Annotated in this window: 46 protein-coding genes and 4 tRNA genes (2 of these 50 cut by a window edge); 10 read left to right on the plus strand and 40 right to left on the minus strand. The window is 46.5% G+C overall.

All coding sequences use genetic code 11. The annotated features are described in order from the left end of the window. Together der and BOCO_RS00390 are read right to left on the minus strand one after the other, a co-directional pair. Positions 1-1,883 carry the 5' portion of a bifunctional cytidylate kinase/GTPase Der gene (gene der / locus BOCO_RS00385; protein WP_094722140.1) on the minus strand. 250 nt of this gene lie to the left of the window's left edge, so 1,883 of the gene's 2,133 nt are visible here — the first part of the coding sequence; the start codon lies at positions 1,881-1,883; its stop codon lies off the left edge, out of view. Continuing rightward, positions 1,880-2,653 (minus strand): pseudouridine synthase, encoded by a 774-nt coding sequence (locus BOCO_RS00390; RefSeq protein ID WP_094722141.1) that lies wholly within the window; start codon positions 2,651-2,653, stop codon positions 1,880-1,882. The genes der and BOCO_RS00390 overlap by 4 nt, the downstream gene beginning before the upstream one ends. Positions 2,654-2,817: 164 nt before the next feature. On the opposite strand from BOCO_RS00390, the gene BOCO_RS00395 reads away from it, so the two are divergent. Continuing rightward, on the plus strand, positions 2,818-3,858 hold the full coding sequence (locus BOCO_RS00395) for an aquaporin (protein WP_094722142.1): 1,041 nt from the start codon (positions 2,818-2,820) through the stop codon (positions 3,856-3,858). Here BOCO_RS00395 and BOCO_RS00400 read toward each other — a convergent pair. The 17 genes from BOCO_RS00400 to BOCO_RS00480 all read right to left on the minus strand — a co-directional run bounded on the left by BOCO_RS00400 (position 3,808) and on the right by BOCO_RS00480 (position 16,473). Continuing rightward, positions 3,808-4,158, minus strand: coding sequence for a DUF3017 domain-containing protein (locus BOCO_RS00400; protein WP_148140022.1), 351 nt, complete (start codon positions 4,156-4,158; stop codon positions 3,808-3,810). The genes BOCO_RS00395 and BOCO_RS00400 overlap by 51 nt on opposite strands. A 53-nt stretch (positions 4,159-4,211) precedes the next feature. Next, complete coding sequence (locus tag BOCO_RS00405) at positions 4,212-5,513, minus strand: cell division protein PerM (protein ID WP_094722143.1); 1,302 nt, start codon at positions 5,511-5,513, stop codon at positions 4,212-4,214. A 26-nt stretch (positions 5,514-5,539) separates the two neighbouring features. Beyond that, positions 5,540-6,124: an adenine phosphoribosyltransferase gene (locus BOCO_RS00410; protein WP_094722144.1), complete on the minus strand. Its 585-nt coding sequence runs from the start codon at positions 6,122-6,124 to the stop codon at positions 5,540-5,542. Positions 6,125-6,226: 102 nt separating this feature from the next. Further along, positions 6,227-6,646 carry a preprotein translocase subunit YajC gene (locus BOCO_RS00415; protein WP_094722145.1) on the minus strand — a complete coding sequence of 140 codons (420 nt, stop codon included), beginning with the start codon at positions 6,644-6,646 and terminating at the stop codon, positions 6,227-6,229. A gap of 70 nt (positions 6,647-6,716) precedes the next feature. Next, positions 6,717-7,775, minus strand: a complete 1,059-nt coding sequence (gene ruvB / locus BOCO_RS00420; protein ID WP_094722242.1) for a Holliday junction branch migration DNA helicase RuvB — start codon at positions 7,773-7,775, stop codon at positions 6,717-6,719. Between the two features lie 26 nt (positions 7,776-7,801). Then, complete coding sequence (ruvA, locus tag BOCO_RS00425; protein WP_094722146.1) at positions 7,802-8,407, minus strand: Holliday junction branch migration protein RuvA; 606 nt, start codon at positions 8,405-8,407, stop codon at positions 7,802-7,804. An 84-nt stretch (positions 8,408-8,491) separates the two neighbouring features. After that, a complete protein-coding gene (ruvC, locus tag BOCO_RS00430) occupies positions 8,492-9,073 on the minus strand; it encodes a crossover junction endodeoxyribonuclease RuvC (protein WP_094722147.1) in 582 nt (193 codons plus the stop codon). A 5-nt stretch (positions 9,074-9,078) separates the two neighbouring features. Beyond that, positions 9,079-9,834, minus strand: coding sequence for a YebC/PmpR family DNA-binding transcriptional regulator (locus BOCO_RS00435; RefSeq protein ID WP_094722148.1), 756 nt, complete (start codon positions 9,832-9,834; stop codon positions 9,079-9,081). 118 nt (positions 9,835-9,952) lie between these two features. Next, positions 9,953-11,164 (minus strand): glycosyltransferase family 4 protein, encoded by a 1,212-nt coding sequence (locus BOCO_RS00440; protein WP_094722149.1) that lies wholly within the window; start codon positions 11,162-11,164, stop codon positions 9,953-9,955. Beyond that, a complete protein-coding gene (locus BOCO_RS00445; RefSeq protein WP_094722150.1) occupies positions 11,164-12,171 on the minus strand; it encodes a phosphatidylinositol mannoside acyltransferase in 1,008 nt (335 codons plus the stop codon). Before BOCO_RS00445 ends, BOCO_RS00440 begins: the two co-directional genes overlap by 1 nt. A gap of 4 nt (positions 12,172-12,175) precedes the next feature. Beyond that, positions 12,176-12,847: a phosphatidylinositol phosphate synthase gene (pgsA, locus tag BOCO_RS00450; protein ID WP_094722151.1), complete on the minus strand. Its 672-nt coding sequence runs from the start codon at positions 12,845-12,847 to the stop codon at positions 12,176-12,178. Positions 12,848-12,931: 84 nt separating this feature from the next. Beyond that, entirely contained in the window at positions 12,932-14,974 is a 2,043-nt protein-coding gene (gene thrS, locus BOCO_RS00455; RefSeq protein ID WP_094722152.1) for a threonine--tRNA ligase, read from the minus strand. A 96-nt stretch (positions 14,975-15,070) separates the two neighbouring features. Further along, positions 15,071-15,925: a PAC2 family protein gene (locus BOCO_RS00460; RefSeq protein WP_094722153.1), complete on the minus strand. Its 855-nt coding sequence runs from the start codon at positions 15,923-15,925 to the stop codon at positions 15,071-15,073. A gap of 137 nt (positions 15,926-16,062) precedes the next feature. Continuing rightward, positions 16,063-16,135: transfer RNA gene (locus BOCO_RS00465), tRNA-Val, on the minus strand. Positions 16,136-16,193: 58 nt separating this feature from the next. Continuing rightward, positions 16,194-16,265 (minus strand) — tRNA-Val (locus tag BOCO_RS00470). Between the two features lie 36 nt (positions 16,266-16,301). Beyond that, a tRNA-Cys gene (locus BOCO_RS00475) sits at positions 16,302-16,372 on the minus strand. A 28-nt stretch (positions 16,373-16,400) separates the two neighbouring features. Then, positions 16,401-16,473 (minus strand) — tRNA-Gly (locus BOCO_RS00480). Positions 16,474-16,800: 327 nt separating this feature from the next. On the opposite strand from BOCO_RS00480, the gene BOCO_RS00485 reads away from it, so the two are divergent. Further along, the gene (locus tag BOCO_RS00485; protein WP_244568697.1) at positions 16,801-18,291 is read left to right on the plus strand and encodes an MDR family MFS transporter; all 1,491 of its coding nucleotides are present in this window, start codon (positions 16,801-16,803) and stop codon (positions 18,289-18,291) included. A 533-nt stretch (positions 18,292-18,824) separates the two neighbouring features. Here BOCO_RS00485 and uppP read toward each other — a convergent pair. Continuing rightward, complete coding sequence (gene uppP / locus BOCO_RS00490; protein ID WP_094722154.1) at positions 18,825-19,700, minus strand: undecaprenyl-diphosphatase UppP; 876 nt, start codon at positions 19,698-19,700, stop codon at positions 18,825-18,827. 136 nt (positions 19,701-19,836) lie between these two features. On the opposite strand from uppP, the gene BOCO_RS00495 reads away from it, so the two are divergent. Beyond that, positions 19,837-20,634 (plus strand): fructosamine kinase family protein, encoded by a 798-nt coding sequence (locus BOCO_RS00495; protein ID WP_094722155.1) that lies wholly within the window; start codon positions 19,837-19,839, stop codon positions 20,632-20,634. Positions 20,635-20,681: 47 nt separating this feature from the next. Here BOCO_RS00495 and dnaJ read toward each other — a convergent pair whose 3' ends face one another. Both dnaJ and hrcA read right to left on the minus strand, forming a co-directional pair. After that, positions 20,682-21,803 (minus strand): molecular chaperone DnaJ, encoded by a 1,122-nt coding sequence (dnaJ, locus tag BOCO_RS00500; protein ID WP_094722244.1) that lies wholly within the window; start codon positions 21,801-21,803, stop codon positions 20,682-20,684. A gap of 72 nt (positions 21,804-21,875) precedes the next feature. Continuing rightward, complete coding sequence (hrcA, locus tag BOCO_RS00505) at positions 21,876-22,970, minus strand: heat-inducible transcriptional repressor HrcA (protein WP_094722156.1); 1,095 nt, start codon at positions 22,968-22,970, stop codon at positions 21,876-21,878. Between the two features lie 250 nt (positions 22,971-23,220). On the opposite strand from hrcA, the gene tkt reads away from it, so the two are divergent. After that, the gene (tkt, locus tag BOCO_RS00510) at positions 23,221-25,323 is read left to right on the plus strand and encodes a transketolase (protein WP_094722157.1); all 2,103 of its coding nucleotides are present in this window, start codon (positions 23,221-23,223) and stop codon (positions 25,321-25,323) included. 200 nt (positions 25,324-25,523) lie between these two features. Next, positions 25,524-26,633, plus strand: a complete 1,110-nt coding sequence (tal, locus tag BOCO_RS00515; protein ID WP_094722158.1) for a transaldolase — start codon at positions 25,524-25,526, stop codon at positions 26,631-26,633. A gap of 212 nt (positions 26,634-26,845) precedes the next feature. Here the strand turns inward: tal and secG are convergent, their stop codons facing one another. From secG to uvrA, 8 genes are all read right to left on the minus strand, one after another. Continuing rightward, positions 26,846-27,094: a preprotein translocase subunit SecG gene (secG, locus tag BOCO_RS00520; protein ID WP_094722159.1), complete on the minus strand. Its 249-nt coding sequence runs from the start codon at positions 27,092-27,094 to the stop codon at positions 26,846-26,848. A 79-nt stretch (positions 27,095-27,173) separates the two neighbouring features. Then, entirely contained in the window at positions 27,174-27,965 is a 792-nt protein-coding gene (tpiA, locus tag BOCO_RS00525; RefSeq protein ID WP_094722160.1) for a triose-phosphate isomerase, read from the minus strand. Between the two features lie 94 nt (positions 27,966-28,059). Further along, positions 28,060-29,265: a phosphoglycerate kinase gene (locus tag BOCO_RS00530; RefSeq protein WP_094722161.1), complete on the minus strand. Its 1,206-nt coding sequence runs from the start codon at positions 29,263-29,265 to the stop codon at positions 28,060-28,062. Positions 29,266-29,405: 140 nt separating this feature from the next. Further along, entirely contained in the window at positions 29,406-30,356 is a 951-nt protein-coding gene (gene whiA, locus BOCO_RS00535; RefSeq protein WP_094722162.1) for a DNA-binding protein WhiA, read from the minus strand. A gap of 218 nt (positions 30,357-30,574) precedes the next feature. Then, entirely contained in the window at positions 30,575-31,492 is a 918-nt protein-coding gene (rapZ, locus tag BOCO_RS00540; protein WP_244568702.1) for an RNase adapter RapZ, read from the minus strand. 11 nt (positions 31,493-31,503) lie between these two features. Continuing rightward, positions 31,504-32,472, minus strand: coding sequence for a shikimate dehydrogenase family protein (locus BOCO_RS00545; RefSeq protein WP_158520381.1), 969 nt, complete (start codon positions 32,470-32,472; stop codon positions 31,504-31,506). Positions 32,473-32,507: 35 nt separating this feature from the next. Beyond that, complete coding sequence (gene uvrC / locus BOCO_RS00550; RefSeq protein ID WP_094722165.1) at positions 32,508-34,868, minus strand: excinuclease ABC subunit UvrC; 2,361 nt, start codon at positions 34,866-34,868, stop codon at positions 32,508-32,510. A 29-nt stretch (positions 34,869-34,897) separates the two neighbouring features. After that, entirely contained in the window at positions 34,898-37,870 is a 2,973-nt protein-coding gene (gene uvrA / locus BOCO_RS00555; RefSeq protein WP_420835383.1) for an excinuclease ABC subunit UvrA, read from the minus strand. A 270-nt stretch (positions 37,871-38,140) separates the two neighbouring features. On the opposite strand from uvrA, the gene BOCO_RS00560 reads away from it, so the two are divergent. Together BOCO_RS00560 and BOCO_RS00565 are read left to right on the plus strand one after the other, a co-directional pair. Next, the gene (locus BOCO_RS00560; RefSeq protein WP_094722167.1) at positions 38,141-39,091 is read left to right on the plus strand and encodes a TspO/MBR family protein; all 951 of its coding nucleotides are present in this window, start codon (positions 38,141-38,143) and stop codon (positions 39,089-39,091) included. A gap of 107 nt (positions 39,092-39,198) precedes the next feature. Then, positions 39,199-40,800, plus strand: coding sequence for an ABC-F family ATP-binding cassette domain-containing protein (locus BOCO_RS00565; protein WP_094722168.1), 1,602 nt, complete (start codon positions 39,199-39,201; stop codon positions 40,798-40,800). 3 nt (positions 40,801-40,803) lie between these two features. Here the strand turns inward: BOCO_RS00565 and BOCO_RS00570 are convergent, their stop codons facing one another. Then, positions 40,804-41,493 (minus strand): MgtC/SapB family protein, encoded by a 690-nt coding sequence (locus BOCO_RS00570; RefSeq protein ID WP_094722169.1) that lies wholly within the window; start codon positions 41,491-41,493, stop codon positions 40,804-40,806. A gap of 184 nt (positions 41,494-41,677) precedes the next feature. Here BOCO_RS00570 and BOCO_RS00575 point away from each other — a divergent pair, with 184 nt between their 5' ends. The 3 genes from BOCO_RS00575 to BOCO_RS00585 are packed head-to-tail and all read left to right on the plus strand — an operon-like array spanning position 41,678 to position 45,449. Beyond that, positions 41,678-43,687, plus strand: a complete 2,010-nt coding sequence (locus BOCO_RS00575; RefSeq protein ID WP_158520382.1) for a bifunctional ADP-dependent NAD(P)H-hydrate dehydratase/NAD(P)H-hydrate epimerase — start codon at positions 41,678-41,680, stop codon at positions 43,685-43,687. Positions 43,688-43,704: 17 nt separating this feature from the next. Beyond that, a complete protein-coding gene (locus BOCO_RS00580; RefSeq protein ID WP_094722171.1) occupies positions 43,705-44,502 on the plus strand; it encodes a 2,3-bisphosphoglycerate-dependent phosphoglycerate mutase in 798 nt (265 codons plus the stop codon). Between the two features lie 23 nt (positions 44,503-44,525). Further along, positions 44,526-45,449 (plus strand): LysR family transcriptional regulator, encoded by a 924-nt coding sequence (locus tag BOCO_RS00585; RefSeq protein ID WP_094722172.1) that lies wholly within the window; start codon positions 44,526-44,528, stop codon positions 45,447-45,449. A gap of 28 nt (positions 45,450-45,477) precedes the next feature. Here the strand turns inward: BOCO_RS00585 and BOCO_RS00590 are convergent, their stop codons facing one another. From BOCO_RS00590 to lepA, 9 genes are all read right to left on the minus strand, one after another. Then, a complete protein-coding gene (locus BOCO_RS00590; protein WP_094722173.1) occupies positions 45,478-46,401 on the minus strand; it encodes a DsbA family protein in 924 nt (307 codons plus the stop codon). Positions 46,402-46,526: 125 nt separating this feature from the next. Further along, complete coding sequence (locus BOCO_RS00595) at positions 46,527-49,718, minus strand: bifunctional [glutamine synthetase] adenylyltransferase/[glutamine synthetase]-adenylyl-L-tyrosine phosphorylase (RefSeq protein WP_094722174.1); 3,192 nt, start codon at positions 49,716-49,718, stop codon at positions 46,527-46,529. A 236-nt stretch (positions 49,719-49,954) separates the two neighbouring features. Then, positions 49,955-50,806, minus strand: coding sequence for a methylenetetrahydrofolate reductase (locus tag BOCO_RS00600; RefSeq protein ID WP_094722175.1), 852 nt, complete (start codon positions 50,804-50,806; stop codon positions 49,955-49,957). Between the two features lie 32 nt (positions 50,807-50,838). Further along, positions 50,839-53,148 (minus strand): 5-methyltetrahydropteroyltriglutamate--homocysteine S-methyltransferase, encoded by a 2,310-nt coding sequence (gene metE, locus BOCO_RS00605; RefSeq protein ID WP_094722176.1) that lies wholly within the window; start codon positions 53,146-53,148, stop codon positions 50,839-50,841. Positions 53,149-53,346: 198 nt separating this feature from the next. Beyond that, a complete protein-coding gene (locus BOCO_RS00610) occupies positions 53,347-53,901 on the minus strand; it encodes a SixA phosphatase family protein (RefSeq protein ID WP_094722177.1) in 555 nt (184 codons plus the stop codon). Between the two features lie 63 nt (positions 53,902-53,964). Further along, entirely contained in the window at positions 53,965-55,113 is a 1,149-nt protein-coding gene (locus BOCO_RS00615) for a tRNA (adenine-N1)-methyltransferase (protein ID WP_094722178.1), read from the minus strand. A 318-nt stretch (positions 55,114-55,431) separates the two neighbouring features. After that, positions 55,432-55,887 carry a hypothetical protein gene (locus BOCO_RS00620; protein ID WP_094722179.1) on the minus strand — a complete coding sequence of 152 codons (456 nt, stop codon included), beginning with the start codon at positions 55,885-55,887 and terminating at the stop codon, positions 55,432-55,434. Positions 55,888-56,059: 172 nt separating this feature from the next. Next, positions 56,060-57,436 carry a radical SAM family heme chaperone HemW gene (hemW, locus tag BOCO_RS00625; RefSeq protein WP_094722180.1) on the minus strand — a complete coding sequence of 459 codons (1,377 nt, stop codon included), beginning with the start codon at positions 57,434-57,436 and terminating at the stop codon, positions 56,060-56,062. 150 nt (positions 57,437-57,586) lie between these two features. Beyond that, on the minus strand, positions 57,587-57,671 hold the end of the coding sequence (lepA, locus tag BOCO_RS00630) for a translation elongation factor 4 (protein WP_094722181.1). It continues 1,793 nt past the right edge of the window; the window shows 85 of its 1,878 coding nt (coding positions 1,794-1,878); its start codon lies beyond the right edge, outside the window — the gene reads right to left on this strand; it ends in the stop codon at positions 57,587-57,589.

Genomic DNA, 57,671 nt, shown 5'->3' on the forward strand with positions numbered 1-57,671 from the left:
AGCTTACCAGTTGGAACTCTTTGATCCCACGATTCCAAGGCTGTGTGCATGGCTTGAGCTAGACGGTTGGTATGCCAACCCGTCTTTGCAGAAAGGTTAACTCTTTCTGCCCAGGTAACACGGTCAAACTCAGTCTGCCAAAGGCGTTCGAGTCTCTGACGACCAAAATCGTCAAGTAAATCCCATTTATTGAAGATGAGTACAACTGCACGACCCGCGTCTACTGCCTGGCTCATAACTTTCAAGTCTTGATCAGCAATAGGTTGTGAAGCATCAAATAAGACCAGTGCAAGTTCACTTCGCTCAATAGCAGCCTGAGTGCGCAAAGACGAATAGTATTCAGCTCCTGACAGTTTGTGGAGCCGACGTTTGATACCAGCGGTATCAATGAACAGCCAGTCCTCCCCCTCGATATCGATAACTTCATCCACCGGGTCACGTGTGGTACCGGCTACGTCATTTACCACTGCCCTATCTTGCTTTGCTAATTTATTCAACAAAGATGATTTCCCAACATTTGGGCGCCCGACCAGTGCTACACGACGCAGGCCAGCAGGAGTTAAGAAACCGGAGGTTTTTTCAGCCTTGTGTAGCTGATCTACTGCTGCATCAAGCAAATCTCCTACGCCTCGGCCGTGCATAGCAGATATGGGGTATGGTTCCCCCATGCCAAGCTTCCAAAATTCAGCAGCTGTGTAATCAGCGTTCCTTGAATCGAGCTTATTGACAGCAAGCACCACAGGTTTACCAGCCTGACGCAACATTCTGACAAGCCGTGTATCCATGTCAGTCAATCCCACTTGTCCATCTACCACAAAACAGACAGCGTCAGCAAGTGAGACAGCGAGCTGGGCTTGGTCAGCAATAGCTGAACCAATTCCTTGTGCATCGGCTTCCCAGCCTCCTGTGTCAACAATCTTGAAATCTGTACCTGCCCACTGGGCATCGTAACTGACTCTATCGCGAGTCACTCCTGGTTTATCTTCAACTACAGCAGCCCGACGTCCGAGAATACGATTTACTAGTGTTGATTTACCAACATTGGGACGACCAACAACCGCTAAGACACCTACAGATTGAGTAGCTTGTGTCTCCTCTAGCAGAGGACCTTCAGAGTCAATCAGTGCCCGGTCATATTCGTCAAGCTCATAATCTTCTAGATTGTATACAAAGTCGTTGTTCGCTTGCTTATCTATGGCTTCCTGAACGATGGTAATTAAGCTATCAAGCGTTTGCTCGAACGTCATATCAGAATTATCTACTTCTATGACACCCTCTGCTGCTTCCATAAATGAAGTGACTTGGGCATCCTTCATATCCCTTGCTAGTACATCATCTGTATCGTGCTCTGAAGAGGATTGTCCAGCTCTACGTGCAGCCCTGACACTTTCTCTAGCAGTAAGCAAGATACGGACTTGTGCCTGAGGAGCTACCACAGTGGTGATATCCCGACCTTCAGCGACAACTCCTCTTCCCTCTGACTGTGAGTCAACGTCTTCCTCAGCACTCATAAAAGCTCGTTGAGCAGCAATAAGAATATGCCTAACGCCCTGAATACCTGAGACAGTGGAAACATGTGATGATACTTGTGCAGAACGGATGCGTTCACTGACATCTTGTCCATCCAGTTTTACCCACAAGTCATTTGGGTCCATGCTGATTTCGAAATGTCCTTCAGTGAAGAGAGCCCCCACGGTTTCTGTGACTTGCTGTTGGTCAAGATCGTCCGCATCTAGGTCAACACCGGACATCATGCACCAAAGTGCACTAGCGCGATACATAGCGCCCGTATCAAGATAGGCAAGTCCAAAGTACTGTGCAAGAGCTCTCGCTGTCGATGACTTTCCGACACCAGCTGGACCATCAATAGCAACTGTAATCACAGACCTACCTCCTTGTCCAAGGCACTGACTTCAGCATTAGACAGCACCCTATATGAACCAGGTTTAACATCACCAAGGTGGATGGGTCCAATTTGTGTACGAACAAGTCTCACCACAGGAAAACCTATTGCTTCAAAAATACGCCGTACTATACGGTTCTTTCCAGAATGGATGACCACTTTCACCATAGTGTGATCACGGCTTCGGTCCACAATTGCACAATGATCTAAGCGAATAAGACCGTCTTTAAGGAGCACTCCTTGAGTAACAAGACGTCGACAAATATTGCCACCGAGCTTTCCCTGCACGGTTGCCATATATGTTTTTTCCACTTCGTACTTGGGGTGCATGACATGCTGGGCTAATTCACCATCGTCAGTCATGAGGATGAGACCTTCAGAATCGTAATCCAACCGCCCCATATGAAAGACCCTCTCGTAACGATCACCTATGATGTCCCTCAGGGTAAAACGTCCTCTAGGGTCATCCATGGTGGAGAGCACCTTACGTGGCTTATTGAGGGCAAGCGTCACATGCCGACCTGTAATGTGGATGCGTGAACCGTCTACCCTAACCTGTTGTCGATTTGGATTAACTCGTGACCCTAATTCCGTAACAAGTTGCCCATCAACCTCAACTCGGCCTTCTGTTATTATTTCCTCACACTTGCGTCTGGATCCGAACCCAGCTTGTGCTAGCACCTTTTGGAGACGAACACCTTCGTCATGTGATTCATGTGCTCGTATCGCGCGTTTATATGGATGTGGCATCGTTCTCCCAACGTGGCCTAAGAAAGTAAAGCTACAAAAACTATTGTAGCTTAGCCTATGCTCATGATTTTCAGTGTTGTTCGCAAAAAGAGTCAAGGTCTGTCCTTCTTCATACACTAAATACTATTCCATGAGGCAAGCAATGTGAAGGCAAAGGAAAGTCAATGAATTCACAGAAACGAACACAGCCCATACAGTTACTAACTCCAGCAGCAGCCGGAACATTGCAAGTAGGTGCTGAAGCTGTCGGTACTTTTCTCATATGCTTCGCAGTATATGCAGCTTCTTCTTGGGGGCGTATTTCTACTGGAGCATCATCCATTGCAATCGCTTGTACATGGGTTTGCGCATGTATTGCTGTAGGAGCGATGTTCAGTAAAATATCCTCAGCCCACTGCAATCCAGCAGTAACTTTTGCAGCTATGTTTACCGGACAAATTGGCTGGTTGCAAGGAGTTTTCTATATTCTCGGACAACTTATCGGCGCTGCTGCTGCCGGTGCGGCGGTTATATATCTACTTCCGATGACTAAAGAAAATAACGGTCAAGTCTGGCTTCCTGGTGCCGTGAATGGGTTTGCTGAGGGTTCACCTTCATATGCAACTCTCACCCAGTACCACTTATCCTTTACCATCACAATGGCTATCGTAGTTGAGCTGGTTGCATCCCTAATTGTTGTCGGCACAGCCATAGTAAGCATGAAAAAAGACGGTCAGGCAGCTTCGGGTCATGTGTGGAAGGTAGCTCTAGCTTACGGAGTTGGAGCAATGATCACCTACCCAATTACTGGTGCAGGCTTGAATCCTGCTCGTTCCACAGGCATAGCCCTCTTTGCACGGAACAAGGGTTTACAAGCTGACCCCGTCAGTCAACTGTTCGTTTTCTGGATTTGCCCATTGCTTGCAGCTGCCATCGTTGGTCTCATTACCATTATCTATAACATGATTATAGAAAATGCAAAGGAAACATTGGAAGCAGAGCCTGACACCATCATTGAGATGCCAGAAGCCCTTCTCACCTCTACAGGTGAATATGCTCTTAAAGAACCAGATAAGCAGACGGATCTGTTAGTCAGTGTCGACGACAATGACAGTGATGAGATAAGTGCGTCGGTTCATCCTGTTCCTGTTGAACATACACAGACATCTCAGCCCTCAGAAGAGCCAAAGGATACTCAAATAAGTGACGAGGAGTCCAATAGCTAAGCCGATACACATAACTGAGTCGAAACCTACTGATCTCACCTTCCAGGGACTTTTCTCTTGAAGGATAAGTCTAAGGCATCCAAGTATAGCGCTGCAAGATGCTAGAACTGCTATCCCAATTCCTGTGTGTCCAAATGCTGCGAAGGCCGTAGCTGATAACACGACTAGGCATACAATCCACTCAGCTACTGGTTTACCCTCACTCTGTTCAGATACGAAAGGATGCTCCTTGGAACTATTCAATTGATGCGGAGCACTTTCTGTGTTTGGCCTGTGTGCATGTTGTGCCGTTGGAGTCATTATCACACCTTGCCTTTTATTTGATAACTTATCTAGAGTCTAACCGGAAGATCTTACGAACGGTCGCTGTGATTGTGTGCATCCGTATCTGACACAAGTGAAAGCACTTCTGTACTGTGACTTATGCCAGTGCGGATTGCATTCCAACACAGTATAGTTGCAGCTCCGACAACAACAACAATCCACGGTGACAGACAACCAACAATAGTAGCCCTGCTGTAGGTAGTTATCGATTCCGTCAAGTCAACACCCACATTTTTTAATCGATACCGTCCCAGCGAACCGTCTGAACAAATAAACGCAACACTCAAACTTATCAAAACCACTGCTGCTGAAATCACCAGACCCAAAAACGCACTAGCAAAACTTTTAATAAGGTTGCCTTGTATCGTTTGCAAACCATCGTGTTTCATTGTTGAGATAAGACCATAACCTTTGCTATGGAGCAGCGTGAATAATGACACTACAGCACAGATACAAACCGGCGTAAGGAGTAAAAGCATCTTCATAACTGGGTTAGTAACAGCTTCTGGGAATAACCCGAAAATAGGTAACAAAGGAAGGTCATGCGATTGACCTGACCAAAGGGTAAAACTCGCCAAATCGCCAACATAAAACCCACCGCCAGCCAGCCAAGACGAAGCCCATATTGTCAAATTTGGCAACCAAACAAGTGCAGCTAAAGAGCTCAACACTCTCGAATTAGTTCCCATCTGGGCCAGAATAAAAATCCGTCCCACTGCATCATGATAGAGGATAACCCACGAAATTACAGTGCCAAAAGCAACGATGGTGAATAATGCAAGCAAGATGGCTGCCATTGATATTGCAATCTTTACAGTACGGCGTAAGCTAAAAGGAAGCTTCAGGTAGCCTGCGTATAGCTTGGTCATCTTCCATTGATTGCCTGTAAACGCTGCAATTGCATAAGAAAAAAGATAAATTGTCAGAGCTTTTAACTCTATGACGGTAGTGGTATCAACCAGCACAATACCCGAAACTTGCTGGAGAAGAAAAGTGACTAACAACCACAACAATCCTCCGCTGAGCATGGCTGTCCAGCTCATACCAAATTTCCGGATACAGGCTGTTGCAAGAGATACCAGTACAATTGTTAAACCGAGTGGCATGATAGTGAGCGTCAGCGCGCCAGCAGTAAATCCACTCCCCTGACTCAGTAAGACGATCGCCTGTGTGATCGGAAGGGCTTGATCAGTAAGAGCGGTTCCACCCTCCTCCATGGATATGAGAAGGAACATGAGAGAGACACAAGAACCTATGGTTACTATGTAGACAACCAAGGTTGCAGCAGCGGCGTATATGCCGTTCAAACATTTTTTAACTGTTGAACTCATGTTCTCTACGTTCTGTGTCGTTCTGCCTACGCAGGCATGGAAACAAGTGTAGAAGTCGGATACTCACTCAATAGCTCTCGACCGTGGAGTCCCTCCAACTCCATAACGAAGCTGAAACCAGCGACTTTGCCCCCAGCCCTTTGTATGAGTTGTGCTGCAGCATCGGCTGATCCACCAGTAGCAATGAGATCATCAACTATCAGGACCCTGTCGCCATGGGACAAGGCATTCTCTTCCATCTCAATGGTAGAAGTCCCGTATTCAAGCGAATACTCCTGGGAAAGAGTTGTTGGGGGTAATTTACCACTTTTTCGTAGTGCTATAAAACCTTTACCAAGACTGCTAGCAATGTGCGGCCCGAGTAAAAATCCCCGAGCCTCCAAACCTGCAACAGCATCGAACTTGTCTGCTTCAACCGGTAAGGCTGCAAGCATAGCTTGGTTGATAATTGACAAACCCTGAGGATCTGCTAATGCGGGAAGGAAGTCTCTGAATAGTATGCCTTCTTTAGGAAAGTCTGCGACACTACGAAAAAGAGAAACCACGTACTGTGCGTCCTGCTCACCTACAGCGCTAAGCTGCTGAATAGAAATGTCGCCGATTTGGGCCATTATCTTCTTTCCTTGTTAAATCTGTTGGCAAGAAAACCATCTGCATGTATTGCAAGCATGCAAACTAAGGTTAATAAACTAACGATAGTGAAACGTATACAACTACTTCTTAGCTGGTGCGCTGTCTTCTGAATCGACAGCACTATCATTGACTTTCACAGAATCGTTCGAAGATGGGGTTTCGCTATCTGAAGCTACCTGCTTAGGATTGCCCTGCTCGTCTACTTCATCATCATGGACATACGCTGGTACGATTGGAGGCTCAGTGATAGCTTGAATCCGCCAACGTGACTTCGTTCCTTCAGAATCGATAACTACCTGTTCCTTTTCTAAATCAATAGAAACAACGGTCCCAAGGAGACCTGATGCTGTTGAAACTTCTTGTCCTGGCTGCAAGGAGGTTCGGAAATTTTCTAGGCTTTGTTGCCTCTGCTTCGTTTTCTTTGATGACCACCAAGTCATTGCAAACATGAGCACAATGATGAGAATAAGAAAAAGCATGGATGATAGACTTGACTGCATTTATGGCTCCTTGCCGTATCAGTTGAGGGCGAGCACGAGTTCGGATGCCCTATGCACTGGAAAAATAATTCTAGAACGACTTCATGACATCTTCAGGAGCTGACAGCCCTAGATGAGTCCACGCTTTTTTCGTTGCAATCCTACCTTTAGGAGTTCTCACTAAGAATCCTTCTCTAACAAGATAAGGTTCGCAAACAGTCTGAACAGTTTCAGCTTCTTCTCCAACCATGGCAGATAAATTACTAAGACCAACTGGTCCGCCATCAAAACTAGTAACAATGGTACGCAATACAGCTAAATCTAGTCTGTCTAGTCCTTCAGAGTCAATCTGATAGAGCGAAAGAGCTGATTTGACATCCTCATAATCTACCTTTGATAGATCATGGACAATAGCCCAATCGCGAACCCTGCGAAGCAGCCTGTTCGCTATACGTGGAGTTCCTCGCGATCGTTTTGCTAATTCAGAACAAGCTGTTTGAGTTATATGCAGATCTAAAACAGTTGCAGAACGCTCTACGAGCTTTTCTAACTCTGAAGCAGGATAGAAATCAAGATGAGCCGTAAAACCAAAACGTGCACGGAGGGGAGAAGGTAGCATACCCTCACGAGTGGTAGCACCGATCACAGTGAACCGAGGTAACGTAAGAGGAATTGATGAAGCACCTGGCCCCTTACCAACCATAACATCTACTCGGAAATCTTCCATAGCAATATACAGAAGCTCTTCCGCAGCACGTGGTAGTCGGTGAATTTCATCAAGAAAGAGCACTTCACCTGATTCTAGAGAGCTCAAAATAGAAGCCAGATCTCCAGCATGCTGAATAGCCGGACCTGAAGTAACGCGGATGGGCACTCCAAGTTCGTGGGAGACAATCATGGCTAAAGTAGTTTTACCAAGGCCTGGTGGCCCCGCTAACAGTATATGATCTGGCGGCACATCTCTTTTACGCGCTGCCTCTAAGAACAGTTCAAGTTGAGCTTTAAGACGAGGTTGACCTATAAACCCTTCCAACGTATTAGGTCTGAGTTCCTCATCACTCACAGAGTCATCATCCAAAGGTGCGGCAGACACCATACGCAAAGATGCATCTTCGGAATGTGAGTTGTTTAAACCCTTGAGTGTATTCATAGAGTCACTGTTACTGGCGAAAGTCATCAGCGTCCCCTATCTAAAGATGCCAGAGAAGCTTTCAGCACCTGTGGTACATCTTCTTTCTTGAGAGGAAGTTGGTAGTCTCCGTCTTGGCAAATCCTGCGAACTACTTTTTGAGCTTCGGCTTGCTGCCAGCCAAGAGATTGTAGTCCTTCGACCACTTGTTGACTACCTTCATCCACAATCTCAGTGTTGACATCGTCGCTAGAAACGTTCATTTTGCCTGAAAGTTCAAGGATGATTTTTTGTGCTCCCTTCTTACCCAAGCCCGGAGCACTCGACAGAGCAGCAACATCTCCCTCAGAGACAGCCTTCGTAAGCATTGTAGGAGTTAGCGTTGAGAGCAGGGACAATGCAACTTTAGGGCCCACACCACTCACTTTTTGGAGCTGGATAAACAGTTGCTTTGATGAAGTGGCCAGAAAACCATACAAGGTTATGTTGTCATTGGCAACATTAAGGTATGTATAAATACGAACTTGATTTCCTGTATGCATGGTAGATAAATCTGAGCTAGGCATACGAACTTCGAACCCGACTCCACCCACGTCGATAACAGCGCAGCCAACCTCAATGAGCGCTACAGACCCTGTAAGCATAGCCAACATGATACTGCCTCAATTCCTCTGCTTTCTTCGACTCTCTGCATGCGCAGTTGAGCGACAACACAATCGAACACCTGTTCGATTAGCCTACATGCCTCGTTGGACCGAACCTTGCAATTGACTCTTTTGTTGTGCAAGTGCCCACTGCCGTTGTGCTCGAGTGAGGTGTTGTTCGCGTTCGCCACCTTGGAGGGCGCCTGACGGTCGTAAAGCATGACAAATTGCTTGTGCCAGTGCATCAGCAGCATCTGCGGGCTTGGGCAAACAATTCAGTCTTAGAATTTTGGCAACCATTCGCTCAACTTGAATTTTCTCAGCTTTTCCATTACCGGTGACTGCCAGCTTTACTTCTGTGGGCGTATGCAAAGCTACCGGAATTCCTCTTTGCGCTGCGGCTAACATAGCCATTCCAGCTGCTTGAGCTGTTCCTAAAACAGTATTTCTATTAGCTTGAGCAAACACTCGTTCAATAGAAACTACGTCAGGACTGTACTCATCCAAATGTTGGACCAAGCCATTGTATATATGTAATAAGCGCAAATCCTGCGACTGTTCCGGGTCAGATCTCACTACACTGACATGAACATAACATAATTTACGCGAATCCTTAGCCTCAATGACGCCGACCCCACAGCGTGTGAGGCCGGGATCGACGCCACATATAATCACAACTGCTATTCCTCTTCTAGCTGAGCCATGACTTCGTCACTAGCAGTCCAGTTGCTATAAATATTCTGGACATCATCCAGATCATCTAAGGTGTCAATCAGCTTTGACACCTTATGTGCTGCTTCGAGATCAAGAGTGACCTCTGTCTTAGGGTTGAGGACCAAATCAGCAGAATCGTAATCAATCCCGGCATCTTGAAGGGCCTTTCGGACCGGAACTAAGTCACTGGGATCAGTAATGACGGTGTACACATCACCATTGTCTTGAACATCTTCAGCACCAGCTTCTGCTGCTTTCTCAAAAACAGTATCAAAATCTGTTCCTTCAGCTGGAACTTCTATTTGACCCTGACGCTCAAAGTTAAAAGAAACTGAACCGTTCTGTGCTAGGGAACCACCGTTTTTGGTAAGACTGGAACGCACTTCAGCAGCTGCACGGTTGCGATTATCAGTCAAGCACTCAATGATCAACCCGACACCTGCTGGCGCGTAACCTTCATAAACTATTGATTCATAGTTAGCTGCACCAGCTTCTTCGCCTGAACCACGCTTGACTGCTCGAGTAATATTATCGGCAGGAACAGAAGATTTCTTTGCCTTAACGATAGCATCATAGAGCGTAGGATTTCCATCTGGATCGCCGCCGCCTGTACGCGCGGCAATTTCAATGTTCTTAATCAACTTTGCGAAGAGCTTCCCGCGCTTAGCGTCGATGGCAGCCTTCTTGTGCTTAGTGGTCGCCCACTTCGAATGCCCTGACATAATGCTCCTGACCGTACGTGTACATGTAAACTTCGGTTTATTCTATGTGTTCTTGTTGACAACACTTGCCTGTCAGCCAAGTTAGACTGGCTGGATCTCACCTAACCTGATGTCCCTGCTAAGAACTGAGTGTCTCATCTGATTGTTGAAGAGCTTCCCCATACACTGACAAAATTTGTTCAGTCACTAGTTTCCAGTCATAACACGTAGACCGTTCTTGGCCTAATCTACCAAGAGACCCTTTCAAATCCATATCAGATAAAACTAATGCAACCTGTTCAGCGCAAGCGACACTGTCACCAACACCAAAGTGCAACATGCTTGTTCCTTTTTGAGAAACAGCCAAAAAAGCAGGTAAATCAGAAGCGACAACAGGACAACCTGCTGCCATAGCCTCTACTAGGACAATACCGAACGATTCTCCACCTATCTGTGGAGCGACGTAAACATCCAAACTTTTGTATAAGGAAGCCTTATCTTCGTCAGAAATACGCCCTAAAAATTCTAGGTGATTTTCTAAACTAGGGCTCACCGAACGAGCTATACGTCTGGCTTCTTCCTCACCATCACCAGCACACAAGAACCGAGCTCCGGGTCGTGTCGAAAGAATATGCAAAGCCGCCTGAGCAAATACACGAAAGCCTTTGCGCTCTTCTGCCATCCTCCCCAAGAAACCAATGGTAGGCCGTTCTGAAGTTCCCTGCCACTCGGGCTTACTTTTCGCTCGAGCGAAAAAACCTGTATCTATACCATTAGGAATGATACGCAATCCTATATCATCAGATAAGTAGTGACTGGCAGTGTCGAAAGCCGATTGACTGACGCATATACCTTCTTTGATATTAGAGAGGTTAGCTCGCAAATATGGTTTAGCAATTTTGAGGGCCAAGGGGTACGAGTCAAAAGCCGCATGAAATGTTGCTACATATGGACATGGAGAGAAACCTGGAATAAGAGGTTTATGACTGAGACTTGGCACCTCTGGCTCATGAAGGTGAAGGATATCAAAGTGTCCTTGGCGAACCCACCGGCGAGTCAGGCGGCCAGCAACACCGAAATAACTCAAATGCGCCACTGAGCCGTTATACGGTATGGAAAACGACGAACCTGTAGTGTGGACCCATAATGGCATATCTTCTGTTCGACGGCCAGGAGCAAGTACTTCCACACGATGCCCTAATGCCAATAGTTGCTGAGCTAAATCTCGAATATGCAGCTGCACTCCCCCAGGCGTTTCAAAAGAATAAGGAGAAATAATACCAACTTTTAATTTACGTCCGTGAAGTGGATCGGCTGTGCCGGTAGAAGGAAGTTCGCTGTGAAGATTCATCACTTACTCTCCTTAGGTGAACACTGCACTTGTGAGGTATGACCTTCTATGTAATCTCGCACGTACCCGGGAACATGATGTAGACGTGTCAAGTCTAAATCTTCGACGAATATGGGTTGCATCATATGCCAGTCTTGTGGCCATTCTCGGATACCAGCTGACCACTGATCCACCCAAGCCTGAGTGAGATCCTGTACAGCTTGTTCACGAGGTAGTTGTAAGTATGGCCGGATATCTATAGGCCCATCTACTTGGCAGACATATCCGAAAGCGTTATGAGCACGCTTTCGTTGTTCAGCATGCAAAGGTTCCCTGTGCATGCTGACTGTATAGAGGGGCTGTTCTGCATCTAACGCCATCACTGCCGGTCCTGCTGCGACACGGATAATAGAGTCGAAGGCACGGACGAAAACCCCATTGCGGCTCAGATCACGATCCGCGAGTAGAGGAATAACTTGTCCAGGTTGCTTGGCTGTTTCTACCAGATCGGCCATCAATCCCGATTGTCCTGTCAACAAAATATGCATACCAAGCTCACGCCTAATATCAATAAATGTCTGAAGCAATTCTGGATCTGCTAGGCGTTCAGCAACCGTTGTAACTGGTCCTATATCATGACTTGCCCAAAAGCCAACGTAGTCCCAATTACCTTGATGACCAGTTGCTATCGGTAGTGCTCCGTCTTTTAATTGGGCTAAAGCTGGATAGGGAAATCCGCTACCTTCTGGCCGAACCCTAGCTAACAGTTCCTCCTTGTTTCGGGCACCGACTGTAAAAGCCTCACAAAAGTATGAAAAGTACGACCTCAGAGCCTCTCGACTAGTTCGTCTGAGCTGAGCCTCGGGCACATCGCCTAACACATGTTTCAGGTTTCGCTCCAGCTGATGGACATTGCTCAAATGAAGGAACCATACTACATCTGCCGCAATATCAAAAAGACCACGAGCCAATCGTTCGGGAATCCAACGAGAACAACGAACAAAGGTCACTAGTATCTTCGAAAGCATACTGTCACTCGTGACTGGGGTCTGCGGGCTGTGGAGAGCGACCCATATCTGTTCTCACTTTGCGAATACGCTGCCACACGGTAACCAGCCCGAGCACATCTAAAAGTAACAGAAAACAAGTAAGCCAAGCCAAAGACAAGCCAGCCCCTGTCATCGCCATACCCACGAAAATAATCACCAGTCTGTCTGACCGAGTAGCAATGCCATTTTTCGCTTCAAAGCCTTCAGCCTCAGCCCGGGCTCGTGTATATGACGTAACAAAAGATGTCATAATAGCGAACAAGGCGGCCGCCATACCAACCTGTGCCCAAACATCCTGTCCAGAGTGCCCTGCTGCAATCCACTCCAACTCATGCTTACGCATATAGATGATAACTGCCACCAACACAGCCCAATCAGCAATTCGGTCCAAGGTTGAGTCCAAAAAAGCTCCGAACTGAGTACCGCCACCAGTCATAGCAGCTACAGACCCATCCAGAGAATCAAAGGCTACTAGGATTGCTAAAACAATGGCCCCTGGTAGTAACCAGCCTGTAAAACCGGTGATGAATGATACTATGACCGTACCAACAGCACCGATGATAGTAACGCCGTTGGCCGTTATTCCCATTGTAATGAGCCCACGAGCAATAGGTTCAATTGCACGCTTCCACGGACCTCGTAAATGCTCAAACATTCCTCACCTCAGATTGGATGTGCTTCAATTTCTCCCGGCAGGCTGCTGCTGCCAGCATTGTCTAGCAACAGCAGCTTTCTCGTATCAGGCTTGTACAGCGTCAGTATTTGCTACGAAATCGTTGACAGAGTTGATTTGTGCCCGGTGAGCAATGGCTTGCTGAATCCATGTTACGGCATCATCGACTGCTACACCGTTCAACTGACTTCCATCCCTAAATCGGAAGGAGACAGCATTCTTGGAGACATCCTCTTCTCCGGCTATCAATATGAATGGAGCTTTTGATTTAGCTGCGTTACGTATCTTCTTTCCAAATCGATCATCTGAACGGTCTACCTCACACCGGACCAAATCATTTCTCAGGCGGGAGACTACACCCAATATGTGCTGTGCAAACTCGTCAGCTACCGGAATAGCCTGCACCTGAACTGGCGCTAACCATGCCGGGAAAGCTCCAGCATAATGCTCGATGAGAATAGCCAAGAAACGCTCTATCGAGCCAAAGAGAGCGCGGTGGATCATAACTGGACGTTGATGCGACCCATCTGCTGCTATGTATTCTAAGCCGAAACGTTCTGGCAAGTTAAAATCTAACTGGATGGTTGAAACCTGCCAAGTACGTCCAATCGCATCGCGCGCCTGCACAGATATCTTGGGACCGTAAAAAGCGGCACCAGCTGGATCGTCTACAAGTTCTAAACCAGACTCTTTGCCCACTTGTGCCAAAGTAGCAGTTGCTTCTTCCCACACATCGTCTGATCCGACAAACTTATTGGGATCTTTGGTGGATAATTCCAGATAAAAGTCTTTGAGACCGAAATCTTTCAAAACCTGTAAGACAAACTCAAGCAGACTCTTCAGCTCTCCCCGCATTTGCTCACGGGTACAATAAATGTGTGAGTCATCTTGAGTCAACCCGCGCACGCGAGTAAGGCCATGGACCTCACCTGACTTTTCATACCGGTAAACAGTACCAAATTCGAAGAGACGTAAGGGCAGCTCCTTGTACGAGCGCTGCCTTGACTTAAAGATCAAATTATGCATAGGACAATTCATCGGCTTTAAGTAGTAATCAAAGCCTTGCTTTGTTACGTTGCCTCTCTCGTCATGCTCCTCGTCTAGATGCATGGCTGGGTACATTCCGTCCTTATACCACTGCAAATGCCCTGAGATCTCGTATAGGTGGCCCTTGGTAATATGAGGTGTTTGCACGAAGGAATAACCGTGTTTACGGTGCATCTGCCTTGAGTAATCCTCCATGGCATTGATAATTGCAGCGCCCTTTGGATGGAAAACAGGCAAACCTGGACCAATATCTTCCGGGAATGAGAAGAGATCCATTTCAGCGCCTAATTTACGGTGGTCGCGTTTTGCAGCTTCTTCCAACTTGCTCATATATGTTTTCAAATCATCTTTAGAAGACCAAGCCGTACCGTATATGCGCTGTAGCATCGGGTTCTTTTCATTTCCGCGCCAATATGCTGCCGCGGTGCGCATCAGTTTGAAGACTTTAATATACCGTGTGTTAGGCAAGTGCGGTCCACGGCATAAATCTTTCCAGACGACATTGCCATCACGGTCGACATTGTCGTACATACTTAACTCGCCACTCGAAATTTCAGTAGCTTCTTCACCTTCGATTTGGGCTTCCTTGAGTCCTATGAGTTCAAGTTTATAAGGTTGATTTGACTCTTCAGCACGTGCCTCTTCTTCTGTGACTACTCTCCGACGGAAAGACTGAGAAGACTTAATGATAGTCTTCATGCGCTTTTCTATCTCTTTGAGGTCATCAGGCGTGAAGGGGTTTTCAACATCAAAATCGTAGTAAAAACCATCTTTGATTACAGGTCCAATACCCAATTTTGCATCTGGACGAATTTCTTGGACAGCTTGTGCCATTACATGTGTTGCAGAATGGCGCATAATAGCCAAACCTTCTGGTGAGTCAAGAGTAATAGCGTCTACAGTGTCTGACTCATGGAGAGGTGTATTCAAATCTCGAGGCTCGCCATTGATAGAGACGGCAATAATGTTTTTATCATCAGAAAACAGTTCGACGCCAGTGTAATCAGCTGCCACCTCCTTCACTTCTCCGTTTAATGTTATGGAAATGGTTGGCTGATTCATCGAATGCCGTCCTTACTATCGGGGTCCGCGTTACAAGGTGCAGGCCTTGGACATAATTACGAGGGTAACCTTATGTCACATCTACGACAAAACAGCTTAGACAGATGGTGTGTCTTGCCCCCCTACAGATTTAAGAAATTCCTCTGCCTCTTGCGCGAGTTCATCGCCTAAAGGCTCATCTATAGTGTACCTAAAGTTGGATGCTGCCTTCGCATCACTTTCGACTTCTAACCTGTGCACGTATTCAGCTAAATTATCGTTGCACCGAACAAGGACTGAAGCCTGTGCCTGCCAATGTTGAGCCTTATCAGGTAAGTCTCCTTCGGACAAACGTATACCCAGCAAACGGGATACTCTGCGAAGTAACTGTAAGGTTCCTTGTGCACATTCATCGCTACTCATGTACTGGGGTACTGAGACCCATAATGATTCAGTTTTAAAGCCACTCTGTACAGCTACAGCATCTAAAACCGTAGGTATGCCAACAGGTCCAGAGTGTCCTTCAGTGTCTGCATCTATTTGATCGCCGGCAAGATCATCAATAGGCAAATCGCGTGTATGAGGGCAGTCAGCGAACATAGACCCTAGTGTAATAAGAGTATTAATTTCAAGGTCTTCTGCGAACCGAATGCTTTGCCTGCAATAGTCTATCCAGTGGTAATTTGGCTCAGGTCCTACTTCTACAAGTAGTTTACATTCTGGTTGTATAGAAACCTCATAAAACTTTGTTTCTGGCCAATAGATATTTCTTCGTCCTTGAACATGGCAAAGCATTGGTCTAGATACCTGGTAATCATAGAAACCATCTGAGTCTAGCGATCCAACCTCCTGAGATGGGTAGGTATTCAGCAGATGGTGGATTACATTAGTTGAAGCTGAGCATGCGTCATTCCAACCTTCAAAAGCCGCTATCATAGCGTGATGAAGTTGTGTCTCAGATTCTTCTTTCATATCACTAAGCCTAGCCTCTCCACATTTCTACAGACGAAGGTATAAGCCATCAGCGAGAACTAACCTCTTGAGGAGCAATACTCTATGGGTAGCATGGTCATATAACCACCAGTGCTGTGTCAATGGACAAAAGCCCGTGGGTGATGCAGGAATCGAACCTGCGACCCCTTCCGTGTGAAGGAAGTGCGCTAGCCGCTGCGCCAATCACCCTTGGAATTGCGCCGACTACCACAGTCGGTCACGCCACTATAGCAGAATATCTGCTGTGTGGGCGATACAAGATTCGAACTTGTGACCCCTTCCGTGTCAGGGAAGTGCGCTACCTCTGCGCCAACCGCCCGGGTCTTCATGAGGCACCTGTAAATTCGCGCCTGAGAGGTGGGTACGAGAGTCGAACTCGTCTAAACGGCTTTGCAGGCCGCTGCCTAACCGCTTGGCTAACCCACCGTATAAGGTCGGACTACTCGAAGCCTCGAGCGGGCAACGGGACTCGAACCCGCGGTCTCGACCTTGGCAAGGTCGCGCTTTACCAACTAAGCTATGCCCGCATCTCAAACGGATTCTGTTAAGAACCACCTGAGCACGAGGCACAACTATACAGGTAATTTGTTTTAAAAGCAATAACGCGTGTTGCGTTGAAATTATCAGTATTTCTGCACGTGAGCTACTGAAAGTAGTAGTCGGCACATACATCACTCCATGAGAGTAAAGAGAGTAGCTACTCATTTTCGCTCTTATCGAATTTCAGGACATTCGTATCGCTCTCACCGAAAATAAGATCATGACCTTCTATTAAATCCGGGGTTGGTTGGATAATTACGCTAGTTTATTGCGCATTACAAACATGCTTACTTTAGAAAGGTTCACGGCATCAGGTGGGTCAAGAACGAAACTCGAAAACAAAAGTAGGACCAGTTACTACTGCAGTCTTTATGTCTACCTTCATGACTGCCGTGGAAGGAACAATAGTTTCGACAGCTATGCCAACCATTGTTTCAGACTTACATGGGTTAAGTCTTATGAACTGGGTCTTTTCCATATACATGCTTATGTGTGCTGTAACCACACCTATTTATGGTAAACTGTCAGACCGTTTCGGTCGAAAACCCCTGATCAATATCGGTCTTTTCGTTTTCGTTGTTGGCTCACTCTTGTGTGGTCTTTCTCACTCGATGATGCAACTCATACTCGCAAGAGTGATACAAGGTCTAGGCGCTGGCGCTATTCAACCACTAACATTTACTATTCTCGCCGATATATTTCCTATCGAGAAGCGCGCCAAAATGATTGGTTTCAACTCTTCTGCATGGGGTGTGGCATCTATCATAGCTCCACTCTTGGGAGGATTTTTAGTACAGCAACTTTCATGGCACTGGGTGTTTGCAGTCAATGTCCCGATTGGGATCATTTCCATTCTTCTGATCCAGTGCTTCCTCAAGGAAGATATAACAACCCGCCACAGTCCTATCGACTACCCTGGTATTTGCCTACTTACTATGTGTTTAATCGGCTTAATGCTAGGTTTGCAAAATGTAAGTGGCTCCGATAACTTGCTACTCGGTATATTTGCCTTGGTTGTAGCTGTTATCACTGGTATAGCCCTGATCATTGTCGAACAACGACAGGTCGATCCTATATTACCCTTGAAACTCTTTAGTAATAAGACTTTCATGGTTCAAAATATCGTAGTCTTGCTAATTTCAGGGTTTTTGATGGGGTTTGAAACATACCTTCCTATTCGCATGCAGTCAGTATTAGGTTTTAATCCCACCCTTGGTGGTTTCGCTGTTACACCCAGCTCGATTGTATGGTTAGTTGGCTCGTTTATGGCTGGTAAGTTACTGACCAAATATCCACCACACTGGATCATGAACCTCTCCCTCGGTTTTCTCATCGTCGGTTGTGTAATCACTATTTTTGTACCTATTCACACAGCTTATATCGTGTTCTTGCTCATTTCAGCAATATTTGGGTATGGTTTTGGTTTGTCAATTACTATCGGAACTATGACATCACAGTCTGTGGTTTCTACTGATGAAGTTGGTACAGCAACTTCCTTCAACACCTTAGCCAGAAGTCTAGGGCAAACTCTCATGATCTCACTATTTGGCATCGTCATGAATACGGTGATGGCTCAGGGAGTAGCGCGTACTCCAGGCCTCACTACTGAAATGATGGATAATATGATCAACCCAGAAACCGCAACTCAAGTGCCTACCGAGTTCCTAGAACCGGCTCGTGCTATAGTATTCGACGGACTCAGATGGATTTTTATTGTGGGCTTGGGTATTTTACTTACAGCACTGATTGTTAATTTGTTTGATCGCGAATCCAATAGATTACTCACACAAGGTAAATCGAAATAAACGTAACTCATGCCAGCTGATAGTAGTTGAACTCACCACACTATGGCAGTGAGTTCAACTACTGCTCTGAGTGAACAGTCTTCTTAAAAATGTGACAGTTGTGGTTCCGTCGTCGAGACCGTTTTGTGCGCACAAGCCAGTATGACCCTCTTAGCTAATAAGGTATTGCTAAAAAGTAGGTTAGGTACGTATGATGAGTGGCAGGAAGATCAGAGGCAAGAACACATCAGTACAACTAACAGCGTTCTGATAATTTTAGGATTACTGGTATCTTGTTACAAGCGAAACATCTCGTATGAACGCTGCAAGCTGCTCCGGCAATGACTGATGAGTTTTTCAATGCTGACATCAGAAGCTTTAAAGGATCTATAGGAAAAGCAAGCAGCTCACACCTTAAGCTCTTATTACTGTTCGTTACATAAGTTTCATCCTGACTAGTAGTCAGGATCTACACGGTAGTTCAGGCCCTATAACCAAGTTTTATGAAAACAAGGGCCTGAACTCAAGAGCAACACAATTGTTTGTCGGCTACATTAAGCAGCAGCTACTCCTCCAACAGCTGGTATAGCGCCGGTCAATAGCAGGATTGCAACCACGATAGCCAATCCAATCCTATATATTACGAACCCCCTGTAGGAAAACATGGAAACTATCTTCAAAAAAGCAATAATAACGAGATAACCAACAACAAAGGAAACGATGGTGGCACAAATAGTAGCGCCCCACCCAGGAAACGCAGCATCTGCGTTTATATTCTTTAGCGATTTTATGGTTTCTAATATACCGGCTCCAAATACTGCCGGAATAGCCATAAGGAAGCTGACTCGTGCAGCAGCCTCCCGGGTATAACCGAGTGCACGACCAAAAGTCATAGTGCCACCGGAGCGAGATACTCCAGGTATAAGAGCTAGCATTTGTCCGACACCGAATAAAATGGCATCTTTTGCTGTCATTTGTTCCACTGTCTTGTTCTGTTTACCTGTACGATCAAAGTAATCAAGTAGTAAACCAAACAGAATAAGTACCACCACAGTAATCCACAAATTGCGTAACTTTGTTTCAATTACCTTTTGGAAGATAAGTCCTGCGATTACAATCGGAACAGTACCTATTATGATGTACCAGCCTAGTGCCGCATCCCGATCCTTTGATCCCATACGCTCCTTCCAGCTGGATCCATCTTTACCTGCCAGACAGTGAAACCAATGATTGAGAATACGGGCAATATCCCGTCGGAAATAGAGTAAAACAGCTAATTCGGTTCCGAACTGGATGATGGCAGTAAAAGCAGCCCCTGGATCCTTGCCCATTAGTGCACCAACAATGCGTATATGCGCACTCGACGAAACTGGGAAATACTCAGTTAACGCTTGCACAAGACCTAAAAGAATAGCTTGAAAAAAGTTCATGGACCCCTCACATGCTGGATAATAGCAAGAATCTCACATGCAAGCTTAGCTGCTACCTTAGCCAAGCAATATCGCAGCTGTGTATGTCGTGCAGAATACCCACAATGGAGGTAATAGAAAACGCAAGGGAGGCGTCATGTCAAACACATACCGTAAAAGCAGTGTTGGAGCACCAAGTGGCTTTTTCGAGTGCGAAGGTCGAGGATTGCAATGGTTAGGACAGGCACAATCTCATGGCGGCCCTCGAGTAGTTGAGGTTTACAATTGGGGCAAAGACTTTCTTGATATTGAACGAGTCATGAGTACCTCTCCCTCACCCTCCGCAGCTTACCGCTTTGGCGTTGAGCTGGCGCATATGCACGATGCTGGAGCACCATGTTTTGGAGCTCCTCCAGAAGGGTATGAAGGGACTTGCTATTTCGGACCACTTCAAGATCCAGTACCGATGGAGACTGGAAATTGGCAGACCCCACTTGATTATCTCAGCGACGGACGTCTAAAACCTATGGTGCAAATGGGTATTGACAGAGGTTCCCTTAAACAGTCAGATATGGACATGATAGAGGATATTATCACTGCTCTACCTGAACTCATGGGAGCTGCTGCTGAAGACAGTCCAGCTCGTATACATGGTGATTTGTGGTCGGGCAATGTGATGTGGACAGAAAGTGGAGGTCAAACCCAAGCAGTGCTTATAGATCCAGCAGCCCATGGTGGTCACCGAGAAGAAGATTTGGCAATGCTACATCTTTTTGGAATGCCTTATCTGTCACAGATAGAAGATGGTTATCAGTCAGCACATCCCCTGTCTAAGGGCTATCGAGACCGTTATACCCTCTGGCAGCTCTACCCTATTGCTGGTCACTGCGTCTTCTTTGGGGGTGGCTACGTCAGCGAATTACGATCGATGTGTCGTTCTCTCCTCAGCAAATAGCCTTGTGGTTGGGTGGTCTCGTACAAATCACCCAACCACGCTATCACTTAGCTAAAAATATCTTTAATTTTACCAAAAAGACCTTTTCTACCTTGTAGTGGCTTAGATGACTGTGCTACTTCATGGGCATTAGAATCGTGGCTGGCTGCAAATTGTTCTATGAGGCTAGATTCCTGTTCACTCAGTTTTGTGGGGATCTGTACCATAACGTGAACCAGAATGTCACCTCTGTCTTGAGAACCCATTTTAGTGACACCTAAATCTTTGAGATCGACGACGTCGCCTGGCTGGCACCCAGCAGGCACTGCTAGCTCTCGCTGTCCATCAAAGGTTTCTAGCTCAACATCATGTCCCAAAACAGCCCAAGTCATAGGTACACTTATCCAGCAGTGAAGATCATCTCCATCGCGGGTGTAAAGCTTGTCAGCCTTTATATGAACATCTATATACAAATCTCCGGCAGATCCCCCGCCTTCTCCAACTTCACCTTGAGAGACGAGCCGCAGGCGGCTACCATCAGCAACTCCCGCTGGCACAGTAACTCCCACATCACGACGTACACGCACTCGACCATGTCCCTGGCAATCTTGACAGGGGTGCTCAATAATAGTTCCATGCCCCTCGCATCGTTCACAAGGAGCTGTTGTCATCATCTGGCCTAGCAATGTTCGTACTACTTTTTGGGCGTATCCTTGCCCCTTGCAAACAGGACATGTTACCGGTTTTTCGCCTTTCTCAGCGCCCGAACCTCCACATGTTTGACACAATCCAAATGTATGGATTTGAGCATGTGCAGTTCCACCAAAAACTGCCATTTTCAAGTCTATGGTCACATCTGCAAGAGCATCCCGACCTGGTTGAGTTCGAGGAATCGGTTGCTGGCCCGAACCTGAGAATCCTGATCCAAAGAATTGCCCAAAAATGTCTCCCACATCGAAGCCTTGAGCTCCAGAGTTGGGGTTGTTAGGATCAACACCAGCATCATACATCTGACGTTTTTGCGGGTCCGACAGTACTTCGTAAGCGTTATTTACTTCTTTGAACTTATTTTCATACTCTGGCCCGGCGATATCAGGATGATACTTACGGCTCATTTTCCGGTAAGCTCTTTTAATATCGTCGTCGCTTGCATCTCGGGTAATTCCCAAAAGCTCGTAGTAGTCTGCCACCGATGTTCCTTCTGCTTGACTTATGACTGCCCATTGTGCCATACGGCCAGGTCAGTACTTCCTGTTTGTTTCTCATTCCTCTTCACTGTTACTGAGGAATTGTGTAAGGTATGATGCCACAGCTCTCACAGCAGTCATAGTCGTGGCATAGTCCATGTGAGTGGGTCCTATAGAACCCACAAAAGCTATAGGGGTATCGTTCAGGTCATATTCGCTCAACTCTTCAGTTGAGCGCTCAGCCTTGGCGTGCCCATAACCACTGGTAACCACCGATGCATGCATCAGACCAGGAGTCTGCGTTTCTGATCCTATGACAACGCTGACACCTCCATGTTGCTGCGAAAGTTCACTTTGGGCAGTCATCAAACGCATCAATACAACCTGCTCTTCAAGGGCATCAAGCAAGGAAGCAAGCTCACCGATCGGTACAGTATGTCGATGTGTAAGCTGGGAACGTCCAGCCATGTAAAGATTGCCAGATTCCTCTTCTTCAGCCATTTGAGACAAAACAGTAGATAAATCTTGCAACAGAACCGCTGTTTGCTCATCGGTTACTTTATAAGATCCAGTGAGCATTTGCTGAGATACTCCTGCCAAGGTGTAGCCACGACACTGTGTGTTTAAGCTATCCGACAAATTAGCTAGTGCCTGTTCAGTGAGGGTATTCGAATACGACAGACTAACAGCATGTTGAACAACCCTTCCTGTATCAGTAATTACAATAACGAGCACTGTTGTTTTAGCTATAGAGATCAGTTCAATCCGCCGTAAACGTGATTTTGACAGTGCAGGTGACGCAACAACTGCTACTTGTCCAGTAATTTGCGCCAAGAGACGGGCAGAACGTTGCAAAACATCTTCGAGGCTTACAGAGCCTGAAAGAAAAGCGTCAATACCGTTACGTTGCGCAGGTGACAGTGGCACCCGCTTGGTTAGTCGGTCTACGAAATAACGATACCCTTTTTGTGTAGGTATGCGACCAGCAGAAGTGTGAGGCTGTATCAGGTAGCCCTCTTCTTCTAAAGCTGCCATATCGTTGCGAACAGTAGCAGAACTCACTCCTAGCTGGTGCCCTTTTGTTAATGCACTTGACCCAACGGGCTCCTGAGATTGTATGTAATCCTCTATTACTGCACGCAGAACCAACATGCGCCTATCTGCTCTCATACTTTCCTCCTAGCTGCCTCACACTAGCAACTCCTTATAAAGAGGCTTTTCTACATAGTATTAGCACTCTATGCCTCAGACTGCCAGAATCTTCATTCAAGGCTGAGCATGGCACTGCCGAAGAGCCAAAATATAGCCTTCAGTGTCTCCTCGAGAGGATACGATAAGAACTACAATGTGAAGGTAAATGAACATTTCGGCACAAGTCGAAACATGTCAACCTACCAATTGGAAGGAAAGTTGATCATAAATGACCGATTTTACGTGGACTGATCTGGACAAGCGCGCTGTTGATATGGCGAAAGTCCTTTCAGCTGATGCTGTCGAGAAGGCCGGTTCTGGTCATCCGGGCTCTCCCATTTCTTTGGCTCCTATCGCCTACACGATATACCAGCACTTCATGACTCACGATCCTAACGATCCTAACTGGGCAGGACGAGATCGATTCATACTTTCTGGCGGGCATGCCTCTTTAACACAGTACGTTCAACTCTTCTTCTCCGGTTATGGCCTAACTCTTGACGATCTGAAGAAGTTCCGTACCGCTGGAACCCGCACTCCAGGACATCCTGAATATGGTCTTACACCTGGAATTGAGATGACCACAGGACCATTGGGACAAGGACTTGCGTCAGCCGTTGGTTTTGCCTATGGACAACGTTTTGAGCGTGGCTTGCTTGATCCTGACACACCCGAGGGTAACTCTCCTTTCGACCACAAGGTTTGGGTTATTTGTGGTGAAGGCGATCTCGAAGAAGGTGTCTCTTCAGAAGCGAGCTCACTCGCAGGTGGGCAGAAGCTCGGTAACTTGACTGTTATCTTCGATGCCAACCATATCCAGATTGAAGGTGACACGAAGATAGCTTTCGATGAAGATGTGCTCAAACGCTACGAAGCTTACGGTTGGTACACCGATGAGTTCTCCTTTATTCAGGAAGATGGTTCCTATGTGGAGGACGTTGAAGGTTTTGCTGCCGTTCTCGAAAGAGCAGAGCAAGTAACCGATCGTCCAAAGCTGATTAAGGTCGATACCTTAATGGCATGGCCAACTCCAGGAAAAACGAATGATCCTTCAGCGCATGGTTCTGCGCTGGGTGCAGAAGCTGTAGCTGGGCTAAAGAAGGCTCTGGGATATGATCCTGAAGAAAGCTTCCACATTGACGAAGAAGCTTTGGCACACGCTCGTGAAGTTGCTCAGCGAGGTCTTGCTGCCCATAGCGCTTGGGACAAGAATTTTGACAACTGGCGCAAGGCAAACCCTGACAAGGCAGCTTTATACGATCGTATTCACTCGCATAAGCTACCTGAAGATTTCGATAAAGCTATCGATAAGGCCATTTCCTCATTCGAAGTTGGCTCCAAGGTTGCTACTCGTAAAACTTCAGGCGCAGTGCTCAACGCTATTGCCGAAATAATGCCAGAGCTTTGGGGTGGTTCTGCTGATTTAGGCGGTTCCAACAATACCGACATTAAGGGTGCCGCTTCCTTCGATCCAGAACATCTGTCAACTGTCCAATGGCCGGAAGCCAATCCATATGGTCGCCAACTCCACTTCGGTGTCCGAGAGTTCGCTATGGGTGCCATTACGAATGGTATTTTGCTTGGCTCGGATACTCGTCCATTCAATGGAACATTTTTCCAGTTCTCTGACTATGAACGTCCAGCTGTGCGCTTAGCTGCTTTAATGGACATTCCTAACTTGTACGTTTGGACACACGATTCGGTAGCACTTGGCGAAGATGGACCTACCCATCAACCAATCGAGCACCTTGCTGCTGTCCGTGCAATTCCTCAAATGGAAGTGGTACGCCCTGCAGATGGTTTTGAAACTGCCGAAGCATACCGCTACTTCTTTGAGAAGAAGAACACACATCCGACTGCCATGATTTTAACTCGTCAGGGTGTGCCCATGATGGAAGAGACTCGCTCTAAGGCCGCCCAGGGTGTCCGTAAGGGCGCTTATGTGCTCGTTGATTGTGATGGACAGCCCGACGTCATCATCATGGCAACTGGTTCTGAAGTACAGCATGCTGTAGTTGCAGCTAAAACTCTAGGTGCTGAAGGAATCAAAGCTCGTGTCATTTCAGTACCGTCGTTAGAATGGTTCGAGGACCAAGACCAAGAGTACAAGGAAGAAATTCTTCCAGCTGCTGTCAAGGCTAGAGTTTCAGTAGAAGCAGGCTTAGCTCTTCCTTGGTATAAGTATCTCGGTTCTTATGGCAAGCCAGTATCTATCGAGCAGTTCGGCTTACAAGGTTCAGGCGACGAGAACATGCGAGACTTGGGCATCACTCCTGAGCACGTTGTTGAAGCAGCTAAAGCCTCTATTGAAGAAGTAAAGGCCGCTCGCTGAACGAGTCCTCAAAAAGAGCTCACTGTGCTCATTGAGGCTGAACGTATTTTTACAGTTATACGTTCAGCCTCAATTCCCTGCATAGTAGCGGTGTGTATGAGTTACACACCTGTTGGGATTACTGACGAGACACAACAATGAGGTCTGTACCTGTATACATATTTCAACAAGTATCTGTTGAAACTATCAAAGGAGAAACAATGGCAGAAAATGAGAACACACAGCGCACAAGCGACTCAGGTGTGTCAATTTGGCTGGATGATTTGAGCCGTACACGTATTGAATCAGGCAATCTACAAGAGCTTATTGCTGAAAAAAATGTGGTAGGGGTAACTACCAACCCTTCTATCTTCCAAAAAGCTTTGCACCAGGTAGGACCATATGATGCTCAATTGAAAGAATTGGGCAGAGTCAACGTAGAAGATGCTGTGCAAGAATTAACAACCACAGACGTCCGCAATGCAGCAGATATTTTCCATGACGTTGCTGAGCAATCCGGTTACGTTGATGGACGTGTGTCTATTGAGGTCGATCCACGCCTCGCTCACAATACTGAAGAAACAGAAAAGCAGGCTGAGCAGCTATGGAAAAAGGTTAATCGTCCCAATGCAATGATCAAGATTCCAGCTACGCTTGAGGGCTTACCAGCTATCACAGCAACACTCGCTAAGGGAATCTCTGTGAATGTGACTCTGATTTTCTCACTTGAACGTTATGAGCAGGTCATTGACGCTTTTATCGAAGGTATGGTTCAAGCTGATCAGAATGGCCATGATCTCAAGCATATGGGCTCCGTAGCTTCCTTCTTCGTATCTCGCGTTGACTCAGCGGTTGACAAACTTTTGGAAGCCAATGGCTCTGATGAAGCTAAGGCTCTTGAAGGCAAAGCTGCTGTGGCTAATGCGCGTTTGGCATATGAGCTCTTCGAGAAGAAGTTCGCAGCTGATCCTCGTTGGGCTGCTCTCGAAGCTAAGGGTGCGCATAAGCAACGTCCTCTTTGGGCTTCAACTGGAACTAAGAATGAAGCGTATTCTGACTGCAAATATGTCGATGAGCTGGTAGCTTCCAACGTCGTCAATACCATGCCGGAGAAGACTCTGGACGCCGTTGCTGCCCATGGCAAAGGGCTCCCCTCTATCGAAGGAAGCTATGAGGAAAGCCATACCATTATGGAGCAGTTAGCGGATCTCGGTATCTCTATCAAAGAGGTTACTGATAAGCTGGAAGCTGATGGTGTTGCATCATTCATAGAATCATGGTCTTCTGTATTGGCCGACGTGCAAGCCGGAATAGATCGTGTTAATGGCTGAGTGATATCACATAGTGCTTTCTCGTAAGTAATTGAGAAAGCACTTCACTGATATGGGGATTGCTGGAGCTACTCTTCGGTAATCCCCATTCATATATATAGTCACTTCTATTCGGGTAACTATCGATCACCACAGCATCTGGCAAAATAGCCGGTCTTTATATGCAAAATGCCCCTGAGATCTTTCTCTCAGGGGCATTACTCAGCTATCGATCATCCAATATGATATTTAGTCATCAAGCTAAGAGCGATGATAATAGATACCCAAATGACAGCAACAATAATGGTAAGAACATTTAAGTTTTTCTCAGCCACACCTGAAGTACCTGCATTTGAGCCTAGCCCACCACCAAACATATCGGAAAGGCCGCCGCCTTTACCTTTATGCATCAAAATGAGCAACGTTAGTAGGATGCTGGCAATAACTACCACAACTTCCAGCGCTATTTTGACAATGGTCACAGTTTACCTCCAGAATTACAATGTACTTACCACTGTAGCGCATGATACGGTCAAAATCTAATGTAAACCTGCTACCCTCTCAATGACGACTTGTTTTTACCGTTAATCGTGCGATTTTTGAGAATTCGTCAACCTCTAATGCGGCTCCCCCAACCAAGAAACCATCTACATCTTGTTGGCCTATTAACTCTTTAGCATTTTTAGACGTTACTGATCCACCGTACAGAATACGCATAGCTTGAGCTGCTTCCGTACCGAAGGTGTCTGCAACATACGAACGAATAGCTTTTGAGGCTTCCTGTGCAACTTGAGGTGTTGCCACCATACCAGTGCCGATAGCCCACACAGGCTCATATGCCACGATTAATTTACTCACATCTTCCTGCGACAAGTCTCTGGTAACATCCTTGACTTGTCCCACTGCGAACTCTAACTCAATGCCTTGTCGTCGCTCCTCGTAACTTTCTCCCACACAGAGTATGGGCTGCATCCCGGCTGCCAGCACTGCCCTTACCTGGTCGACAATGTTGGCATCATCCTCAGGATGGTACTTTCGCCTCTCGGAGTGACCCACAATTACATACGAACAACCTAATTGAGCAAGCATATCTGCAGATACATCTCCTGTAAAAGCGCCTTGGGATGTAACTGAGACTGTTTGCGCACCGTAACGAATGTGTAAGTTATCTGCTTCTACTAAAACTTCTATAGAACGCAGTGCCGTAAAAGCCGGGAAAAGGGCAACTTCGCAACGACCGTAATCAAACTTTGCATCACGTAGTAGCCAGACCAGTTTTTGTAGAAAGTACGTAGCTTCAAGATGATCAAAATTCATCTTCCAATTGCCCGCTACCAAGGGTGTTCGAACCATGTCCGCCTCCACAGAAAAGTGGTCTAAGCCAAGTGACAAAATGCCGGACGTCGGTTATCGAGCGCCCGGCAACTATGAGAGCAATACGTATGTATTACTCTAAAACGCGCAATCCAGGTAATTCCTTGCCTTCCAGGAATTCCAAGGAGGCTCCACCGCCGGTAGAAATATGAGAAAAGGCATCTTCTGCAAAACCTAAGTTGCGGACCGCAGAGGCTGAGTCTCCACCACCTACGATGGTAAATGCTCCCGCATGAGTAGCATCAACTAGACCCTGGGTTACAGCCTTTGTACCTTCGGCAAACTCTGGAACTTCGAACACACCCATAGGACCGTTCCACACTACAGTCTTTGAATCTACAATCTTGTCGTGGAATAACTTGCAAGAATCGGGACCAATATCCAAGCCCATCATATCGCTAGGAATAGCGTTAGCAGCAACTACCTTAGGTTCCACTGGAGTGTCTCCAGCTGGGTAGCCTGGGTTGACGACAATATCAGTCGGAAGAACCAGCTCTATTCCATTATCTTTTGCAGTCTTAATATAGCCCTTAACTGTTTCTACCTGATCTTCTTCCAGCAAAGAGCTACCGACTTCGTAGCCTTCAGCTTTAAGGAAAGTAAATACCATGCCGCCACCGATGACAAGCCTATCAGCCTTGTTAAGAAGGTTTTCAATAACTCCAAGCTTGTCAGAAACTTTAGAACCACCCAAAACTACAGTGAATGGGCGCTCAGGATTCTCAGTAGCCTTTGAGAGTGCTGTAACTTCCTTTTCGACTAACAGACCTGCAGCAGAAGGCAAATAAGTAGCAACTGAGTAATTGGAGCCTTGAGCACGATGGACTACACCGAAGCCGTCAGAAACGAAAACATCTCCCAAAGCAGCAATCTTCTTTGCGTACTCCGAACGCTCCTGTTCATCCTTGCTTGTCTCTTCAGGATTAAAACGCACATTCTCCAACATAACGACGTCGCCGTCGCTCATCTGAGCAACCTTAGTCTGGGCATCAGGACCGTAAGTATCCTTAGCCAGTGGGACTTGTATTCCTAACAGTTCACCTAGTCGTGCTGCCACGGGTGCCAAACTAAGTTCAGGAACTACTTGGCCTTTGGGCCTGCCGAGATGGGCCATGAGAATGACTTTAGCGCCTTGTTTGCGTAAAGCTTCTATAGTCGGTAATGCAGCCTTAATACGGCCGTCATCCGTAATAACTGTTCCATTGAGCGGGACATTAAAATCAGCACGCACCAGTACGCGCTTACTTTTAAGATTACCTAAATCTTGAAGCGTCTTCATAGATTTCCTTTCCAGGCCGAACCGGAAGATGTGAAAAACCACATCACATCCAGTCAGCTTTATTAACACTACTGACCCAACAGCTAATAATAGCCTCGAGAAGAGATAAATTGACCGTTGCCACAATGATATGTACGAAACTAATCCTGTTGTTCTTCTAATTGTTTCCGGACTTTAGCAGATAATTGCAAAAGCCTGCGAATACGACCAGCTATAGCGTCCTTTGTGATAGGTGGATCAGCCAAACGTCCCAATTCTTCGAGGCTTGCATCTCTATGATCCAATCTCAATTGCCCAGCGGCTCTTAGATTCTCAGGGATATTGTCTCCGAGTATTTTGAAAGCTTCTGTTACTTTAGCAGAAGCCTCAACTGCAGCTTTTGCTGAACGACGCATATTTGCATCATCAAAGTTGGCAAGACGGTTTGCTTTTCCTCTGGACTCTCCATCAGATCGCTTACCAGTCCATTCTCTCGCCGTTTTAGGTGCTCCTATGAGGTTAAGCATACGCTCTATGGCGTCTGGATCCCGAAGAGTTACTCTTTCCGAACTTCGGACTTGACGAGCTTTGGCTTTAATACCCAAACGCAGAGCTGCTTGTACTAGGGCCAGGGCAGCCTCTGGACCTGGACAAATAATCTCGAGATATGAAGCCTTGCCAGGATCTGACAGTTCTCCATGAGCTAAAAAGGCACCCCTCCAAGCTGCTTTCACTTGAGAAATGTTTCCTAAAACAATATCGTCCGGAAGGCCTCGTACGGGGCGCTTACGCTGATCCAGCAGACCTGTTTGTAGTGCCAGTGCACCACCAGCCCGCAAAACTCTTACAGAGTAACGTTTTACCTGACCAGTCGGTGTCTGTCTGCTTACTTCAATTAAATCCGAATCGTGCCCATACACATCACGGACGGTGTTCTGAAGCCATTGAGCTGCCGCAAGCGAATCAAACTGGGCCTCAACGACAATATGCCGCTGAATGATATGTAAACCACCGCCAAATCGTATCATCGCCGCGGACTGTGCCTTTTTAGCCTGAGGCAGTTCACTCTCTATACCAGCGAGCTCACTTTTGACGTCATCCAGTAGGGCCAAGACCCATCCTCCTACTTAAACTCAAGATAAATAATTAGAACCTCATCACGATACCAACAGATGAGGTTACCGAATTACTGTGATATCGAAGATATTGGACAACTTACAGGGAAGTTATCAAGCTAAAGTCGTACAGCACGGCAGATACAAGAATACCTGCTGTACGGGACTGAATGATGTGAACTGTCCCACACTAGCGTGAGAATGGCGAAATAAACTTACAGCTTATTCTTATGAGGCAACTCCCGAGCAGAAACACTCACTTCCATACCGTTACTCCTCAACCTGCGTGCGAGTTCTTCACTCATAGCCACTGAACGGTGCTGACCACCCGTGCAACCGATAGCGATGTTAACAAAATGCTTATCCTCTTGCGCATACCCTCGTACAGCGGCCATTATTGCTTTAGTATACGCATCTAAAAACTCTTGTGATCCCTGAGATGACAGTACATAATCACGAACAGGCTGGTCACGTCCATTCAGCTCACGAAGTTCTGGTACCCAGTATGGGTTGGGCAAAAACCTCACATCAGCAACAAAATCGGCATCTATAGGCAAACCATACTTAAACCCGAATGAAAAAATGTGAACAGCAACAGTGGTAGGACCTTCTCCTAAGAGCGATTCATAGAGTTTGGTGGAAAGCTGGTGGATAGTTAAACAGGATGTGTCAATAACGATATCCGCACGATCCTTCAGTCCATCCATAAGTTCGCGCTCACGATGAACACCATCAATGAGCCTGCCTGAACCTTGCAAGGGGTGAGGCCTACGTACAGACTCATACCGTTTGATAAGCACTTCATCGCTAGCTTCTAAAAAGATAATTCTACAACTCACACCTAAGTCATCGAGGTGGCCAAGAACAGCGTTCAGATCATCAAAGTAGGATCGTGACCGTACATCGATAACCGCTGCCAAGCGGTGTATGCTACTTCCCGAAGAAGTCATGAGGTCGACCATAGGTACCAATAATTTGGGTGGCAGATTATCCACAACATACCAGCCCATATCTTCTAAACAATCGGCAGCATGAGTGCGCCCAGCGCCGGACATGCCAGATATGAGCATAACTTCAAAACTCTTTAATGGCTGTTCAGTTGAATGTTGGTCGCTGGTTTGTGGGTCAAACATCGATTGTGCACTCATAATAAGGCCTCTCTCATAGCTGAATCCATAGCATGAACAGGAATGTCTTCGATAGGGACCGAGGTCATCAGGGACACCTGCCTTACGGCTTGATAGAGTAACATACGATCTCCTTGTAAGGCTACTCCTTTTCTAACCCGTGACCAAGCAGAACTTAAACGGGTCTGTCCTGAACCATAAACGACGTCTAACAACACTGGATCATATTCTTGTTTCCTGCATGTTTGATAGCCCTCTTCTAAGGATCGCGCCATACTATCAGCTGCTCCCGCAGGAATGGTGCTGACTACGAGGCAGGCATGAGCTAAGAACATGCCGCCTTCTTCCATGTCCACAACTCTTACCGATCGAAAACCTAACGTTTTAGCTAGCTGCTGGGCTTGCAATGCTCGTTCAAGATGACGGGCAGCAATAATAAGCTCTGTCGCACCAATAGTGTGTAGTGCAGCTATGGCTGAACAAGCAGTAGCTCCGGTTCCAATAACCATGACGGAACCATCTATAGGAATATCTGTGAATATCGTTTGCTCAACGTCGTTGACAGACTCTAAAGCTCGGATCATGTCAAACGGTTCAAATTGGTTTCCATCACCACTACTCGAAGCAGCTAAGGCACATACGATGCCTTCCACATCTGTGTTGTACAAGTTTAGAAGTCGATGAGACTCTTGGACTTGTTCCATCAAAATAGCAGTGTTAGCGATTCCCAACTTGCTCGTCCAATAGTCTTCAGCTGTTCCCAGAGACAATGACTCTCGCTTGAGCGGCATAGTTAAACTAAGTCCCTTCCAGCTGGAGTCAATCTGAGAAAGAAATACCTGCAAACTTCCTGAAGTGACCTCGCACTGTTCATAGGACCAATTCTTCAACCCTAGGGCACGATAGGCTGCCGTGTGCAAAACCGGAGACAGTGAATGGCTGATAGGCGAACCAAGTACAGCACAATGCTGGATAACTGTTGCCATATCTCTCTTCCAACCTTCCTCTGTCATCGACTATATTAGTTATTGCTGCTGGTGTCATCCCCGTGGAGTGCCTTGTAAATTGTGGCAGCTTTTTTCTTCCCTATGCCTGCTACCGATTCAAGTTCTTCAAGGCTAGCCTTACGCAATTGCCTGACTGAGCCAAACTCTTTCAACAGTCGTTTTTGATAGACACCACCAACACCGGGAATATCATCTAATGCTGATCTCAGTGAACCTTTACGCCGTGTCTGCCTATGGTAAGTAATCGCAAAACGGTGCGATTCATCACGTACCCGCTGCAGCAAATACATCCCTTGGGACTGGCGTTTAAAGATGATCGGGTAATCCTCTCCAGGTACCCACACTTCTTCCAAGCGCTTAGCTAAACCGCACAGCGCCACGTCATGCACACCAGCATCTGCAAGGGCTCTGGCAGCAGCTTCAACCTGAGGTTTACCACCATCCACCACAATGAGGTTGGGTTTATATGCAAAATGCCTAGGCTTGGTATTTTGTTGTACTACTTCTTCTGAACCAGTACTATCTGACCTCTGAGCATGATCGTTACTTGCAGAAGCTAGTGCAGGCCTCTCTTGCCTTGTTCGTTGCACTTCACGTTCATTCTCAAGACTATCTCCAGAATCACCTGCTACATTCCCATGTTTAAATCTTCGGATCAATGTCTCATAGATTGCCGCTGTATCATCCAAGGCCCCTGAACCGTCGTCTCCTTTAATTGCAAAACGACGGTACTCAGCCTTTTTAGGCATGGCATCCTCGAAAACTACCATAGATGCCACTTGGAATGCGCCACCGACCGTATTTGAAATGTCGTAACATTCGATACGCAGAGGCGACTGTTTGAGTCCCAGTCCCTGCGCTACATCGTTCATAGCTGCCGTTCTAGCTCCTAAGTCAGCTATACGACTCATCTTGCTGCGCTGAAGGGACTGTTGTGCATTCGCAGTAGCTCGATCCATAAGAGTCTTTTTTTCACCCCGACTCGCTACATGGATAGTGACCGCACCTGAACGAATACCAGAAAGCCAGCTTTCTAGCTGCTCCGTTCGATCTGGTTGTATAGGCACCACTAATTCCCTAGGAATAGGTGATATAGGCTCAAGGAGATCCATGCGTCCTGTTTGTTCCTGACGGTCATGACGAGCCTTTGTCGCTTGAGCGCGTTCAACTGCACCCATAGCAGTGACTCGTTGAGTGGACCCCAAGGCGTCTCTCTTCTGGCTTACTGATATAGAAGAATCTTCATTCTCCGGTATTTCCATTTCATTGATTTGCGGATGTTGTTCAGCTTGGTACTCTGATACGAGATCAGAATAGACTTGGATAATAAGGTCACTCATCAGCTCTTCATTGCTGACATCCTCAACTCGCTCTACACTCCAGCTACGCTCTCCTCGAATGGCACCAGCTCGAACGAAAAAAGCATGTACTGACGCTTCTAGCTCATCTGAAGCCATTCCAAACACATCAATATCTACATCTGAATTAAACACCACTGAGTTTTGCTCAATAACAGTTTCCAACATACTAATTTGATCACGAAGTCGCGCAGCTTTTTCAAACTGCAATTCCTGACTTGCCTCATTCATCTGCCGTTTCAATCCAGCCTTGTATGTCTTACCCAATCTACCCGTCATGACACCAACGAGTTCTGCGACAAGCTTGCGGTGATCGTAAGCGGAGATAGAACCGACGCATGGTGCAGAGCATTTACCTATCGAAGCTAAGAGACAAGGACGTCCAGAAAGCTGTGCCTTACGAAAAACGCCCGGGGTACAAGTACGGACGGGATATGTTTTCAGCAGGGCATCTAAAGTATGACGAACATCCCAAACTTTTGCGTAGGGACCAAAATAACGAGTATCTCTACGTTTTCGTACACGAGTCATCCACACCCTTGGAATTGTTTCACCTATAGATACCGCTAGGTACGGGTATGTCTTATCATCTCGGAAGACGACATTAAACCGTGGATCAAACTCTTTAATCCACGTATATTCAAGTGTCAGTGACTCCAATTCGGTACCTACAACAGTCCACTCTAAGCTACGGGCAGTGAGAACCATTGTTTGTGTGCGTGGATGTAAGTTGGGTAAAGGCTGGAAATAGTTGCTCAAACGATTCCGTAAATTCTTGGCTTTCCCCACATATATGACTCGACCGTCAGCATCCCTCCATTTATAAACACCTGGTTGAGCTGGTATATCGCTAGTCTTGGGCCTAAACAGATCACGGCTATCCCCCAGCAGAGGTGCACCGTTGGGATTTACCTCCACGCTGTCTGTACTTGCCCCAGTTGCCGTCGAGTGAATGAGTGTCTGTGCAGTCTTCCGCCAGAAACTTGAAGAATGACGTTCAAAGCAACTTCTTGACATTGAATTCGTAAACCTCTTTATGCTGTGTTTTATTTCTTAGGTGCACGTGTGTGTTTGGCTTTTGAACGAGACTTTCCCCGTTGTTTCCCAACTGCTGCATTGGCTTTAACCTCACCCAGCATAGGACGCAGGAACTTGCCAGTCCAACTGGTAGTATCTGCTGCTACCTGTTCTGGGGTACCTTCCACTACGATAGTCCCTCCACCATCTCCACCTTCTGGCCCTAAATCAATAATCCAATCCGCTGTTTTAATCACATCAAGGTTATGCTCTATCACGATTACAGAGTTGCCCTTATCTACTAGTCCCTGCAAAACTCCTAATAGCTTACTGACATCTTCAAAGTGCAGACCTGTCGTGGGCTCATCAAGTATATAAACAGTACGGCCATCGGAACGTTTTTGCAGTTCCGTTGCTAGTTTTACTCGTTGAGATTCTCCACCAGATAGAGTAGGCGCAGGTTGGCCTAATCTGATGTATCCTAAGCCAACATCAACCAGGGTTCGCAAATATCTCGATATTGATGGGTATGCTGCAAAGAAATCTGCAGCCTCTTCTATAGGCATATCAAGCACGTCAGCAACAGTTTTCCCTTTATATGTCACCTCTAACGTCTCACGGTTGTACCGTTTTCCATGACAGGTTTCGCACTTGACATACACGTCTGGCAAAAAGTTCATTTCTATTTTAATGGTTCCATCACCATGGCAGGCTTCGCAGCGTCCGCCTTTGACATTAAAGGAGAAGCGTCCAGGACCATATCCTCGTACCTGAGCCTCCGGTGTTTCAGCAAATAGCTGTCGAATTTTATCCCATACGCCTGTGTATGTCGCAGGGTTGGAGCGTGGTGTTCTGCCGATGGGATTCTGGTCCACGTGAATAACTTTGCGTAAAGCGTCCACGCCTTCTACCCTGGTGTGTTTACCTGGCACCATACGAGCATTATTGAGTTTATCAGCGAGAACTGGATAGAGAATTGAGTTTACCAGTGTTGATTTTCCTGACCCAGAAACTCCGGTAACAACAGTCATGACACCAAGAGGAAACTCTACCGTGAGATTTTTGAGATTGTTTTCTCGGGCACCTACAACTGTTAGTACTTTGGTGTGATCAACGGTTCTCCTGTGTTGTGGAACAGCGATCTTACGTCTACCTGAAATATAGTCTCCAGTTAACGAACGAGTGGCTTTGCTCAAACCCGCTGACGGACCAGAGTAGATCACTTCTCCACCGTGCTCACCAGCTCCAGGTCCTATATCTACAAGCCAATCAGCTTCTCGTATAGTGTCCTCATCGTGTTCCACAACGATGAGGGTGTTCCCTAAATCACGCAAATGCTTAAGCGTCTTAATGAGACGCTCATTGTCCCTCTGATGCAAACCTATGGACGGCTCATCTAAAACATACATAACACCAACTAGGCCAGAGCCAATTTGCGTGGCTAAACGTATACGCTGAGCCTCGCCACCTGACAGGCTGGCAGCAGCACGCGAAAGAGTCAAATAATTCAAACCAACATCATTGAGGAAACGGAGCCGAGCCGTAATTTCTTTGAGAACCTCGCCAGCAATCTTGGCTTGCGCTCCATCCAAGTGCAGATGCTCGACCCACTCACATGACTGAGAAATGGGCATATCACAGACTTGAGCGATGGACAAATCTCCTACAGTAACTGCGAGAACCTCTGGTTTGAGTCTCTTACCATGACAGACCCTGCAAGGCACCTCTCTCATGTAAGACTCGTAGTACTGTTTCACAGAGTCTGAGTCAGTCTCATCTCTACGCCTTTTCAGTGTACGAACGACACCTTCAAATCCTGTCGTATACTCACGAAGACGACCCCAACGATTCCGGTAAGAGACTTTAACCTTAAAATCATGTCCGTACATGATGGCGTGACGGACATCTTTTGGCAAATCTTTCCATGGAGTCTCAGTTGAGAATCCCATCTCTTCAGCCAGCCCATCAAGCATGTGTTTATAAAAACGCTGTTGAGTTTTGGTTGATGCCCAAGGCTCAATGGCCCCATCGCGCAAAGATTTTTCTGGATCAGGTATGACTAATTCAGGATCGATTTCTAAGCTGAACCCTAGACCTGTGCATGCTGGACATGCACCGTAGGGAGCATTAAAAGAAAATGTTCTTGGCTCTACCTCATCTAGTTCAAGTTCATGCCCATTCGGACAAGCCCTATGCTCAGAAAATGGCTGGCGCCGGTTTCTATCATCTTCGTCGAGGTCAACAAAATCAACTACAACCAGTCCTTTAGCAAGGTTGAGAGCTGTTTCCACTGAATCAGTAAGTCGCTGACGAATAGAAGCTTTTATCACCAATCGGTCAACAACAACTTCAATGGTATGTTTTTTTTGCTTTGCTAATACGATATCCTCAGACAGTTGCCTTGTTTCGCCGTCGATAATAGCTCTTGCATAACCATCTGACCTCAGCAAACCTAAGGTTTCAACAAATTCACCCTTGCGACCTTTTACTATGGGAGCTAAAAGTTGAAATCGAGTACCTTCAGGCTTAGTCATCAGAGTGTCAACAATTTGTTGTGGTGTCTGTGCATGAATTTCAGCGCCACATCTTGGACAATGGGGTATTCCGGTACGCGCAAACAGGAGCCGTAAATAATCGTAAACTTCTGTGATAGTTCCTACTGTTGATCTTGGATTACGGTTAGTAGTTTTCTGATCAATTGATACAGCTGGGCTTAATCCCTCAATAAAATCTACATCAGGTTTATCCATCTGTCCAAGGAACTGACGAGCATAGGAGGACAAGGACTCAACGTACCGGCGTTGCCCCTCAGCAAATAACGTATCAAAAGCAAGTGAGGACTTACCTGAACCAGATAACCCCGTAAAAACCACAATCTTATTGCGGGGAATTGTCAGATTAACATTTTTAAGGTTATGAGCACGGGCTCCCTGAATAACGATCTTGCGGTCGTTGTCCAAATAACTGAGATCTGCTACCAGCGTCCCATTCCCCTTAACCATAACTGGCTGCTGTAATGGTGATGTTGACTGCATATGTGTTTCACCCGTCTCCTGTAGTTGCCCTATCTACACTTCTTTGAATCAATCCCTGCTCACACATTCTTCATCATATATATTACCCCTATTCCTTGATACTTCGAACACTTGTTCGATGTTAGAGAAGTTTCTCTATGAAAACATGTACATTCGATACCTTTTTGTGCTGAAGAGGCCTAATATAGAGAGTAAGCACAAGCAGGACTTATGCAGAGTCTCAGACAAGGAGTTGCTATGAGTTCGCACGATGAAGTACACACACAATCACCTCAAGCTACGGAGCCAGCTAACCCAAGTATCGATCGCAAGGCTTTCAACTCACAACAGATAAAAACACCTTCAGTGCTCGAAGCAGAACAGTCTGCCCACGAATCCATGGCGGAAACAGACGCACGCGCAGAACGACGGTGGAAACTTATCGAAACTGTTATTTTGTGGGCGTCATGGATTATTATGGTTGGTTTTAATGCTTACGCTGAGATCTTTCGACTCTTTGGAACAACGACCGGCCAAATTGCAAAAGAACAAAATGTTTGGTTTATGCCCGATGGCCCGGCTTTTGCTATCTGGGGTCTCATTTACATAGGTTTGGGCGTTTGGCTAATCCGCTTTTGCATAGCAGGACCTTCACGGAAACGACTAGGCAAACTTCCCATTACTCTCAGCGGACTGATCTTTGTAGGAACATGCATACTGAATATTGCTTGGCTTTCATTCTGGCATCTCAGAAGTTATACCATATCACTTATTCTCATATGCGCTCTGACTGTCATGGTATGGCTCCTGTATGTACAAGTACGCCGCGATGCCAATCAGCAACATACTTCACAAGCTGCTAGCCTATTAGACTGGGGTCCGCTTTCTCTATATGGCAGTTGGCTCGTGGTAGCCAGTATCCTTAACGCCTGCTATGTAGTAGAAGTCCTCAGCGGTGGGATTTCAGATGTTATACAAGCTTTTGAAGTGATCATCCTTCTCTGCCTGCTACTTATCGTATCCTTCCTTATGGAACAAAAAGCGAAAGATTGGGTCTTCGGATTAGTCGTATTCTGGTCCGCTGTAAATATAGGTTTACGCCTCTTTGCACACAGCATGTCGCTGGGAATATTCATCATCGTTCTTGCGGCAGTTGGAGATTTGATTACTTATTTCCCTTGGGGAACGTTCAAACTAGTGCATCGTTAAGAATATCGGCCCCTTCGCTAAGATAGTCGCTGAGCATAGTGTAACTGACGACAACTATAGTCAGATATGCAATAGCGGCAACCATATAAGAAAGCGTCGGGCAAAGCATGACAATAGAGGCACAGGGACTGGAGATTCGAATAGGAGCCCGTCTACTGCTCGCTCCTACTAATTTTCACGTCATCAAGGGTGACCGCATCGGCCTCGTCGGTCGTAACGGAGCTGGAAAAACTACTCTCACCCGCGTTATTACGGGAGAAATGCTGCCGTCATCTGGAGCAGTTCGAGTAAGTGGACAACTTGGTTATTTACCTCAAGATACTCATGCTGGGGATCCTGAACAAACCGCTATCGATCGTGTAATGTCTGCACGCGAAATCTCTTCGATTATTCAGAGAATGCGCACAGCAGAAGCAGAAATGACAAGTCCAGACCCTAAAGTCATGGAGCGGGCCATGAGACGCTACGATCGTGCACAAGAAGACTTCGACGCGGCCGGAGGTTATGCGGCCCAGTCAGAAGCCATTGTAATTAGTGAGAGCCTAGGTCTCAGTCAAGAAACCCTCAAACAACCTTTAGGAACCCTGTCTGGAGGACAGCGACGACGTGTTGAACTGGCACGTATACTGTTTTCTGATGCTGACACCTTAATCCTGGACGAGCCAACCAACCACTTAGATGCGGACTCTATAGAGTGGCTCAAGGGATATTTGCGTAAGTACGAAGGTGGCTTCTTAGTTATCTCTCACTCAACTGAGCTCTTGGATGAAACTGTCAATAAGATTTGGCATTTAGATGCACAGAGCTCTCGTATCGACATGTATTCAATGGGATGGACAGCTTACCTTAGGCAGCGAGTGGTGGACGAAGAAAGACGCAGAAGGGAACGCGAAGTAGCCGAAAAAAAGGCAGACCGCTTAATGAAGCAAGGTATGCGTTTACATGCAAAAGCAACTAAAGCAGTTGCAGCTCAAAATATGATGCGTAGGGCCGAGCGTCTTCTCGAGAACACTCAGGAATCGACACAAGCCGAAAAAGTTGCCGACTTACGTTTTCCAGAACCGGCACCATGTGGAAAAACTCCGATCATGGCAAAAGATATATCGAAAGCCTACGGTTCCAACATAGTATTCGCTGGCATCAATCTCGCCATAGACAAGGGATCCCGGGTAGTCATTTTGGGGTACAATGGCGCAGGTAAGACAACCACGTTGAGAATTTTGTCAGGTATCGAAATGCCAGACACTGGGACAGTGGAACTGGGGCACGGGGCTAAAATTGGTTATTTTGCTCAGGAACACGATACGCTAGAAGATACTATGAGCGTCCTAGAAAACTTGCAGCATGTAGCACCAGACTTAGATAATACGCAAGCTAGAACTATATTAGGATCCTTCCTTTTTTCAGGAGACGATGCCATGAAACCTGCTTCTGTCCTGTCCGGTGGAGAGAAAACCAGATTAGCTCTTGCAACACTAGTGACTTCTCGGGCCAATGTACTCCTCTTGGATGAGCCGACAAACAACCTTGACCCGGCATCTCGAGATGAGATCCTGAAGGCAATATCTAAGTATGAAGGCGCCATAGTGCTAGTAACACACGATGAAGGAGCAGTACAAGCTCTAAATCCAGAGAGAGTACTGCTCATGCCTGATGGAGACGAAGACCTGTGGAATGACAGTTACCTGGAATTAGTGGCAGAAGAGTAAAGATCAGCCCTCATTATCCAACACTTCTACTTCGGATACACCGTCTGTTTTATTGATTTCTTCTATTAAATCAGATATGTCGCCCTTACCTAACAAGTTGATCGTTACAACAGCTCCATGCCATTCATTTTTACTTATCTCATGACTGGATAAAACGCGTGTTTCAAAACCCATTTGAGTTGCTTGCAATAGGGTCGCGCGCAAAGAACCATGTCCATCTTCATAGACAATTTGCAATCCGGTATTCTGCCTGTTGCGCAAGATCCATTTGACAATAGGAGAAATAATAAAAATAGCTACAAAATAAAGGACTACAGCCAAAATAGCAATTGAAAACATATTAACGCCACAGGTGACTCCAACAGCTGCAGCAATCCAAATGGCCGATGAGGTAGTCAGACCTCGTACAGCGTCGTGATTAAGAAAAATGACACCAGCTCCAATGAAGCCTATTCCTGACACTACGCCAGCAGCTATTCGTGAGGCATCCCATGAGAAATTACCCGCGGCCGCATTAATGCCATATAAGGAAACTAATGTAAATAGGCATGAGCCCAGCCCAACTAAAATATGAGTCCGAATTCCCGCGTCATGCCGTAAATACTCTCGTTCAAAACCAATCAAACCGCACAGTACAACAGTTAATATCAGCGCTATAACCTGTGTTGGTGCAGGCAGTTCAAATCCCATCATACATGTATCCCCTACTTAACTCATTCTCGTATACCCAAGTACGAGAATGAGCCTATACCTCTTCCTCAGTACGGTCAACCCGAGATTCGCATGGCTTACCCTGACATTATCAAAAAGGTTTACAGTAGATATAAAGGTGACCAACGAACTTGAAAAGGCAAAGGGGCCAAGAAAGGATGGATTCATGACAGATGTGATAAACCCATTAGACAACAAGCTGAAGAAGACGGCATATTCAACAGAGACAATTCACACTATGACACGTCCCCTTCTACAGGAGGGGAGACCTCTCATGGAGGAGGCTGGTAAAGCAGCAGCGACCACAGCTGCACTTATGCTATCCATGGCTGACATTGAGGTCAGCCATTCACAGGTGGTTATTTTGGCAGGCAGTGGAGGCAACGGATGTAACGGGTTATTTGCTGGCGCACGACTGGCATCAATGGGTGCGAAAGTTATTGCTTTGGCAACGGGCCACTGTCTACAGCCGAAAGCAGTAGAGGAATTTACCGGTGCTGGAGGGAATATCGTCCCTCTCTCACGGGAAGCCAGCATTCCTCGTTTCCCATCTCCTCAAACTGCTTCACAAGAACAGGATAAGTTACAACAAGCAGTAAAACTGACGCAATCGTGCGACCTTATTATTGATGCTATGACAGGAATTGGTCAGCATGGTTCCCTGCATGCGATACCTGAAAAGCTTGCGGAACAGATAAAAGGTCAGATAGAGAATCAGACCACAGCTATGCTATCAGCTGATCCTTGGCACCAGCACAGACCTCTCGTCGAAGCCATTGATGTGCCTTCAGGGGTGGGCGTTGATGATGGAACAGTACCAGGAGCATACATACCAGCCGATGTAACGGTATGCTTTGGTGCTTTAAAACCATGCTGCCTACTTCCCCCAGCTGCCTACGCATGCGGCAATATCGTACTAGTGGATTTTAAATTCGATATCTCACATGCTCCAGTAGCGGTAGAGGCTATGGATACTCATTCCTGTGCCAGCCTTATCAGAAAGGCAAAGTTCAGCGATAATAAATATACGCGAGGTGTCGTAGGTCTAGTTACTGGCTCAGAACAATACCCTGGTGCAGCAGTTTTAAGTAGTTGTGCAGCAGCTAACAGCGGTGCAGGTATGGTACGTTACATAGGGCCAGAACGCCCAAGCAATGCGGTTTTGTCAGCACTGCCAGAAGCAGTACTGGGAGAAGGAAAAGTTCAAGCCTGGGTTCTTGGTTCCGGAGTTTCTACTGCCATTGCCAGCAAACAGACAGACCAACAAAGAACCATTATATCTCGCATACTCGCAGCCCATGGGGACTTTACAAAATCTGGAATGGACGAGAATCAGAAACACGATTCATGCCGTCCTATGGTCATCGATGCTGGTGCTCTAGACATGCTGCCACTTCGACAACTACCATCGCACGTGGTGCTCACCCCGCATACAGGAGAACTAGCTTCCCTGCTCGCAAGTATGGGTGAAACCGTTACAGCGTCTGATATCAGCAGCAAACCACTCTATTGGGCACGACGTGCTTGTGACTTGACTGGCGCAACTATTCTACTCAAGGGAGGCATCACCATCGTAATATCTCCAAGAAATAATGGTGATCCAAAAATATTTACCACCGGTTTTGGACCAGCTTGGCTAGCAACCGCAGGTTCCGGTGATGTGTTAGCTGGCATCGAGGGAGCTTTACTTGCTAGTCAATCGGAAATATTAGCCAGTGACCCTTCACAGATAGGACTGGTAACGGCGAGCGCTGCCTTTCTTCATGGCATTGCAGCCTCACTAGCTTCCCACAGCCAGCAGAGAGCCTGGAGGTTGCCTCTCCTAATGGACACTCGTTCGATCGAAGATTTTACTCATGAAGCCAAACAGGCTTGGAGTTACGAATACAGAGTAGGTAGGAATAGCGCCACTCCCCTAGGTCACCCCATTCACGCATCAGAATTGGTAAACTCACTGAAAGATGCTCAAGAACTGCTGCTTGCCTTGCCCTACTTACATATTGAAAGACCATCTGAACAGGTACATGTTGACAAGCAGGTACAGACTGAAGACACTAATAACAGACCTATTTCAGATAGATCCAGAACTGAAACTGAGCAACAGAATCTGCCTTTAGAAGCCAGTAGTCAAGAACATACCCAGGCTTTCTTGGGAATTGATCCCTTGTGGTTTTAGGAAGCGGCACAAATCTCATGGTAGGGCAACTCATCATCATGCGTCATGGTCAGAGCGAATGGACCCGCCCCAACGTTAATCGTTTTGCTGGCTGGGTTGATGTAGATTTAAGTACCCATGGCAGACAGCAAGCCAAGCGCGCTGGCGAACTTCTTACAGAATGTGACATATATCCAGATTTAGTATTCACCTCTGTGCTGAGACGGTCTATTATTACTGCGAATCTAATACTGGACAAGATTGACCGTTTATGGATACCAGTTGAACGTTCTTGGCGACTGAACGAACGTCACTATGGCGCTTTTCAAGGACAAACTAGACCTGCAATGCTGAAACAATATGGCACAGCAGCCTTTAAGATCTATCGACGTTCTTATGACGTAGCACCTCCTGCTATTGCACGCAACTCACCATACAGTCAAGCCAATGACCCCCGCTACGGCTCCAGGTATAAGGACCATATAGACGCCATCGAACCTGCGAGAATTACTGCAGAGTCCCTTCAAGACTTACAAAAGCGTTTCTATCCATATTGGGAAGCACGCATCGCCCCACAAATCCTCGCTGGCAAAACCGTTCTAGTCGTTACACACGGATCAGTAGTCCGTGTCTTAATCAAAATGTTAGAGCATATTTCTCAGCAAGCAATCCGTAATGTAAATGTTCCAACTGGTGTTCCTATGATTTATAGGTTTACTACCTCCCCAGCAGGAAGGCTGGTGCCCTTGAAAGCAGGTGAGTATCTAGATCCCGACGCCGCTACAAGCGGTATTGCGCAGGTTGTGGCTTTAGGAGAGACCAGCAAAAACACTTGATCACATAGCTGTATACTGACCTCATGACCATTCTCCAGCTCAAATATATTGCTAAAATTGTGGAGTGTGGCTCAATGAATGAAGCCTCCCACGAACTCTACGTCTCACAGCCTGCCTTGTCTTCTGCTGTTAAAGAGCTTGAAAATGAATTAGGCATACAAATTTTCACACGCCACTCCCAGGGTATTGATCTAACCGTAGAAGGAGCTGAGTTTCTCACATATGCTCATCAAATTTTAGATCAGATTGGTTTGTTAGAAAGGCGTTACCAACAAACAAAACCTCGCAAGCAATTATGTCAGGTTTCCACACAGCACTATATGTTTACAGTCGAAGCCTTTGTAGAGATGATCAGCTCTAGCAACGCTAAAGAGTACGAATTCACCCTTCGAGAGACACAAACACGCGATATTATCGATCAAGTAGCATCCCTGCGCTCAGAAATCGGTATCATCTACCAGTCAACCTTCAATAGACGTGTCATCAATAAGCTATTGCGGGAAAAGCACTTGGTATTTCATCCTCTGTTTTCCTGCAAGCCACATGTCTTTATTGCTCGCAGCAATCCACTAGCAAAACTGGATGAAGTAACTATCAAAGATCTTGAACCATACCCCTTCCTTCAATATGAGCAAGGTAATGAGGGATCCTTCTATTACGCCGAAGAACCGGTTTGGCCCGACTATTCACCCCGCCAAATTACTGTTTCGGACCGTGCAACGATGCTTAATTTCATTGTCGGCCTCAATGCATATACGGTTTGTACTGGCATAGACAATGAGGATCTTAACACTGAAAAGATTACGACTATCCCCTTGCGCTCTGACGAAACTATGCTCTTGGGCTGGATCAGTAACGAGCACGCTAAGCTATCTCCAGCCGCTGTACTCTATTTGGATAAACTGAAGGAAGTGATTCAGCATCACGGTTACACAATCATTGAATGACCACATACTGTAACCGCATACATTCCACTTATAGAGGTCTTCCAGTTGCACCTATAGAAGGTATCTTTCCAGCCACTCCTACTTCAGTACTTTTTAAACCGATAGCTTTAAGCAAGTACTCCAGATAACCAGTTGAAGTCGAGCTTGTCTCTTCTTCTTCCACGTAAGTGTTGTTAATAATGACCGTGGGTGTTGTCAGCTTCCCCTTGTACGATCCCGAAGTATGCATAAGCTCTTGCCGAGTTTTAGTGTATTCGTTTAACTTTTGTGCCCATTCTATGTATTCACCTGATGCAGCCTGCTGAGCCACAGCATCAGATACACCTACCGACATGATTCTGTGCGCTAGTTGCTCATTAGTTATTGGCGTTTTATCATCTTCAGAAGGTTGAAAGTCTTGGGCATACAAGGATGCAACAACATCGATAACATGATACTGATCCAATTCAGCTATTGTGGCTATTGCTGACGCTGCCCTACTTGAGTATTGGTCTGATCGTAACCGGTCAAGGAAGTCCATAGTATGGATACCTACGTTGATTTGTCCTGCCTCCACCATCTTCTTAAGACTCGGATCTAAGGCCCTATGTAATTCAGCACATGGTGGGCACAAAAAGTCCATGTAAATATCCACTGTTGGCACGTGGTCACTCGGCTTCCCCACCCCATTTTTGCTTACAATTAAGCCCCCTTGCGAATCAGCCTTAGTAGGCTTGTGTGACACAGCTTGCAAGGCTCTGTACTCATCATTGTTCACTGGTTTCATCTGACGACCTGAGGCCTGGAGATGTTGACTTTGTCCATGGTCAGACTGAACCTTATGTCCCAGAGTCTGATACAGCACTAAACCGAGCAGTAGACAGCAAACAATAACTGGAATAGAGATTACAATCCAGATTCGTTTGCTGCGGGTTACCGGTTGAGATGATGAAGTCTTTATATCTGGCGTCATATCGAAATTCCCCCTCTAGCGACTAAGTAGACAACTATTAATAGATCGGAACCAATCGTAATTTTTATAAAATATTTTAACTCAAGCACCTATCGTTACTACAACGAGATCCTCATACCTATCTACTATTCACCATAAAAAAGACGGCTCACCACTTCTCGAGATCGTCGCATAGCAGCAAGGAGCTCGTTAGCAAATTCAGCACCGCGATGGGCCGGGTAACCACTATAGACAGCCATTGCCCCCAAAGTATAAGTATCGTCCGGTAGGATATCGGCCTGATTTATCTTTCCCAGCCACAGATAATTGCCGTTGCGTGCACTGGTACACATCTGCCACCCATGTTCCAAGGCGTTAGCATCCTCGATGTCAATCAACCTGAGTGATGACAACGCACGTAAGGCCCCTTTAGTTGAAGTAACTTGAAGCTCAGGATGACGACCTGCGTGCTCAAGTTGCAACAGCTGGACAGTCCATTCAACATCAGACAGCCCACCTGCACCTAATTTCAAATGCCGGTCTCTTCGCACTCCCCTAGGTAGTCTTTCAGCTTCCATTCTGGCTTTAAGTTTCCGAATCTCAGCTATTTGCATATCTTGCAAGGAAGTCATTGGATAGCGTATCGGATTAGCTATCTCTTGAAGAAAACGCTCACACAGTTGTGTGTCACCTGCAGCATACCTTGCCCGGAGTAATGCCTGATGCTCCCATACACTAGACCACTGTTGGTAGTAGTGCTTGCAGGATTTAAACGATCGGACTATAGGACCCGAACGCCCTTCTGGACGTAAATCAAGATCTATGTCCAGTTTTGGTTCGACACTCAAGGTCATACTCATCACAATGGACCGGAGTTGATTGCATACCGCCTGAGCATAGTGAGCTGCTTGCTGGTCACTGACGCCTTCATTAGGTTCATAAACAATCATGATATCCGCGTCTGAACTAAAGTTGACCTCCTGTCCACCATAGCGACCAAGAGCAATTATTGCGATCCTAGCTGGCTCATCGTCTACAGACATCTGCGTTACTTGGTTCGCTCTAGACCACTGTAAGGCCGCCTGAAGCATAGCGTCATAAACATCACTCATACCCCTCAAACAAGCATCTTCGCTGCAAACATGATTCATCCATCCCAGGCCAATGCGTTCAATCTCTCGTCGCCGCATTGATCTGAGAGCATTGGCAAAATCACCGATACTGTCTGCATGCCTTTGACGGAAAGAATCGCAGCTCACTGTCAGCGATTCAAGCGTTCTTGGATGCAATAACTGATCGTCACCCAGCCAAGTTACAGACTCAACTGACTTACACAAAGCTGATCCCAAATATCTCGAATTCGAAAGAACATGACACAAGCGTTTAGCAGCTGAGGTAGAGTCTCGCAGAAATCCCAGGTAAGCACTCTTGTTTCCAAAACGTTCTTCCAACGTTCTCCATCCCAGTAAACCCATATCTGGATCCTGCCCATTACCAAGCCAAGCAATGACAGCAGGCAAAAGAATACGATTGATTTTTGCTGAGCGTGTAAGGCCTCTCGTTAATGCCTGTACATGGCGGAAGGCTGCCTCAGGGTCAGCAAATCCTATTGAAGCGAAACGCTCTTTTGCTGCATGAGGTTCCAAACTCATTTCACCATCATCCAGCTGTGCATCAATAGGCAGCATTGGTCGGAAGAAAATGGTAAGGTGCAATGTCCTAATCTCCCGACGGGTTTGATCGTATCGTTCTACCAATTCATCTGGATGAATATGAAAAGCACGAGACAGTCTATAGATATCTTCATTGCCATCTAGATCTTCAATGGTCAGATTACGTCGAAAATCCAATCCGCCTCTATTATGGGTACCAAGATCGGGAAATAGATGAGTGCGTTTCAACAGCCACATTTGCTGTCGATGCTCCAGCACTCGTTCAAATCTATAGTCTGCGGCTAGCCGTTCAGCATGTCGGGATGAAACATACCCTGCCGAAGCGAGAGCGTTCAGGGCCTCAAGTGTAGACCGCGTCCGTAAGCTAAGGTCAGTACGACCGTGAACCATTTGCAGCATTTGCACGGTGAATTCGACATCACGCAATCCCCCTTGCCCAAGTTTGATTTCACGATCTTTGAGTTTTGAAGGAATTAATCGTTCTACTCGTTTTCTCATCTGCTGGCAGTCATAGACGAAATTAGGACGTTGTGCCGCTGACCAGACGAACTCATCACACATGTTTTCAAATTCTCGCCCCAGCTCCATATCGCCAGCAAGTGCGCGGGCCTTAATAAGTGCCTGAAACTCCCAGTTTTCAGCCCAAGAATCATAGTATTCTCGATAAGACGCCAGTGTGCGCACTAGCGGACCATGTTTACCTTCTGGGCGCAGAGCAGTATCAACCTTCCACAACGGTGGCTCACAAACTCCGGTAATAGCAGACTGGCAGACTTGCTGGAGAGTTACAGCTATCTTGCTACCAATTTGTATGAGCTGTTCTGAACTAACTACACCACCGGGATGTACAGGCTCCACAGCATAGACTAGGTCTACGTCTGAAACATAATTGAGTTCGCGAGCGCCCAACTTCCCCATTCCAATGATAACAAACTTGCATTCATGAGATTGTGCAACTCGGCGCTTAGCTATCATAAGTGCCGCTTGCAGGCACTCATCAGCAAGCTGTGAAAGTTGCGAGCTTATGAGAGGTTGATCCCGCTCGGCGTCGTCGCTGCTCAAGTCTTTCACCATGATCACCGCTAAGCGCCTATAGTATGCTTCTCTAAGATCATTAACAGCAGAGGCGTAATCAAAATTACTGCCGTGTTGACAGTGTGCGCTAACAACGGCAACAATATCGTCTTCGTTGGTAACTGTTGAATTCTTGAGGTCTGTTACAGCTGTTGTTACTGCTGCCACCAGTCGAGGACGATTCTGCATGAGGATACCCATGGCCTGAGAGGCACCGAGAACATTAACGAGTTGAGTCAGTGATTGTGGATGTTGAGACAGCCAATTGAGGCTGCATCTAGCCCATGCGGATGGTTTATTCAAAGAAGTCGCGCTTGTATCTTTGTTCCCCCCTCCATTCGAGAGTGTGGAAGTTCGCTGAGGTGACCAGTCTTCAGAACTCTCAATAATTCTTACCAACGATTCCAAAGCCCTATCTGGTTCGCAAGTCTGTGACAATGCAGTCAATAGGACTTTGCCACCAGCTTGCCCTAAGCCTTTTGCTGACAGCTCAGATAGTTCCTGTCGAGCCTTTCCTAGATCTCTCAATCCAGCTCGAATAAGATCTACCGAGCTTAAAGCTAAACCGAAACTCTTATCATCAGCTTTCACCTACCGCCACCTTTGCTTATATTATGTCAATAGCATTGGTAAGCACTTACATACTCCCATGCATTTATGTTTCATCTACAGCTTTACCCAGTCCCTAGTTTCACCATAACTAAGTCATCACTAATTTTCCAGTCACCAGCAAATATCTACATGTGAAAGCAGCACTCACCATAAATATGTGAGGTAGGCAATACAGGAAAATGGCTTTGACAGCGCTTATAGAAAACAAGCCACCACTATAACGCTTCTTCAAATAGCGATTGGACATTATTCCAGATTCTGCGAGTAACAACAGGATGGTTCATAGAATACAGATGAATACCATCAACACCTTGAGACACTAGGTCACTGATTTGCTGAGAAGCATACACAATACCAGCCTCACATAGTGATTTCGGCTTATTCCCCCATTTCTCAAGTAAGCGAGTAACCGCAGGAGGAATGCATGAACCACACGTTTCGCTCATATGACGCACCTGACCTGCTCTGGTGATTGGCATAATTCCAGCCTCTATCGGGACATCAATTCCAGCAGCACGAGCACGTCCTACAAAATTCATAAAATCTGAATTGTCATAAAACAATTGAGATATCAAATGCCCAGCACCTGCATCAACTTTTTCTTTCAAATGACGAATGTCCTCTTCAACAGATAAAGCCTCTGGATGCGTTTCCGGATAGCAGGCAGCCATTATCAGAAAATCAGGTCTAGCTTCATGAACATATGTAATAAGGTCACAAGCATGCTGGTACACGCCTAAAGGTTCTTTACCATCCGTCCTATCCCCTCTGAGCAGTAACAGAGCCTTGACACCAGCGCACTCAAACATGTCTAATGCTTCATCCACCGCGACTTGGTCAGCATACTGGGAGGTTAGGTGTGCAACTGTAGGAATTGCGTACTCTCCTCGTATGGTGGCACAAATTCGCGCAGTAGCTGTACGGTCTGCATACCGACCAGTACCATAAGTGACGGAAATAAAATCGGGATGCAAACTTTCCAAGCCGTCAAGGGTATCGTAAATAGTGCCTACTGTAGTGTTTCTCTTTGGCGGGAAGACTTCTAAGGAAAAGATAGGTGCATGCATCCTCGACCTCCCCTGGTTCTAATAAGTCTGTGCTACTCAACTTCTGCACGCACACGGTGCGCTGCTGCTACCATATGTTCTATACTGGGCCATGCTTCTAGCTCAGATCTAGTCTTTAATCCACAATCTGGATTAATCCATACTTTCGTAGGAGACATTTTCCGCAATATGAGCCTAATACGTTCTTCAATCTCAGATTGAGAAGGAATGCGTGGGGAATGTATATCGTAGACACCAGGTCCTGCTTCAGTTTCAAAATGTGTTGCTTCTATGGCATCTAAAACCGTTAAGTCTGATCGAGAAGCTTCGAAAGAAATCACGTCGGCGTCCATAGCGTCTATATCTGAAATAATGTCGTTGAATTCTGAGTAACACATATGGGTGTGTATTTGGGTAGTAGCCTTTACCCCGGAGTGCACTAAGCGAAAGGCAGGAATAGCCCAATCCAAATATTTCTTATGCCAATCTGTATGTCGAAGTGGCAGTTTTTCCCTAAGGGCAGCTTCATCTATCTGAATAATGCGAATACCAGCAGCTTCTAAATCAAGTACTTCATCACGGATTGCTAATGCCAATTGCTGGGTTTGCTCTTGAGGACTGATGTCTTCACGGGGCCAGGACCAGTTGAAAATCGTCACTGGACCGGTAAGCATTCCTTTAACAAGACGTTTCGTACGAGACTGGGCATAGGCACTCCAGCGCACAGTCATAGGCTTTGATCTAGAAATATCACTCCATATTACCGGTGGTTTCACGCAACGAGTTCCATATGACTGAACCCACGCGTTCTGAGTAAAAAGGAATCCGTTGAGCTGTTGTCCGAAGTACTCGACCATGTCGTTACGCTCAAATTCGCCGTGCACTAAAACATCGATTCCGAGTTGTTCTTGCAGTTCTATGACGTGATCAATGCGCTGGGCAATAAAGTGATTGTATTGATCACTATCGATTTCTCCTGTACTGAAACGAGCTCGTTCACTTCTTATTTCATTAGTCTGGGGGAAAGACCCAATCGTGGTAGTTGGTAGTATAGGCAGCCCGAGTCGTTGGCGCTGTATGGGTTGCCGACTTGAACGACTGGGCTGCCTGATATAGTCCTCGGGCTTGAGGCGTGCCAGACGGTTTTGAACAGCAACATCCGTACAAACTCGCTGTTCACTCCACAGCTTTTGATTAGCAGTAAGGAGGCTATCGTGCTGCCTCACAAGATTTCCCTCCTGTGTCAAGTATGCAAGATCGTGTAATTCTCCAAGTTTTTCAATAGCAAACGCTAGGTGGTCACGTACTTCAGGTGCAAGTTCGCTTTCTGCCTGCACGCTCAAAGGTACATGCAGCAGAGACGCAGATGTTGAGAGTACTAGGTTCGGCGTAAGTTCTTGCAGACTGTCTATCAGCTTAAGACTTTCTGTATAGTTGTTCTTCCATATATTGCGGCCACTCACCACTCCAGCAACAATGCTGGTATCCTCATGTACACCGACTTGTTGTATAACAGCTAGATTATCCTCACCTCCTTCAACAAAATCCAGTCCTATCGCATCAAAGCCCATATGAGTTACTACCTCGTAACAATCTGCTATGTGCCCAAAATAAGTCTGTATAAGCAATTGAATAGAACCACGAGTACTATGACGAGCAGGGAGAATATGGCTATACAACCCTCTCAAGAGATTGATGTCTTCTTCACCCTTGTCAAGAACTAAGTACGGTTCATCAAATTGCACCCACGACGCTCCTAAATCGATGAAGCGTCGAATGACATGTGCGTATACATCACTAACGGCTTCAACTACTTGATCGTCGTATTTGATCTGTTCACCTCTAGGACCCCGAGTGAGTTTCAGGAAGGTATAGGGACCGATAAGCACCGGTTTAGTATGTATACCCAGAGCTTTCGCTTCTTGGAATTCATCGAACGGTTTAGAAGAACTCAGTGCTATGGTAGTGGAACTGTCCAGTTCAGGAACCAAGTAGTGATAGTTGGTGGTGAACCATTTTTTCATTGCTAAGGCAGTTACATCACCTTGGCTGCCCTGGTAACCTCTTGCCATAGCAAAAAGTGTGTCTTCTTCATTAAGTCCCAAGTCTTGATAACGATTTGGAACAAGTCCTAACATAACAGCTGTATCGAGCATTTGGTCGTAATAACTGAAGTCATTGCTTGGTATGAGATCAATACCAGCTTCCGCTTGCAACCGCCAATGACGAGACCTGAGCTCTTGAGCTGTTGCACGAAGTGCTGCCACATTACTTTGACCCTTCCAGTAGCACTCAATAGCCTTCTTGAGCTCTCTTTGCGCACCGATGCGCGGGAACCCGACGACAGAAGTAATGACGGACATAAACCCTCCAAGCTCTGCTCATGCAACTACCAGATAGACTAACAGCGACAAGGCAAATGAGGGTAATTGAGAGAATTGTAGTGTCGTCATAAATCGAAGTTATATGTTCCCAGGATGCACTGAGTAACCCTTGCATACCCTGTTGCGGTTGCAGGCTTACCTATAAGCCGGTTACATTAGCCACTTCCAGCACATACCTCAGACATGTTTGGGGCCAAACAAACCGAGGTACCTTGCATGGTGCAACTGCCAAGAGTTAAAAGGATCGTTACTTGCCAATATGGCAACATTCGCAGGCGCCATACCCAAATCCAATAGGCCCACAGCCCCTTGGTCACTTTCGGCACTAGCAAGCAACTGAGCAGTCATGGACACGGTCGGCTCATGGGTTACTATCAATAACTCGTGTTCCTCGGGCTTAGAAGCCTCCAACAAATCGAAAACCGCTTGCGGTCCTTCCGCATATAAGCTTTCTTTATACTCAACTTTTGGACCATCTCCGAATGACTCGAGCATCTGGTCCAACGTCTGTCTCGTTCTGCTAGCACCGGAACATGCAATACAGTCCGGTATAAGAGACAATCGAGTTAAAGACTTCCCCATGGCTACTGCTTGTTTAAGGCCTAACGAACTCAAAGGTCTCATTCTATCTGTGCCCTGGCCAGCAGACTGAGCTTGCGCATGCCTCATCAGCAATAATCTATAGGTATATTGCTTTGCATCTCGTGCCAAAGCTACGGCATCCACGACCATGTGTTCTCCTTCATTCTACGTCTGGCATGTCCTTAACTTCTACGACAAAGATAAGCCAGTCTCTCATTCAAGATTACCAGCCCTTACCTGCTGCTCTTGATGTTGCAAGTCGCGCAAAACCTTGCGCAATTTACGGTCAGAGATATCTCTCAACTCCAACTGAGCAAGACTTGCATCATCCGAAGGAACATGCTGACTATCACTGTCATCAGAGCGGTTATCAATATCAGCATACGTATCTTTCGCAGCATGATTGCGTCGGCGCAAAGCTGTGTTGTCAGCAGCCATAGCTCGTGAAACTAAGAGAAAACCGGTGTGCCCGATCATCTCATGCTGAGGGCGAACTGCTAACCCGTCACTCTTCCATGAACGTTCAAAGGTTTCAAGAATTTCTGGTTCTGTCCACATACAACTTGCACGAAGGGCTTCAGATAGTCGACTCAACTGTGTTGTTGTCGTGACATACGCTGTGAAAACACCACCGGGTGCGAGAACCTGCCAAGCGGCACTGATCCTGTTCCAAGGATCCAGCATGTCTAGTACAACCCGATCGAAACTATGAACAGGCAAGTTCATGACGACCTGGTCGAAACTTCCAACCAGCAGCTCCCACCAGGATGGTTTACCTCCGAAATAGACTGTGGCATTGCCCTCTGCTACACGCGCGAATTCAGGCCTTATTTCCACAGTAGTTACTGAGCCTTCTGCACCAACCGCATCCAAAAGTGCTATACTCATCGCACCCGAGCCTGCACCTGATTCCAATACACGCATTCCCGAACGAATATCTCCTATTGACAGCACCTGGGCGATATCTTTGGGGTACATAATTTGCGCACCGCGAGGCATAGAAAGGATAAAATCATTCAGTCTCGGCCTCATCAGAGTGAATTGCCAGCCACCCTGAGATCTAGCAGCTTTCCATGGTTTTCTTTGTAAGTCCCGCTCTTGGACGTATAGTGCTTCCTCTGGCTTAGGACTGTCTCGAGAGACGTTCACAGCATTTTCAGATTGATCTTGTACAGTCTGTAATTCCTGCGCCGATAGAGTAGTAACTATTGATCCTTCTTCTTGCCCTATGAGCCTGTCATGAGCCAAAAACCCACGATGAGTCTGAGTAACCGCCCCAACCTCCAACATAAGAGTGAGCATTTTACCTTTTCGATCTGTCAGCTGGACTTTTTCGCCAGCACGCACTGGTCCTCGTCTCACTCGTAACACTCCCCTAATCTACATCGCAAAAAATGGAAAAATACCGATCAAGGTACCGGGCTTTTTATGGTGCATCCGCAACCGAGAGTTATCACCTAGGAAAAGGAAAACTACTTTGGAAAGCTCGAAGTACTCTCACATCAGCCACTTGATCTCAGCACAGCCCTTTTACCAACAGCTATCTATCGCATAAAAAAGAGCAGTTTCTCAGCTCAGTCCACGGTATGAAAGCCGGCAAGAAACTGCCCCTGCGTGCTCACAAATGGGGCTTTATAAAAACGCATCTATTACACACGACATGCCCCAAAAAAGACAAACTCAGACAGCCGTACCGTAAGAGTCTAGCCGAGGATTTTCCTTATAGGAGCCTCCTACGAAGAAAAGACTCAGCACACCAACTATGAACACTGCGCTTATCGTCACAATAGCCCACATGGGAAGATTAGGGATCCACATGACTACTAAGAAAGCAATAGCTGACAAAACAATCAACGTCCAGCTCACAAAGCGGAACCACTGCTTCACACTCCGCGGCTTATGTGACAGCTTAGCATCGTTCAGATTGGGATTTACGGCAGTACTATAGGTCACATCGTGATGTCCAGATGGTTTCCATTCACCATTGTCTCCATTTGCGAGACGACGTGCCTTGTCCTGTAGAGAACTCTCATCGACCACACCCCTACGACTCTTCATTGATCCACGAGCATACGGGCCTCGCCCTTCTTGTTGAGCACTCTTCGCCTGCGCCCGACGTTCAGCACGATTCGACATTCCTGCCTCCATGATTTGCTTCCACAACTAATAACGCATACATTTTCATCAGTGATGATGACACTTGCAAAAAAGCAGACGCTATCTTTACCGGTATCCATGCTAACCGAAGCTCTTGTCAGAGCAAATCGGACAACATCATCAGCAGCACCTGCTTCAATATAGGCACAACCTATACACCATTAGTTACCAGATCAAGAACTTGAGCTATCAAGTCGTCATTAAGGAGACGCCCTTTACGCGTAGCTACTATTCGACCACCACTTACAAGAGCTAGATCATGAGATACTGCAGGCACAAAATCAGCCTCCGCCCAAACGTGACCACTTACTGCACTAAGCTGCTTCAATGAAAGACCTTCACGAAGACGTAAACCAAGCATAACTGTTTCCTCAATGTCCTCTACAAGGGTGATCGCTTCTCCACCACCCCAAGGCACTTCCCCAGCTTGTACTGCTTGCGCCCAGACCTTTGGGTGTGCTATATCCCAGGCCCTAATAGGTGCTATAGAGCAAAACTCTGGGCTCGGCTTAGTCAGAGCAGCTAACGGAGTATAAGCTGACGCAGATGTCTGCGTGCTTGACTGCTCAGAGTCTTGGGCTTGGCTTGTTGTCCTCCAAATCGTTTGCTTCGAACTTCCTCGTATAAGGCCTTTCTCTACAGCAAACGCCACACGATTGTAGTGCGAATGCGCACCAGGTCCAATCCCTGCCCAATCGATATTGCGCCAGTAGCCTACATTATGCCGTGACTCTTGCCCGGGACATGCCCAGTTTGAAATTTCATACCAGCCTAACCCAGCCTGCGTAAGCATATCATCAACAAGCTCGTATTTAGCAGCCTCATCATCGTCGTCAGGCCCTTTCAATTGTCCTCTAGTAACCTGACGCCCCATTTTTGTGGTCGGCTCGAGAGTCAAAGCATATGCAGAAATATGTTGAACTTCGAGATCTAATGCAGCCTGTACGCTTCGCTGCCAATCATCTAAACTCTCACCAGGGGTCCCATAAATCAAATCAACACTTGAGCGTAGACCCTGCCGCTGAGCGGCCCGCACGTTCGTAGTTACGTTTTCTGGAGTATGGGTCCTATCAAGCGTAGCTAGCACATGAGGGACTGCTGACTGCATCCCGAATGAGATGCGGGTAAAACCACCATCCGCCAACTGAGCTAAATACTGTTCATCAACGGTATCGGGATTCGCTTCCGTTGTTACTTCGGCTCCATACTCTAGGCCCCACAATTCTTCTGCTGCTTTGACCATACGAATCAAATCAGCAGCAGGAAGGATTGTCGGCGTACCCCCGCCAAAAAAGATACTGGAGAGAGCTGGTTCCTCTATTCCATGTATCTGTTGCCAATCATGAACCAAACGCATTTCCGCTATAGCCAGATTGGCATAATTACTACGACTAGCACCTCCACCCATATCGGTAGCCGTATAGGTATTAAAATCACAGTATCCGCATCGTTTCAAGCAAAATGGTACATGAATGTACAGTTCAAACGGTACTCGTGCTTGAACTGTACGATTAATACTTGCGTCCATACAGACACCTCATTTATTGGCAGCAGGGTATGCTGCTGTTCGCAGTACACTGCTGCTCGTCGATTTTAAGAAATGGGAAAGTGAAATGAATAGCACTTCCCAGTATTCATCAAAAGCAAGTTTCATATACATCGTAGCGGAGGGAGATGTTCACTCATTACTCTTTTTGGCCGCTCGGATCTTATCTTTAGAATCACGATCTTCCGCATCACCAGTACTGAGAGCCGCAATGAAC

It is taken from the genome of Bombiscardovia coagulans (assembly GCF_002259585.1).
Classification (GTDB): domain Bacteria; phylum Actinomycetota; class Actinomycetes; order Actinomycetales; family Bifidobacteriaceae; genus Bombiscardovia; species Bombiscardovia coagulans.

Bases quoted from the DNA above. Each gene is read 5' to 3' on its own strand.
- BOCO_RS00545 (WP_158520381.1), bottom strand. From the start codon at position 32,472: ATGGCAACAGTTATCCAGCATTGTGCTGTACTTGGTTCGCCTATCAGC.
- BOCO_RS00435 (WP_094722148.1), bottom strand. From the start codon at position 9,834: ATGTCAGGGCATTCGAAGTGGGCGACCACTAAGCACAAGAAGGCTGCC.
- BOCO_RS00590 (WP_094722173.1), bottom strand. From the start codon at position 46,401: ATGACGCCAGATATAAAGACTTCATCATCTCAACCGGTAACCCGCAGC.
- ruvA (WP_094722146.1), bottom strand. From the start codon at position 8,407: ATGTTGGCTATGCTTACAGGGTCTGTAGCGCTCATTGAGGTTGGCTGC.
- BOCO_RS00560 (WP_094722167.1), top strand. From the start codon at position 38,141: ATGAGTTCGCACGATGAAGTACACACACAATCACCTCAAGCTACGGAG.
- BOCO_RS00445 (WP_094722150.1), bottom strand. From the start codon at position 12,171: ATGCTTTCGAAGATACTAGTGACCTTTGTTCGTTGTTCTCGTTGGATT.
- metE (WP_094722176.1), bottom strand. From the start codon at position 53,148: ATGTCCGTCATTACTTCTGTCGTCGGGTTCCCGCGCATCGGTGCGCAA.
- hrcA (WP_094722156.1), bottom strand. From the start codon at position 22,970: ATGAGAGCAGATAGGCGCATGTTGGTTCTGCGTGCAGTAATAGAGGAT.
- tpiA (WP_094722160.1), bottom strand. From the start codon at position 27,965: ATGGTTCGAACACCCTTGGTAGCGGGCAATTGGAAGATGAATTTTGAT.
- hemW (WP_094722180.1), bottom strand. From the start codon at position 57,436: ATGGACGCAAGTATTAATCGTACAGTTCAAGCACGAGTACCGTTTGAA.
- BOCO_RS00575 (WP_158520382.1), top strand. From the start codon at position 41,678: ATGACAGATGTGATAAACCCATTAGACAACAAGCTGAAGAAGACGGCA.
- uvrA (WP_420835383.1), bottom strand. From the start codon at position 37,870: ATGGTTAAGGGGAATGGGACGCTGGTAGCAGATCTCAGTTATTTGGAC.
- BOCO_RS00620 (WP_094722179.1), bottom strand. From the start codon at position 55,887: ATGTCGAATCGTGCTGAACGTCGGGCGCAGGCGAAGAGTGCTCAACAA.
- tkt (WP_094722157.1), top strand. From the start codon at position 23,221: ATGACCGATTTTACGTGGACTGATCTGGACAAGCGCGCTGTTGATATG.
- rapZ (WP_244568702.1), bottom strand. From the start codon at position 31,492: ATGTTTGACCCACAAACCAGCGACCAACATTCAACTGAACAGCCATTA.
- uvrC (WP_094722165.1), bottom strand. From the start codon at position 34,868: ATGTCAAGAAGTTGCTTTGAACGTCATTCTTCAAGTTTCTGGCGGAAG.
- BOCO_RS00405 (WP_094722143.1), bottom strand. From the start codon at position 5,513: ATGAGTTCAACAGTTAAAAAATGTTTGAACGGCATATACGCCGCTGCT.
- BOCO_RS00610 (WP_094722177.1), bottom strand. From the start codon at position 53,901: ATGGTCGTGGATGCCGTAGCTTTGGCACGAGATGCAAAGCAATATACC.
- BOCO_RS00460 (WP_094722153.1), bottom strand. From the start codon at position 15,925: ATGAAAGAAGAATCTGAGACACAACTTCATCACGCTATGATAGCGGCT.
- ruvB (WP_094722242.1), bottom strand. From the start codon at position 7,775: ATGAATACACTCAAGGGTTTAAACAACTCACATTCCGAAGATGCATCT.
- BOCO_RS00585 (WP_094722172.1), top strand. From the start codon at position 44,526: ATGACCATTCTCCAGCTCAAATATATTGCTAAAATTGTGGAGTGTGGC.
- uppP (WP_094722154.1), bottom strand. From the start codon at position 19,700: ATGAACTTTTTTCAAGCTATTCTTTTAGGTCTTGTGCAAGCGTTAACT.
- BOCO_RS00395 (WP_094722142.1), top strand. From the start codon at position 2,818: ATGAATTCACAGAAACGAACACAGCCCATACAGTTACTAACTCCAGCA.
- BOCO_RS00570 (WP_094722169.1), bottom strand. From the start codon at position 41,493: ATGATGGGATTTGAACTGCCTGCACCAACACAGGTTATAGCGCTGATA.
- BOCO_RS00415 (WP_094722145.1), bottom strand. From the start codon at position 6,646: ATGCAGTCAAGTCTATCATCCATGCTTTTTCTTATTCTCATCATTGTG.
- BOCO_RS00400 (WP_148140022.1), bottom strand. From the start codon at position 4,158: ATGACTCCAACGGCACAACATGCACACAGGCCAAACACAGAAAGTGCT.
- tal (WP_094722158.1), top strand. From the start codon at position 25,524: ATGGCAGAAAATGAGAACACACAGCGCACAAGCGACTCAGGTGTGTCA.
- BOCO_RS00580 (WP_094722171.1), top strand. From the start codon at position 43,705: ATGGTAGGGCAACTCATCATCATGCGTCATGGTCAGAGCGAATGGACC.
- BOCO_RS00410 (WP_094722144.1), bottom strand. From the start codon at position 6,124: ATGGCCCAAATCGGCGACATTTCTATTCAGCAGCTTAGCGCTGTAGGT.
- BOCO_RS00440 (WP_094722149.1), bottom strand. From the start codon at position 11,164: ATGAATCTTCACAGCGAACTTCCTTCTACCGGCACAGCCGATCCACTT.
- BOCO_RS00390 (WP_094722141.1), bottom strand. From the start codon at position 2,653: ATGCCACATCCATATAAACGCGCGATACGAGCACATGAATCACATGAC.
- pgsA (WP_094722151.1), bottom strand. From the start codon at position 12,847: ATGTTTGAGCATTTACGAGGTCCGTGGAAGCGTGCAATTGAACCTATT.
- BOCO_RS00495 (WP_094722155.1), top strand. From the start codon at position 19,837: ATGTCAAACACATACCGTAAAAGCAGTGTTGGAGCACCAAGTGGCTTT.
- BOCO_RS00530 (WP_094722161.1), bottom strand. From the start codon at position 29,265: ATGAAGACGCTTCAAGATTTAGGTAATCTTAAAAGTAAGCGCGTACTG.
- BOCO_RS00565 (WP_094722168.1), top strand. From the start codon at position 39,199: ATGACAATAGAGGCACAGGGACTGGAGATTCGAATAGGAGCCCGTCTA.
- BOCO_RS00600 (WP_094722175.1), bottom strand. From the start codon at position 50,806: ATGCATGCACCTATCTTTTCCTTAGAAGTCTTCCCGCCAAAGAGAAAC.
- thrS (WP_094722152.1), bottom strand. From the start codon at position 14,974: ATGAATCAGCCAACCATTTCCATAACATTAAACGGAGAAGTGAAGGAG.